The sequence below is a fragment of the Amycolatopsis sp. NPDC028719 genome (assembly GCF_055565395.1).
In genome coordinates this window covers 1-54341 of sequence record NZ_JBVHUL010000010.1, presented here as the reverse complement: position 1 = coordinate 54341, position 54341 = coordinate 1, and the positions used below count along the sequence as shown (strand labels likewise).

At 70.7% G+C, this 54341-nt stretch carries 58 protein-coding genes, 1 tRNA gene and 1 pseudogene (1 of these 60 running past the window's edge); 25 read left to right on the top strand and 35 right to left on the bottom strand.

What is annotated here, in order from left to right; genetic code table 11:
• Positions 1–1049, bottom strand: the 5' portion of a protein-coding gene (locus ACZ4TR_RS36665) for an acetoacetate--CoA ligase (protein WP_465292646.1). It extends 931 nt beyond the left edge of the window; 1049 of the gene's 1980 nt are visible here — the first part of the coding sequence; the start codon lies at positions 1047–1049; the stop codon falls past the left edge of the window.
• Positions 1050–1068: 19 nt separating this feature from the next.
• A complete protein-coding gene (locus ACZ4TR_RS36660) occupies positions 1069–1698 on the bottom strand; it encodes a dienelactone hydrolase family protein (protein WP_465292644.1) in 630 nt (209 codons plus the stop codon).
• Between the two features lie 146 nt (positions 1699–1844).
• On the opposite strand from ACZ4TR_RS36660, the gene hisC reads away from it, so the two are divergent.
• Positions 1845–2900, top strand: a complete 1056-nt coding sequence (gene hisC, locus ACZ4TR_RS36655) for a histidinol-phosphate transaminase (RefSeq protein WP_465292642.1) — start codon at positions 1845–1847, stop codon at positions 2898–2900.
• On the opposite strand, the gene ACZ4TR_RS36650 is transcribed toward hisC, so the two are convergent.
• Both ACZ4TR_RS36650 and ACZ4TR_RS36645 read right to left on the bottom strand, forming a co-directional pair.
• A complete protein-coding gene (locus ACZ4TR_RS36650) occupies positions 2890–3663 on the bottom strand; it encodes a sulfite exporter TauE/SafE family protein (protein WP_364528333.1) in 774 nt (257 codons plus the stop codon). The two genes, hisC and ACZ4TR_RS36650, sit on opposite strands and share 11 nt — an antisense overlap.
• Before the next feature lie 69 nt (positions 3664–3732).
• Entirely contained in the window at positions 3733–4086 is a 354-nt protein-coding gene (locus ACZ4TR_RS36645) for a VOC family protein (protein WP_465292640.1), read from the bottom strand.
• Between the two features lie 55 nt (positions 4087–4141).
• Between ACZ4TR_RS36645 and ACZ4TR_RS36640 the strand changes: the two genes are divergently transcribed.
• Complete coding sequence (locus ACZ4TR_RS36640; protein WP_465292638.1) at positions 4142–4825, top strand: FadR/GntR family transcriptional regulator; 684 nt, start codon at positions 4142–4144, stop codon at positions 4823–4825.
• Positions 4825–5637 (top strand): class I SAM-dependent methyltransferase, encoded by an 813-nt coding sequence (locus ACZ4TR_RS36635; protein WP_465292636.1) that lies wholly within the window; start codon positions 4825–4827, stop codon positions 5635–5637. Before ACZ4TR_RS36640 ends, ACZ4TR_RS36635 begins: the two co-directional genes overlap by 1 nt.
• On the opposite strand, the gene ACZ4TR_RS36630 is transcribed toward ACZ4TR_RS36635, so the two are convergent.
• Positions 5634–6107, bottom strand: coding sequence for an FBP domain-containing protein (locus ACZ4TR_RS36630; protein ID WP_465293094.1), 474 nt, complete (start codon positions 6105–6107; stop codon positions 5634–5636). The two genes, ACZ4TR_RS36635 and ACZ4TR_RS36630, sit on opposite strands and share 4 nt — an antisense overlap.
• Before the next feature lie 151 nt (positions 6108–6258).
• On the opposite strand from ACZ4TR_RS36630, the gene ACZ4TR_RS36625 reads away from it, so the two are divergent.
• Positions 6259–7758, top strand: coding sequence for an adenylate/guanylate cyclase domain-containing protein (locus tag ACZ4TR_RS36625; RefSeq protein ID WP_465292634.1), 1500 nt, complete (start codon positions 6259–6261; stop codon positions 7756–7758).
• On the opposite strand, the gene ACZ4TR_RS36620 is transcribed toward ACZ4TR_RS36625, so the two are convergent.
• Positions 7746–8735 carry a beta-ketoacyl-ACP synthase III gene (locus ACZ4TR_RS36620; RefSeq protein ID WP_465292633.1) on the bottom strand — a complete coding sequence of 330 codons (990 nt, stop codon included), beginning with the start codon at positions 8733–8735 and terminating at the stop codon, positions 7746–7748. The genes ACZ4TR_RS36625 and ACZ4TR_RS36620 overlap by 13 nt on opposite strands.
• Positions 8736–8948: 213 nt before the next feature.
• Between ACZ4TR_RS36620 and ACZ4TR_RS36615 the strand changes: the two genes are divergently transcribed.
• From ACZ4TR_RS36615 to ACZ4TR_RS36605, 3 genes are all read left to right on the top strand, one after another.
• Complete coding sequence (locus tag ACZ4TR_RS36615; protein WP_364528310.1) at positions 8949–9422, top strand: Lrp/AsnC family transcriptional regulator; 474 nt, start codon at positions 8949–8951, stop codon at positions 9420–9422.
• Between the two features lie 75 nt (positions 9423–9497).
• Positions 9498–10727: an MFS transporter gene (locus ACZ4TR_RS36610; RefSeq protein WP_465292631.1), complete on the top strand. Its 1230-nt coding sequence runs from the start codon at positions 9498–9500 to the stop codon at positions 10725–10727.
• Positions 10728–10879: 152 nt separating this feature from the next.
• Positions 10880–11284, top strand: coding sequence for an SsgA family sporulation/cell division regulator (locus ACZ4TR_RS36605; RefSeq protein ID WP_465292630.1), 405 nt, complete (start codon positions 10880–10882; stop codon positions 11282–11284).
• 95 nt (positions 11285–11379) lie between these two features.
• Here the strand turns inward: ACZ4TR_RS36605 and ACZ4TR_RS36600 are convergent, their stop codons facing one another.
• Positions 11380–12483 (bottom strand): S1 family peptidase, encoded by a 1104-nt coding sequence (locus tag ACZ4TR_RS36600; RefSeq protein ID WP_465292628.1) that lies wholly within the window; start codon positions 12481–12483, stop codon positions 11380–11382.
• A 448-nt stretch (positions 12484–12931) separates the two neighbouring features.
• On the opposite strand from ACZ4TR_RS36600, the gene ACZ4TR_RS36595 reads away from it, so the two are divergent.
• Together ACZ4TR_RS36595 and ACZ4TR_RS36590 are read left to right on the top strand one after the other, a co-directional pair.
• Entirely contained in the window at positions 12932–15841 is a 2910-nt protein-coding gene (locus ACZ4TR_RS36595; RefSeq protein ID WP_465292626.1) for an ATP-binding protein, read from the top strand.
• A 254-nt stretch (positions 15842–16095) separates the two neighbouring features.
• A complete protein-coding gene (locus ACZ4TR_RS36590; protein ID WP_465293092.1) occupies positions 16096–16704 on the top strand; it encodes a hypothetical protein in 609 nt (202 codons plus the stop codon).
• Between the two features lies 1 nt (position 16705).
• On the opposite strand, the gene ACZ4TR_RS36585 is transcribed toward ACZ4TR_RS36590, so the two are convergent.
• From ACZ4TR_RS36585 to ACZ4TR_RS36570, 4 genes are all read right to left on the bottom strand, one after another.
• Complete coding sequence (locus tag ACZ4TR_RS36585; protein WP_465292624.1) at positions 16706–17416, bottom strand: G1 family glutamic endopeptidase; 711 nt, start codon at positions 17414–17416, stop codon at positions 16706–16708.
• 229 nt (positions 17417–17645) lie between these two features.
• Positions 17646–18701 carry an ABC transporter substrate-binding protein gene (locus tag ACZ4TR_RS36580; RefSeq protein WP_465292623.1) on the bottom strand — a complete coding sequence of 352 codons (1056 nt, stop codon included), beginning with the start codon at positions 18699–18701 and terminating at the stop codon, positions 17646–17648.
• Position 18702: 1 nt separating this feature from the next.
• Entirely contained in the window at positions 18703–19590 is an 888-nt protein-coding gene (locus ACZ4TR_RS36575; RefSeq protein WP_364525933.1) for an ABC transporter permease, read from the bottom strand.
• Complete coding sequence (locus tag ACZ4TR_RS36570) at positions 19580–20386, bottom strand: ABC transporter ATP-binding protein (protein WP_364382145.1); 807 nt, start codon at positions 20384–20386, stop codon at positions 19580–19582. The genes ACZ4TR_RS36575 and ACZ4TR_RS36570 overlap by 11 nt, the downstream gene beginning before the upstream one ends.
• A gap of 191 nt (positions 20387–20577) precedes the next feature.
• Here ACZ4TR_RS36570 and ACZ4TR_RS36565 point away from each other — a divergent pair, with 191 nt between their 5' ends.
• Both ACZ4TR_RS36565 and ACZ4TR_RS36560 read left to right on the top strand, forming a co-directional pair.
• Complete coding sequence (locus tag ACZ4TR_RS36565) at positions 20578–22161, top strand: sensor histidine kinase (protein WP_465293090.1); 1584 nt, start codon at positions 20578–20580, stop codon at positions 22159–22161.
• Positions 22158–22817, top strand: a complete 660-nt coding sequence (locus ACZ4TR_RS36560; RefSeq protein WP_465292621.1) for a response regulator — start codon at positions 22158–22160, stop codon at positions 22815–22817. Before ACZ4TR_RS36565 ends, ACZ4TR_RS36560 begins: the two co-directional genes overlap by 4 nt.
• A 1-nt stretch (position 22818) precedes the next feature.
• Here the strand turns inward: ACZ4TR_RS36560 and ACZ4TR_RS36555 are convergent, their stop codons facing one another.
• Positions 22819–23439 (bottom strand): hypothetical protein, encoded by a 621-nt coding sequence (locus ACZ4TR_RS36555; protein ID WP_465292619.1) that lies wholly within the window; start codon positions 23437–23439, stop codon positions 22819–22821.
• Positions 23440–23567: 128 nt separating this feature from the next.
• Positions 23568–24380 carry an SDR family oxidoreductase gene (locus tag ACZ4TR_RS36550; protein WP_465292618.1) on the bottom strand — a complete coding sequence of 271 codons (813 nt, stop codon included), beginning with the start codon at positions 24378–24380 and terminating at the stop codon, positions 23568–23570.
• A 131-nt stretch (positions 24381–24511) separates the two neighbouring features.
• On the opposite strand from ACZ4TR_RS36550, the gene ACZ4TR_RS36545 reads away from it, so the two are divergent.
• Both ACZ4TR_RS36545 and ACZ4TR_RS36540 read left to right on the top strand, forming a co-directional pair.
• Positions 24512–25309: a trypsin-like serine peptidase gene (locus ACZ4TR_RS36545; protein WP_465293089.1), complete on the top strand. Its 798-nt coding sequence runs from the start codon at positions 24512–24514 to the stop codon at positions 25307–25309.
• 7 nt (positions 25310–25316) lie between these two features.
• Entirely contained in the window at positions 25317–25541 is a 225-nt protein-coding gene (locus ACZ4TR_RS36540) for an RNA-binding S4 domain-containing protein (RefSeq protein ID WP_465292616.1), read from the top strand.
• A 6-nt stretch (positions 25542–25547) separates the two neighbouring features.
• Here ACZ4TR_RS36540 and ACZ4TR_RS36535 read toward each other — a convergent pair whose 3' ends face one another.
• A complete protein-coding gene (locus tag ACZ4TR_RS36535) occupies positions 25548–26489 on the bottom strand; it encodes an Ldh family oxidoreductase (RefSeq protein ID WP_364525925.1) in 942 nt (313 codons plus the stop codon).
• A 102-nt stretch (positions 26490–26591) separates the two neighbouring features.
• Between ACZ4TR_RS36535 and ACZ4TR_RS36530 the strand changes: the two genes are divergently transcribed.
• Together ACZ4TR_RS36530 and ACZ4TR_RS36525 are read left to right on the top strand one after the other, a co-directional pair.
• Entirely contained in the window at positions 26592–26873 is a 282-nt protein-coding gene (locus ACZ4TR_RS36530; protein ID WP_364525923.1) for a DUF2277 domain-containing protein, read from the top strand.
• Between the two features lie 30 nt (positions 26874–26903).
• On the top strand, positions 26904–27743 hold the full coding sequence (locus ACZ4TR_RS36525; protein ID WP_465292614.1) for a patatin-like phospholipase family protein: 840 nt from the start codon (positions 26904–26906) through the stop codon (positions 27741–27743).
• On the opposite strand, the gene ACZ4TR_RS36520 is transcribed toward ACZ4TR_RS36525, so the two are convergent.
• Positions 27730–28143 carry a hypothetical protein gene (locus ACZ4TR_RS36520; RefSeq protein WP_465292612.1) on the bottom strand — a complete coding sequence of 138 codons (414 nt, stop codon included), beginning with the start codon at positions 28141–28143 and terminating at the stop codon, positions 27730–27732. The two genes, ACZ4TR_RS36525 and ACZ4TR_RS36520, sit on opposite strands and share 14 nt — an antisense overlap.
• Positions 28144–28240: 97 nt before the next feature.
• Between ACZ4TR_RS36520 and ACZ4TR_RS36515 the strand changes: the two genes are divergently transcribed.
• Positions 28241–28327, top strand: a tRNA-Ser gene (locus ACZ4TR_RS36515).
• A gap of 36 nt (positions 28328–28363) precedes the next feature.
• Here the strand turns inward: ACZ4TR_RS36515 and ACZ4TR_RS36510 are convergent.
• Positions 28364–28837: a MarR family winged helix-turn-helix transcriptional regulator gene (locus ACZ4TR_RS36510; RefSeq protein WP_364525917.1), complete on the bottom strand. Its 474-nt coding sequence runs from the start codon at positions 28835–28837 to the stop codon at positions 28364–28366.
• A 505-nt stretch (positions 28838–29342) separates the two neighbouring features.
• On the opposite strand from ACZ4TR_RS36510, the gene ypfJ reads away from it, so the two are divergent.
• Positions 29343–30269, top strand: coding sequence for a KPN_02809 family neutral zinc metallopeptidase (ypfJ, locus tag ACZ4TR_RS36505; RefSeq protein ID WP_364525915.1), 927 nt, complete (start codon positions 29343–29345; stop codon positions 30267–30269).
• Positions 30270–30318: 49 nt separating this feature from the next.
• Here ypfJ and ACZ4TR_RS36500 read toward each other — a convergent pair whose 3' ends face one another.
• Positions 30319–31860, bottom strand: a complete 1542-nt coding sequence (locus tag ACZ4TR_RS36500) for a M28 family metallopeptidase (protein ID WP_465292610.1) — start codon at positions 31858–31860, stop codon at positions 30319–30321.
• Between the two features lie 82 nt (positions 31861–31942).
• Between ACZ4TR_RS36500 and ACZ4TR_RS36495 the strand changes: the two genes are divergently transcribed.
• A complete protein-coding gene (locus tag ACZ4TR_RS36495) occupies positions 31943–32920 on the top strand; it encodes an NAD(P)H-quinone oxidoreductase (RefSeq protein WP_465292608.1) in 978 nt (325 codons plus the stop codon).
• Here ACZ4TR_RS36495 and ACZ4TR_RS36490 read toward each other — a convergent pair.
• Entirely contained in the window at positions 32917–34116 is a 1200-nt protein-coding gene (locus ACZ4TR_RS36490; protein WP_364525909.1) for a cysteine desulfurase-like protein, read from the bottom strand. The two genes, ACZ4TR_RS36495 and ACZ4TR_RS36490, sit on opposite strands and share 4 nt — an antisense overlap.
• A gap of 134 nt (positions 34117–34250) precedes the next feature.
• Between ACZ4TR_RS36490 and ACZ4TR_RS36485 the strand changes: the two genes are divergently transcribed.
• Positions 34251–34805 (top strand): bacterial proteasome activator family protein, encoded by a 555-nt coding sequence (locus ACZ4TR_RS36485; protein WP_364525907.1) that lies wholly within the window; start codon positions 34251–34253, stop codon positions 34803–34805.
• 189 nt (positions 34806–34994) lie between these two features.
• Here ACZ4TR_RS36485 and ACZ4TR_RS36480 read toward each other — a convergent pair whose 3' ends face one another.
• From ACZ4TR_RS36480 to ACZ4TR_RS36470, 3 genes are read right to left on the bottom strand one after another with little or no spacing between them, the layout of a single operon-like run.
• Positions 34995–36143, bottom strand: coding sequence for an epoxide hydrolase family protein (locus ACZ4TR_RS36480; RefSeq protein WP_465292607.1), 1149 nt, complete (start codon positions 36141–36143; stop codon positions 34995–34997).
• Positions 36144–36160: 17 nt separating this feature from the next.
• Positions 36161–37120, bottom strand: a complete 960-nt coding sequence (locus ACZ4TR_RS36475) for a PseG/SpsG family protein (RefSeq protein WP_465292605.1) — start codon at positions 37118–37120, stop codon at positions 36161–36163.
• Positions 37117–37863 carry a cytidylyltransferase domain-containing protein gene (locus ACZ4TR_RS36470; RefSeq protein ID WP_465292603.1) on the bottom strand — a complete coding sequence of 249 codons (747 nt, stop codon included), beginning with the start codon at positions 37861–37863 and terminating at the stop codon, positions 37117–37119. The genes ACZ4TR_RS36475 and ACZ4TR_RS36470 overlap by 4 nt, the downstream gene beginning before the upstream one ends.
• A gap of 41 nt (positions 37864–37904) precedes the next feature.
• Between ACZ4TR_RS36470 and pseB the strand changes: the two genes are divergently transcribed.
• Both pseB and ACZ4TR_RS36460 read left to right on the top strand, forming a co-directional pair.
• Positions 37905–38888, top strand: a complete 984-nt coding sequence (pseB, locus tag ACZ4TR_RS36465) for a UDP-N-acetylglucosamine 4,6-dehydratase (inverting) (RefSeq protein WP_364525899.1) — start codon at positions 37905–37907, stop codon at positions 38886–38888.
• Positions 38881–40011 (top strand): DegT/DnrJ/EryC1/StrS family aminotransferase, encoded by a 1131-nt coding sequence (locus ACZ4TR_RS36460; protein ID WP_465292601.1) that lies wholly within the window; start codon positions 38881–38883, stop codon positions 40009–40011. Before pseB ends, ACZ4TR_RS36460 begins: the two co-directional genes overlap by 8 nt.
• On the opposite strand, the gene pseI is transcribed toward ACZ4TR_RS36460, so the two are convergent.
• Genes pseI through ACZ4TR_RS36440 form a run of 4 tightly spaced genes read right to left on the bottom strand, consistent with a single transcriptional unit; the run spans position 40008 to position 42631 of the window.
• Complete coding sequence (gene pseI, locus ACZ4TR_RS36455) at positions 40008–41057, bottom strand: pseudaminic acid synthase (RefSeq protein ID WP_465292600.1); 1050 nt, start codon at positions 41055–41057, stop codon at positions 40008–40010. The genes ACZ4TR_RS36460 and pseI overlap by 4 nt on opposite strands.
• A 26-nt stretch (positions 41058–41083) precedes the next feature.
• Positions 41084–41536, bottom strand: a complete 453-nt coding sequence (locus ACZ4TR_RS36450) for a GNAT family N-acetyltransferase (protein WP_465292598.1) — start codon at positions 41534–41536, stop codon at positions 41084–41086.
• A 1-nt stretch (position 41537) separates the two neighbouring features.
• Positions 41538–41972 (bottom strand): hypothetical protein, encoded by a 435-nt coding sequence (locus ACZ4TR_RS36445; RefSeq protein ID WP_364525891.1) that lies wholly within the window; start codon positions 41970–41972, stop codon positions 41538–41540.
• Positions 41973–42004: 32 nt separating this feature from the next.
• On the bottom strand, positions 42005–42631 hold the full coding sequence (locus ACZ4TR_RS36440) for a hypothetical protein (protein ID WP_364525939.1): 627 nt from the start codon (positions 42629–42631) through the stop codon (positions 42005–42007).
• A 144-nt stretch (positions 42632–42775) separates the two neighbouring features.
• On the opposite strand from ACZ4TR_RS36440, the gene wzm reads away from it, so the two are divergent.
• The 3 genes from wzm to glfT1 are packed head-to-tail and all read left to right on the top strand — an operon-like array spanning position 42776 to position 45456.
• Positions 42776–43729: a galactan export ABC transporter permease subunit Wzm/RfbD gene (gene wzm, locus ACZ4TR_RS36435; protein WP_465292596.1), complete on the top strand. Its 954-nt coding sequence runs from the start codon at positions 42776–42778 to the stop codon at positions 43727–43729.
• Positions 43730–43732: 3 nt separating this feature from the next.
• Complete coding sequence (gene wzt, locus ACZ4TR_RS36430; RefSeq protein WP_364525887.1) at positions 43733–44548, top strand: galactan export ABC transporter ATP-binding subunit Wzt/RfbE; 816 nt, start codon at positions 43733–43735, stop codon at positions 44546–44548.
• On the top strand, positions 44548–45456 hold the full coding sequence (gene glfT1 / locus ACZ4TR_RS36425; protein ID WP_465292595.1) for a galactofuranosyltransferase GlfT1: 909 nt from the start codon (positions 44548–44550) through the stop codon (positions 45454–45456). Before wzt ends, glfT1 begins: the two co-directional genes overlap by 1 nt.
• On the opposite strand, the gene ACZ4TR_RS36420 is transcribed toward glfT1, so the two are convergent.
• The 9 genes from ACZ4TR_RS36420 to ACZ4TR_RS36380 all read right to left on the bottom strand — a co-directional run bounded on the left by ACZ4TR_RS36420 (position 45450) and on the right by ACZ4TR_RS36380 (position 52998).
• Complete coding sequence (locus tag ACZ4TR_RS36420) at positions 45450–46418, bottom strand: hypothetical protein (protein WP_465292593.1); 969 nt, start codon at positions 46416–46418, stop codon at positions 45450–45452. The two genes, glfT1 and ACZ4TR_RS36420, sit on opposite strands and share 7 nt — an antisense overlap.
• Entirely contained in the window at positions 46408–46824 is a 417-nt protein-coding gene (locus ACZ4TR_RS36415; RefSeq protein ID WP_465292591.1) for a hypothetical protein, read from the bottom strand. The genes ACZ4TR_RS36420 and ACZ4TR_RS36415 overlap by 11 nt, the downstream gene beginning before the upstream one ends.
• Positions 46808–48154, bottom strand: a complete 1347-nt coding sequence (locus ACZ4TR_RS36410) for a hypothetical protein (protein ID WP_465292590.1) — start codon at positions 48152–48154, stop codon at positions 46808–46810. The genes ACZ4TR_RS36415 and ACZ4TR_RS36410 overlap by 17 nt, the downstream gene beginning before the upstream one ends.
• A 1-nt stretch (position 48155) precedes the next feature.
• Entirely contained in the window at positions 48156–48962 is an 807-nt protein-coding gene (locus tag ACZ4TR_RS36405; protein ID WP_364525878.1) for a WXG100 family type VII secretion target, read from the bottom strand.
• A gap of 11 nt (positions 48963–48973) precedes the next feature.
• Positions 48974–49474: a YbaB/EbfC family nucleoid-associated protein gene (locus tag ACZ4TR_RS36400; RefSeq protein ID WP_465292589.1), complete on the bottom strand. Its 501-nt coding sequence runs from the start codon at positions 49472–49474 to the stop codon at positions 48974–48976.
• Between the two features lie 102 nt (positions 49475–49576).
• Positions 49577–51067 carry a hypothetical protein gene (locus ACZ4TR_RS36395; protein WP_465292588.1) on the bottom strand — a complete coding sequence of 497 codons (1491 nt, stop codon included), beginning with the start codon at positions 51065–51067 and terminating at the stop codon, positions 49577–49579.
• A 12-nt stretch (positions 51068–51079) separates the two neighbouring features.
• On the bottom strand, positions 51080–51652 hold the full coding sequence (locus tag ACZ4TR_RS36390; protein ID WP_465292586.1) for a DUF3558 family protein: 573 nt from the start codon (positions 51650–51652) through the stop codon (positions 51080–51082).
• Between the two features lie 4 nt (positions 51653–51656).
• Positions 51657–52103 (bottom strand): hypothetical protein, encoded by a 447-nt coding sequence (locus ACZ4TR_RS36385; RefSeq protein ID WP_465292584.1) that lies wholly within the window; start codon positions 52101–52103, stop codon positions 51657–51659.
• Between the two features lie 130 nt (positions 52104–52233).
• Positions 52234–52998, bottom strand: coding sequence for an ESX secretion-associated protein EspG (locus ACZ4TR_RS36380; RefSeq protein ID WP_465292582.1), 765 nt, complete (start codon positions 52996–52998; stop codon positions 52234–52236).
• Positions 52999–53097: 99 nt separating this feature from the next.
• Between ACZ4TR_RS36380 and ACZ4TR_RS36375 the strand changes: the two genes are divergently transcribed.
• Positions 53098–53343, top strand: coding sequence for a hypothetical protein (locus ACZ4TR_RS36375; protein WP_364516385.1), 246 nt, complete (start codon positions 53098–53100; stop codon positions 53341–53343).
• Positions 53344–53396: 53 nt separating this feature from the next.
• On the opposite strand, the pseudogene ACZ4TR_RS36370 reads toward ACZ4TR_RS36375, so the two are convergent.
• Positions 53397–54341: pseudogene (locus ACZ4TR_RS36370) on the bottom strand (glycosyltransferase); the annotation flags it as partial.

Sequence of the window (54341 nt, the reverse complement as noted above, 5' to 3'; positions counted from 1 at the left end):
TCCGGATGGCCCGGGCTGCCGTCGTAGAGCACGATCGTCGTGCCGACCAGCAGGCCGGAGATGAGGAAGTTCCACATCATCCAGCCGGTGGTGCTGAACCAGAAGAACCGGTCACCCGGCCCGAGGCCCGTCTGCAGCGCGAGGGCCTTGAGGTGCTCCAGCGTGATGCCGCCGTGGCCGTGCACGATGCCCTTCGGCAGGCCGGTGGTGCCGGAGGAGTAGAGCACCCACAGCGGGTGCGCGAACTCGACCGGCTCGAACAGCAGCGGCGCGCCCTCGTGCTTCGCGAGCAGTTCGGCCCAGTCGAGCGCGCCGTCCATCCGTCCTTCGCCGACGTACTGGACGAGCACGGTCGCGGCCAGCGACGGCAGCTTCGCCTGGAGGTCGGCGACCGTCGTCCGGATGTCGAACTGGCGGCCGTTGTACGCGTAGGCGTTGACCGCGAAGAGCACCTTCGGCTCGATCTGCACGAAGCGGTCCGCGACCGCGCGGACACCGAAGTCCGGCGAGCACGACGACCAGATCGCCCCGATGCTCGCCGCGGCGAGGAACGCGACCAGCGTCTGCGGGCAGTTCGGGGCCAGCGCGACGACGCGGTCGCCCTTGCCGACGCCGAGTTCGAGCAGCGCCGCCCGGGCCGCGCCGACCTTCGCGCGAAGCTCGCCGTACGTCAGGTGGTCCGCGAAGCCGTCTTCGCGGTGGAAGATCACCGCCGTCTCGTCGTCGCCCTTCGCGGCGCCCGCGACACCGGGGGTGAGCGCGTGCTCGGCGTAGTTCAGCGTGCCGCCCTCGAACCAGACGGCGTTCGGCATCTCGCCCGAGAGCACCTCGCCCGGCTGGTCGTGCCAGCGGACGCCGAGGAAGTCCGCGACCGCCGTCCAGAACTCCGGACCGCGGTCGACCGAGAACTCCCAGAGCGAGCGGTAGTCGTCCACCTCGACGCCGCGTTCGGCGCGCAGCCACTGGCGGAAGGCTTCGATCTTGGTGTCGGCAACGTGGCTCGGCTCAGGGCGCCAGAGCACTTCGGGGGCGTCGGCGGTGTGCGTCACGGCACGAGCGTAATCCCGATCAGCGCAGGTGGGCGTCGAACCAGCTGAGCGTCCGCTGCCAAGCCTCCGCGGCCGCGCCCGGGTCGGCGTCGAAGCGGTGGTTCGCGCCCGGGTAGTGGACGACGTTCGTGGCGACCTTCGCCGATGCCGCGGCATCGCGCAGGCGCTCGACCTCGGCGCCGCCCGCCTCGTCGCCGGCGTCGCCGTACATGCCGAGCCACGGGCTGGTGAGCTTCCCGGCGATCTCGACCAGCGCGGGCAGTTCGGCGGACTGCTGCCCGCCGACGCTGACGGCGGCCCCCAGCCGGCGGTGCGAGGCGACGACGAGCGCGGCGGTGCCACCCAGGTCGAAGCCCATGACGCCGAGCAGGTCGGCCTGGACACCGCGGTCGACGAGCCAGGCGAGTGTGATGTCCGTCGCGTCGAGCAGGTCCTGCTGCGTCAGCTCCGCGTTTTCGAGGTGCGGGGTGACGGTCAGCCAGCCTTCGAGAGCGAGGCTCGCGAGCAGCATCTTGACGCCGTCGGTGACCCCGTCCGCCTCGTGCAGGACCACCAAACCACCGCGTAGCGCGCCTTCGGGTTCCGAGAAGGTCAGGCGCAGGGCTCGGCCGTCGGTGCGCTGGTAGTCCACGGTGCTGGTCGACGTCATACGTCACTCAATCACTTCGAGGTGAACGGCGGGAACCCAGTTTGGCAGCTCTCCCGGTCACATACCGCCTGAAGGGAGTCGCGGGGGCGGCGCACGGAAAAGATACGGTGGCCGGGTCGTCCCGTCGAATTCCAGGAGCGCCGAAGATGCCGTCCGTGTCCCCGCGTGCCGATCTCGAATCGTTGCCGAAATACGTTCCCGGCCGGACGATCGAAGGCGCCATCAAGCTGGCGAGCAACGAGGTCCCCGGCGGTGCGCTGCCGAGCGTCGCGCAGGCGATCGCCGAGGCCGCGGCGGGCATCAACCGCTACCCGGACACCGGCTCGCAGGCCCTGCGCGAGCGGCTGGCACGCGACCTGGACGTGCCGGTCGAGCACGTCGCGATCGGCTGCGGCTCGGTCTCGCTGTGCCAGCAGACGATCCAGGCGGTCTGCGCGCCCGGCGACGAGGTCATCTTCGCCTGGCGCTCGTTCGAGGCGTACCCGATCGTCACGCAGGTGGCGAACGCCGTGTCGGTGAAGGTCCCGATCACCGAGGGCCAGGAGCTCGACCTCGACGCGATGCTCGCGGCGATCACCGACCGGACGCGCGTGGTCTTCGTCTGCAACCCCAACAACCCGACCGGCACGGCGGTGCGGCGCGCGGAGCTGGAGCGGTTCCTCGACGCGGTCCCCGAGCACGTGCTGGTGGTGCTGGACGAGGCGTACAAGGAGTTCGTCACCGACCCCGAGGTGCCCGACGGCGTCGAGTACACGCGGACGCGCCCGAACGTCATGGTGCTGCGCACGTTCTCGAAGGCGTACGGCCTCGCGGGCCTTCGCGTGGGCTACGCCGTCGCGCCGGAGCCGATCGCCGACGCGCTTCGCCAGGTGTACGTCGCGTTCTCGGTCAACATGCTGGCCCAGGTCGCGGCGCTCGCGTCGCTCGACGCGGCGGACGAGCTGCTGGCCCGCTGCCAGGAGATCGTCGCCGAGCGCGGCCGGGTGCGCGACGAGCTGCTCGCGGCCGGCTACCAGGTGCCCGAGACGCAGGCGAACTTCGTCTGGCTGCCGCTGGGTGACGACGCGGTGCCGTTCGCGGAGCACGCGCTGGACCGCAAGCTGGTGGTGCGCCCGTTCGCCGGCGACGGCGTGCGCGTGACCATCGGGACCCGCGAGGAGAACGACCTCTTCCTGGCTGCGGCGCGGGAATTCACCCGCTGAACTGCTTGACCACCAGCTGGATCACGGCGGCGACGCCGATCACGACGATCACGCCGCGCAGCACCGCCGGCGGCAGCTTCCGGCCGATCTTCGCGCCGAGGAAGCCGCCGGCGGTCGACCCGACGGCCAGCCAGAGCACGACGGGCCAGCTGATCGGCGCGACGAACGCGTAGATCACCCCGGCGACGACGTTGACGACGGCGGCGAGGACGTTCTTGACGCCGTTGAGCTTCTGCAGCGGCTCGGACAGCAGCATCCCCATGACGGCCATCAGCATCACGCCCTGCGCGGCGGTGAAGTACCCGCCGTAGATGCCGATGAGGAAGATGAAGAACATCAGCAGCGGGCCGGCTTTGTGCTCTTCGCCGTTGCCTTCGCGGCGCTTCGCGACCCACTTCGAGACGCGCGGCTGCACGATCACGAGGATCACGGCGAGCCCGACGAGCACCGGGACGACGGCTTCGAAAGCGTCCTTCGGCAGCGAAAGCAGCAGGATGGTCCCACCGATGGCGCCGAAGAAGGAAGCGACGGCGAACTGGGCGGTCTGCCGCCAGTAGCCCTTGAGCTCGTGCCGGTAACCCCAGGCACCGCTGAGGGTCCCGGGCGCCAGCCCGATCGCGTTGGACGTCGTCGCCGTCACCGGCGGATAACCCAGCGCGACGAGAACGGGGAAGGTGACCAGAGTCCCCGACCCGACGACGGCGTTGATGGTGCCGGCCCAGATCCCGGCGACCACGACGATCACCGCGTGCCACCACGTCATGAAGCACTCACGTGCGGAGCCTAAGCATCGTGAGCCGGTCCCGCGACGCAGATGTGTCTGGGCAGACAGTCACCGCGGCGTGAAGACGCAGAACTCGTTGCCCTCCGGGTCCGCCATCACCTCCCATTCGACGTCGCCGCCACGTTCGCGGAGCAGCGTCGCGCCCAGTTCCAGCAGCTCGGTCTTGTCACCGAAGACGTCCAGGTGCATGCGGTTCTTGACCGTCTTCTTCTCCGGGACCGGGTTGATCCAGATCAGCGGCCCGTTGCCGTCCGGGTCGACGATCGGGACGGGCCAGTCGTCCGGCCGCGTGTCACCGGTGAGCGAGTCGCGCCGGACGTAGCCCATGGCGCGGCACCACCAGTCGGCCAGGGCCTGGTGGTCGTTCGCGTCGAGGGCGAGGTCCTTGAACCGTGCGGTCATGGCGTGATCATGACAGCGACCACCGACGGTTTCCGGAGCTGAGAGGATGGGTGCCGTGGACAACGAGCAGGTCTGGAGCGCGACCGTCGACCGGCTGCGGTCGCTGATCGACTCCGGGAAGCTGCCGCCGGGCTCCCGGCTGCCCGCCGAACGCGTCCTGTGCGAGGACCTCGGCATCAGCCGCGGGTCGCTGCGGCAGGCGCTGCGCGTGCTCGACTCCATCGGCTACGTCCGGATCCGCGCCGGCTCGGGCACCTACGTCCGTGAGCAGCGGGAACAGCCGCTGCGCAGCTGGTTCACCGAGCACGACCAGCTCGTCGAGAAGCTCTTCGACCTGCGCGCGACCGTCGAGCCGACCCTCGCCGAACGGCTGGCCCGGCAGGCGAGCGCGAAGACCGTGAGCCACCTCGAGGACAACGTCGCCGAGATGGCGCGGGCCGCCGAAGAGGGCGACATGCTGCACGTCATCGCCGCCGACGCCGAGTTCCACCGGGTGATCGCGCAGAACGCGGGCAACGACGACGTCGCCGGGCTGCTGCGGTCGGTGCTCGCCCTGGTCGGCGAGGAGCGGCGGGCCGCGCTGCGGCTGCCCGGCCAGATCCGCAAGGCCGTCGACGACCACCGGGCCATCCTCGACGCCATCCGCCGGTCCGACCCGGCCGCGGCCCGCGAACTGACCCTCAAGCACCTGGTCGACGCCAAGACCTACGCGCACGACTACGCCGCGGAGGAACGCTGATGGAGAAGGTGCACTTCACCGAAGAAAAGGCCACCATGCTGGCCACTCTCTACGGCCGCGCGCTCGACAGCCGCGAAGCCGACCCGGTGCTCGGCGACCACGCCGCCGACGAAGCCGTCCGGCAGATCGACTACGACTTCGCCAAGCTCGGCATCACCCGCGACAGCGCGGCCAGCGTCGTGCTGCGCGCGAAGCCGATCGACGAGTGGGCCGCCGGCTACCTCGCGAAGCACCCGGACGCGATCGTGCTGCACCTCGGCTGCGGCATGGACACGCGCTTCCAGCGCCTCGCGCCGCCGGCGACCGTCCACTGGTACGACGTCGACTACCCCGAGGTCGTCGAGCTGCGCGAGAAGCTCTACGCGCCCGCACCGAACCACACGAACATCGGCACGTCGGTGACCGATTTCGGGTGGCTCGACCAGGTGCCGTCGGACCGCCCGGCGCTGATCGTCGCCGAAGGCCTGACCATGTACCTGACGCCGGAGGACGGCACCGAGCTCGTCCGCCGGCTGGTCGCGAAGTTCCCGTCGGGCGAGCTGATCTGCGACGTCTTCAGCAAGCTCGGCATCAAGACGCAGAAGCTCAACACCCCGGTCCGGCGCTCGGGCGCGACCCTGCGCTGGGGCATCGACGACCCGCACGAGCTGGAGCGCCACGGTCTCGACCTGGTGTCCTCTTTGGACGCCGCACACTGGTCAACGCCCGAGGTGCTGGCCCGGCTGCGGCCGTTCACCCGGTTCCAGCTGCGGATGCTGAAGTACTTCCCGTCACTGGCCCGGATGGCACGGATCGTGCGGTACCGCTTCTAACGCGACTCCAGCACCCGCGCGACGAACTTGTGCAGCCTCTCCTCCATCCGCGCGAGGCGTTCTTCCAGCGTGAGCGTCTCGTACGGCTGGGGCACGTCGGACTTCAGCTCGCCGCGGACGTACTGGCAGCAGGCCAGGTTCCCGCATGCGTAGGCGCCGAGCGTGTTGCCCTCCCGGCCGGCCTTCCCGGCGCGCTTGCCGGAGAACAGCGTGATGTCGGCGAGCCCGTGGGTCGTGGTGCAGAAGCCGCAGATGTTGCTGCGCAGGCGGGACTTCGGCGGCGCGGCCGCGCGCAGGGCGAGCCCGATCAGCTCGCCGCCGTACGGCAGCACGAGGTAGGCGCGCCCCGGCGCCTTCGGGTCGCGCCAGCCGAGGAACTCGCGCCGTTCCCACGGGATCTCTTCGGGCCGGGCGGGCAGCGTCACGCCCTTGGCCTCACCGCGGGTGCAGTTGACGAACGAGGCCCGGATCTCGTCCTGGCTGTATCGAGCCGGGCTTCGCCCGGGCCGGGGGCTCCGCCACCCGGACCCCCCGGAAAAGACGGTAAGTGGCTCCATGATCCGCACGCTAACCACCGGCCACCGTCGGTGGCCACGCATTTTCGGCCGTACGATCGACGCCGTGCGCAAGATCGCCGTGAAGAACTTCCGGGTGGTGTTGCGCACCAGCCTGGGCTTCGCCGGGCTCGGCCTCGGCTCCAGCGTCGCCGGGTCCGCGGTCGTCGCACTGCTCCTGCTGCTGCAGGGCCTGCCGGGCGACGTCGGCGACCGCGGCTGGATCCTCGGGCTCACCGCGGCCGGGATCGTCGCCGTCTCACTGCTCGCCGGGACCCTGTGGACGGCGTGGCTGCAGCGGCGCACCGCGATCTGGTTCGTGCTCGGCCGGCCGCCGTCGGAAAGCGAAGCGAAACGCGCGCTGCGGCTGCCCGTCGACATGGCCGTGGTCAGCGGCACCCTCTGGCTGATCGGCACCGCCGTCCTCAGCGTGCTGGCCGGCGTGCTCGGCTCGGGCGGCGACGCCGTCGGCATGGCCACCGTCATCGGGCTCGGTGGCCTCACCACCGTGGGGCTCACGTACCTCGCCGCCGAGTGGGTGGCGCGGCCGGTCATGACGATCGCGCTGGGCGTCCTGCCGCCGCGCGGGTCGCTGCCGGTCACCGTGCTCACCCGGCTCGTCGTCACCTGGGCGCTGGCCAGCGGCGTCCCGTTCGTCGGCGTCCTGCTCGTCGCGACGCCGCCGGACCTCGGCTCCGGCAACCCCACCGCCAGCCTGATCATGCTGTCGGTGATCGGGCTCGGCGTCGGCGCGATCGGCACCGCCCTGCTGGCCCGGGCCGTCGCGGCGCCGCTGCACCGGCTGCGCGTCGCCCTCGACCGGATCGCGCACGGCGACAACGACGTCGCAGTCGACGTCGACGACTCCAGCGAGATCGGCCTGCTCCAGACGTCGGTGAACCAGCTCGCCGCGGGCCTGCGCGAGCAGGCGCGGATGCGGGACCTCTTCGGCCGCCACGTCGGCGCCGACGTCGCCCGGCACGCGCTGGAGTTCGGCGCGTCGCTGTCCGGCGACGTCCGCGAGGTCACGGCGTTGTTCGTCGACGTCGTCGACTCGACCGCACTCGCCTACCGCACGCCGCCGGAGGAGCTCGTCGAGAAGCTGAACCGGCTGTTCGCCGCGGTCGTCTCGGCGGTCGGCGCGCGCGGCGGCCTGGTCAACAAGTTCCAGGGTGACGCCGCGTTGTGCATCTTCGGCGCCCCGACGCGGCTCGCGGACGCGCCGACGGCCGCGCTGGCCGCCGCCCGCGCGATCCGGGACGCCGTGTGCGCGAACGGCGAGCTCGACCTCGGCATCGGCGTCTCGAGCGGCCCGGTGTTCGCCGGGCAGCTCGGCACCAGCAGCCGGCTCGAGTACACCGTGATCGGCGACGCCGTCAACGAGGCCGCGCGGCTGACCGAGCTGGCCAAGGCGGTGCCGTCACGGATCCTCGCGAGCGACGCCGTCGTCTCGGCGGCGCTGCCGAGCGAACGCGCGCACTGGGAGAAGCACGGCGAGCTGGAGCTGCGCGGCCGCCAGGAACCGACGCCGACCTGGACAGCCGGCCCGGATCCTCAGGACGGCTGACCCAGCTCCGGCCAGGTCAGCACCGTCGAACCCCAGGTCAAACCCGCACCGAACGCGCTGAGCAGCACGCGGTGCCCGGCGACGAGGGTGCCGTCGGCGTGGGCGTCGGCCAGGGCGAGCGGGATGGACGCGGCGCTGGTGTTGCCGACGCGGTCGATGTTGGCGACGACGGCGTCGGCCGGCATGCCGAGCTGCTTCGCCGTCGCCTGGAGGATCCGGATGTTCGCCTGGTGGCCGACGAAGCGGTCGACGTCGCCGACCATCCAGCCCGCGCGTTCCAGCACGGTCCGCGACGACTCCGCCATCCGCGCGCACGCGTGCCGGAACACCGCGGTGCCCTGCATCGCGAGGAAGCGGTCGCTCGGCTGGTCGGACAGCCGCCGCCGCGCGCCGCCGGCTTCGACCCACAGCAGGTCGGCGAACTCGCCCTCGCTGTGCAGGTCGAACGGCCCGAACGCGCCGGGCTCGCCGGGCTCACCCGCGCGCAGCAGGACCGCGCCCGCGCCGTCGCCGAAGATCGGGACGGTCGTGCGGTCGTCGGGGTCGATCAGCGTGGTGAAGGTGTCGGCGCCGATCACGAGCACGCGCTCGGCGAGGCCGCCCGCGAGGAACCCCGCGGCGGTGGCCAGCGCGTAGACGAACCCGCTGCAGACGGCGTTGACGTCGAAGGCCGCGGCCGTGCCGAGCCCGAGCCGGGCGGCGACCTGCGGTGCGCTGGCCGGGCAGGGCTGGTCGGGGGTCGACGTGGCGAGGACGACGACGTCGGCGGAGCCACCCGCGAGGGCTTCGCGCCCCGCACCGACCGCGAGGTCCACAGTGGACTCGTCGGGTCCGGCGACGCGGCGCTCCCGGATGCCGGTGCGGGTCCGGATCCACTCGTCGGTGGTGTCGAGCCGGGCGGCGATCTCGTCGTTGCCCAGGACTGTCGTCGGCAAGCACGAACCGATTCCGGTCAGCACGGCGGCAGGTGCGGGCACGGGAAAGCCTCCCCACGCCGGCGGGTTGGCGGGCAGACCGGCTGGTCTTCCACTTCTATGCGCTACCCCCTGGTAGACCGGTCAGTTGTGTTCCAGGTCACTGAAAAAGTTGTTTCACTTTCCCCTCGGACGGAGTAGTGAGCGACGTCACCCAAGAGTGAGCGCGGAGCGAACGCCGGGCGAATCGTCGGGGGTCCCGGCTAGCCTGCTGGAGTGCACACTCCCGACCTCGACCAGCTGGACATCGCCATCCTCGCCTGCCTCCAGGAGGACGCCCGCACCATCGCCGAGACGATCGGGGCGAAGGTCGGCCTCTCGGCCGCGGCGGTGCAACGGCGGATCAAGAGGCTGCGCGAGGCGGGCGTCATCGAGCGCGAGGTCGCGGTGCTGTCCCCGGCGGCGCTCGGGCTGAGCATGACGTTCGTGGTCATGGTCGAGATGGAGCGCGAGAACCTGGCGGTCCTGGACGCGTTCCGCCGCCAGATCCTCGCCGACGACTGCGTCCAGCAGTGCTACTACGTCACCGGCAACGCCGACTTCGTGCTGGTCGTGACGTGCCCGGACATGGCGGGCTTCGAGGCGTTCACCCGGCGGATGTTCTTCGACAACCCGAACGTCCGGCACTTCACGACCAGCGTGGCGATGGACCGGGTGAAGGTCGGGCTCAGCCTGCCGCTGGAGCCGTAGGCGGGTCCGGGACCACCGCTTTCCCCCAGCGTTCCGGAGGACATATTCTGGAACGCTGTCCATTTGGGGGGAAGCATGCTTCGACAACGCCGGATCTTCCTGGCCGCGACTCTGATCGACGCGCTCGGCAGCGGGCTGTGGGTGCCGTTCGCGCTGCTGTTCCTGGTGCACGGCCAGGGCATGGGCCTGCTCGACGCGGGGACGTCGCTGAGCACCGGCGCGCTGCTCGCGCTCGTCACCGGCCCGGCGACCGGGGCCGCCATGGACCGGTTCGGGCCGCGGGCCCTGCTCATCGCCGGGAACCTCGTGCGCCTCGGGGCCTTCTGCGCCTACCCCCTGGTCCACACCAGCTGGCAGGTGGTCGTCGTTTCGGTGGTCGCCGGCTTCGGCGACCGCCTGTTCTGGACGTGCAACGCGCCGATGGTCGCGCGGCTCACGTCCGGCAGCGAGACGGACCGCATGCTGGCGACGCAGACGGTGGGCCGCTTCGCGGGCGCGGGGATCGGGGCGGCGGCGACGGCGGTGCTGCCGACGATCACGAGTCCCTGGGCGTTCCACCTCCTCGCCTACGTGAACGCGGCGAGCTTCGCGGTGGCGGCGGTCCTGATCGGGTTACTTCCCGCACTTTCACGTGAAAGTGCCCACCAGGGGGCCGCACTTTCACGTGAAAGTGCGGCCCCGGGGAGCTGGCGCGCCGTGCTCGGCAACCGGCCCTTCACCGGGTTCTGCGTCACCCATACGGCGTTCACACTCGCCAGCGCGAGCAAGTTCGCCGTGCTGCCGCTCGTCGTGCGCGATCTCCTGCACGGTCCACAGTGGATCGCCGGGACCGCGATCACGCTCGGCACCGTGGTCGTCGTGATCGCGCAACGCCCGATCGTCGCCCTGCTCGCCGGGCGCAGCCGGACCGCGGGGCTGATCGGCGCGGCGACGCTGTTCGCGGTTTCCTTCGCCCTGCTGATCCCGTTGGAAATGGTCCCCCTGCACGTCGCCACCGCGCTGATCCTGGTGACGAGCCTCGGCTTCTCCGTCGCGGAGTCGATGTTCGGCCCCACCGGCACCGCGACGGCCGCCGCGGCCGCACCCGCCGGCGCCGAAGGCCGGGCCAGCTCGATCTTCCAGCTCTCCTGGGGCCTGCCCATCGCGCTCGCGCCCGGTTTGCTGGCCGTCCTGCTCAGCGTCAGCAACGCGCTGACCTGGTCGGTCCTGACCCTGACCTGCACGGCGGCGATCCCGGCGCTGCTCCTGCTGCGGAAGAAGCTCCCCGGCGCCCTGCGCGAACCGTCACCAGCAGTCGCCGAATGATCGCAAGGGGTGTGTGCCGGACGTTACACCACAATGGACGGATGCAACCGATCAAGTGAACGTGAGAGTTTCTCCGTCATGCCGCGAGGCCCCGGCCATCTCCTTGCCGAACAGTTCGCGCCGCGCGAACCACCCGGACTCCAGGAGGGGCCATGCAGACCGACGCAGTTCACCAGAGCCAGTTCGTGGTGCTGAACGAGAGCACCACGCCCGTCCTGTCCCGCCTCTCCTACCACGCCGACGAGCCGTTCGCGGTCACCGTGGCGTTCCGGACCGAGCGCGGCCGGTGGATCGAATGGACCTTCGCGCGTGACCTCCTCGTGGCCGGCCTCGACGACCCGGCCGGTCTCGGCGACGTCCGGGTCCGCCCCGACCTGTCCGACGACGAGGACTTCCTCACCCTGGAAATCGAGTCACCGGACGGCTATGCGTCGTTCGAGCTCGAGGTCGAAGACGTCCGGACGTTCCTCGACGCGTCCTACGAGCTGGTGCCGCTCGGCGAAGAGAGCGCGCACTTCGACGTCGACGGGCTGATCGAGGAGATCAGCAACGTCTGACCCCTGAACCTCCCCTTCCCGCGGCGAGGACGAGGGCGGGTTTCGAGTGCGCTGGAGGCACTCGAAACCCGCCCTTCGCTGTTTCCGGGGAGGGATCAGCTGGTCCGCAGCGTGGTGCCGGTCGCCGACAGCGCCGCGCCGATCGGGAAGAAGTACGTCACGGACGTGTTGCCGCCGGACAGGATGCCCTGCGCCGAGTTGCCCGCGATGAAGCCGCCGCCGGAGTCACCGGCCGCCGAGCGGACGTTGGTCGCGGTCATGCCGTTGACCGTGCCTTCGGCGTACCGGACGCTCTGGTTCTTGGCGCCGATGGTGCCGCAGGTCCAGCCGGTGGTCGAGCCGGCCTTGCAGACCGACGTGCCGGTCGCGGCGTTCGACGAGCCGCGCACCGCGGTGCCGTTGTTCATCTGGCCGACCGGGGTCCAGTTGCTGTTGGTCCGGACCGACGCGTAGTCGCTGCCCGGGAACCGGTAGGTGCCCCACGAGCCGAGCGAGGCACCGTTGGAACCGGTCAGCGAGCCGCCGCCGGTGAGGGCCGCGCAGTGGCCGGCGGTCAGGAAGCCGGTCGTGGTCGAGAAGCCGACCGAGCAGCGCGACGAGCCGCCGATGTAGTAGGCGTCACCACCGCGGATGTTGGCGTGCAGCGTCGGTTTCGCGGCGGCGTCGAGGATCGTGACCGACGACTTGTCCACACCGGACCGGGTGAGGAAGGCGTCGGCGGCGCCGCGCTGGCCCTGCAGGACGGAGAGCGTGACGCGGTTCGTGGTGGAGTCCACGCCCCAGCCCGTGATCGCGTACGGCGCCGAGCTGTCGAGGGCCCGGAACTTGTCCACAGTGGAGTCGAGCTGGCGGGCGCTGAACTTCACGACCTCCGCCTCGGCCCCGGACGCCTGGATCTTCGCGACCTCGGCGGCGTTCGTCGTCTGGATGTGCGCCTTGCCCGTGGCGGCGTTGTAGGTGGCGCCGCCGAACGCGTCGCCGAGCGTCGCGCTGACGGCCTCGGTGACCTTGTTCGCGACGTCTTCGCTCTTCAGCCGCGTCAGCACCTGGTCGTGGGTCAGGCCCAGGTCGCGCTGCATGGCGGGCACGATGTCCGGGTTCAGCAGGTCCTGGCCCGACGCGGGGACGGCGAGCGTGACGAGCGCACCCGTCGTCATGACCGCGGCGGCAGCGGCACCGAAGAGTCTGGCGATCTTCATGCTTCTCCCTAGGTGGTTACGCGCGGCGCTGAACCGGCCACGCAGTGGTACTCCCCTGGGTGAGGGTCCCCGCAGTGGGCGTTACGGTGCAATCCGGGCACCCGGCGAATGGGTATACGCATTGACCTCGGACGAATCCCCTGCTCCAAGCGGGGCCAGTCAGGGCTCGTCACCCGGTCGGACAGGTCCTTAAGTAGGGTTTCCGGACACTACTTTCGGTAGCCAGACCGTCTCCCTGAACGTGTTAAGCACCGCCGGAACGCGTGAATCGCCGACGTTTCGCACGCGCGGTGTTCCTCGACCAGTGGATCCCGCGGCAAACCGGTGACAGCCGGTAGGCGGACGTGTGACGGCGGTACTGACCACCTATTCGGTTAATGGTTTACGGACCGTTAAGCGCTGCTTAGGCTCCCGCGCACAGCCCCCGGTGTACGTCGAGGAGGTCCGTATGTGGCTCACGGCTCCCCGTCCCACCTCCGTGAGCGTCCGGTCGGGACCCGCCCGGCTGACCGGCCGCGACACCGAGCTCGACGCGATCGTCGGCGTGCTCCGGCGGCGTCCGGCCGCCGTCCTGATCGAGGGCGAGCCCGGCATGGGCCGGACCCGGCTGCTCGCCGAGATCGGGCGCCGCAAGGAGTTCGAAGGCGGTCGCGTGCTCACCGGCGCCTGCCAGCCGCTGCGGGAACCGTTCCCCTACGGGCCCATCCTGGAAGCGCTTCGCTCGGTGGGCGACGCGCCGCTCGGGCCGCTGAGCCCGGTCGCCGGCGTGCTGCGGCCGTTGCTGCCGGAGCTCGCGGAAGCGCTTCCTCCGCGCCCCGAACCCCTCGCCGACCCGGTCGCCGAACGCCACCGCGTCTTCCGCGCGGTGCGGGAGCTCCTGCGGGCGTGCGGACCGGCGCTCGTGCTGATCGACGACCTGCAGTGGGCCGACGAAGACACCCGCGACCTCATGCGGTTCCTCGCCGGCGCGATGCCGCCGGAGCTGGCGGTGGTCGGCACCTACCGGTCGGCGACCGACGTCCGCCCCGGGCCGCTCGGCGCCCCCTTCCGGACCGACCCGGCGGTCCACTCCGCACGTGTCGCGCTGGGCGCGCTCGACGTCACGGCGGTGCGCAAGCTCGCGGTCGAAATCCTCGAACTGCCCCGCGTCACCGACGAGTTCGCGGCCAAGCTGCACGAGTGCACCGCCGGGATCCCGTTCGTGGTCGAAGAAACGCTGCGGGCCCTGCGCGAAGCGGCCGAGCGGCTGCCGGTCGGCGAAGTCCTCTCCGATCGGATGCTGGAGAACCTCGAAGTCCCGGTGCTTTTGCGCGAGGCCGTCACCGAACGGCTTTCCACGCTGCCGGGGCCGGCCGTGCAGCTGGCCGGCGCGGCCGCGGTGCTCGGCGTCGGCGCCGAAGCCGCCGTGCTCGGTGAGCTGGCCGGGCTCCCGGACGACGTCCTCCGCACCGCGCTGCTCGCCGCGTTGTCCGGCGGGGTGCTCGGCGAGGTCGGCGACGGCAAGTACGGCTTCCGGCACCCGTTGGCGCGCAAGGCGGTCTACGACACGGTGAGCGGGCCCGAGCGCGCGTTGCTGCACGCGCAGGCGATCCGCGTGCTCGCCGCCCAGCCGTCCCCGCCGCTCACGCTGCTGGCCCGCCACTCCCGCGCGGCCGGCCGCGTCGACCAGTGGCGCCACTACGCCGAAGCCGCCGCGGACGAGGCCGTCACCCGCGGTGAGACGTCCCGCGCGATCGACCTCCTGCAGTCGGTGCTGGCCGAGCCCGGTCCGGCGCAGTCCGACATCGGGCGCGTCGCCGGCAAGCTGAGCCAGGTCGCGCTGCGCGGGTTCCGGCCCGACGTGATCGGCACGCTGGAGCGCGTCATCGAAGAGGTGGCGCTGCCGCCGTCGGTGCGCGGCTCGATCCGGCTGAGCCTCGGCATGCTGCAGGTCCGGACCATCGGCGGGCTCGGCCGCGGCCGCCTCGAGGTCGAGCGCGCGATCGGCGAGCTGACCGACCGGCCCGACCTCGCCGCGCGCGGGATCACGCTGCTCGCGCAGCCGATCGACGGGCTGACGCCGTTGTCGTGGCACGAATCCTGGCGCGCCCGCGCGGGCGAGGTGTACGAGCGGCTCGACGACCCCGAGCTGCGGCTCGCCCTGACCGCCGACCGCATCGCGGCGGCGTCACACGTCGGCGACCCGTCGGCGTGGACGGAGTTCGAAACGCTGTCGGACACCGTGGGCACGGTCGCCGAGCGCGTCCAGCTGGCCCGGCTGTGGTGCAACCTCGCCGACGGCCAGTCGTGGGCGGGTCACCTCGACCGGGCGGAACGGCTGGTGACCGAAGGCGTCCGGCGGGCGACCGACGCGGGCGCGTTGTACGCGATCGGCCTGATCCAGGGCACCCGCGTCCGGCTCGACTGGGTACGCGGGCGCTGGAACGGGCTCGCCGAAGCCGCCGAGCAGCTGCGCGACAGCTATCCGGAGCTCGGCCCGATCGTCATGGAGTCGTCGCTGGTGCTCGGCGGGCTCGCGGCGGTGCGCGGGGAGTTCGCCGCCGCGCAACGGCACCTGGCCGCGGCGAGCGTCCACGCGCCGGACCGCGGGCCGATCCCGGTGGTGCTCTCGGCGGCCGGAGTGCTGATCACGGTCCTGCTGGCGACCGACGACGTCGACGGCGCGTGCGCGGCGGCCGACACGGCGGTGGCCGCGGCCGGACGCAAGGGCGTCTGGATCTGGGCGGCGGCGCTGGTCCCGGCGGCGGCGCAGGCGTACGCGCGGGCCGGGCGCTGGCCGGAGGCCGACAACGTGGTGGAGGCGTTCGCCCGCGGCATCGAGGACCGGGACGCACCGGTCGCGACGGCGGCGCTGATCGCCGGCCGCGCGGTGCTGCTGGAGGCCCGCGGGAAGCACCTGGCCGCGGCGGCGCTGTTCGACGAAGCGGCGTCGGGCTATGCGGCGTTGCCGATGCCGTACCCGGCGACGGCGATGCGCGAGCGGGCGGCGATGTGCCGGCTCGCGGCGGGCAACCGCGACGCGGTCGAGGAGCTGACGGCGGCGGCCGAGGCGTACGAGCAGCTGGGCGCGACGCGCGATGCCGGGCGCTGCCGTCACCAGCTGCGCGAGCACGGGGCTTGGGCGCCTTCGCAACGCGGACGGCGCGGGTACGGAAGCGAGCTTTCGCCGCGCGAACGCGAAGTCGCGCGGATGCTCGCGGAGGGGCGGACGAACCGGGAGATCGCGGACGGGCTGTTCCTCTCGCCGCGCACGGTCGAACAACACGTCGCGAAGGTGCTGCGAAAACTCGGCGCCCGCTCCCGCACCGACGTCGCCCGCAAGCTGCCGGGCGAAGTCACCACCGCTCCCGCCGGCTGACCCACCCCGCACTTTCACGTGAAAGTGCGTCCCGGGTCGCGCTGGTGGCCACCCGCCAGCGCCCCAATGTGGCCTTCGGTGCGTCCCACGCACCCAAGGCGGCCTTCGGTGCGTGGGACGCAACCAAGGCCACATTGGGGCGCTTGGGGTGAGCGTTGGCGTGGTGGGCGGGAGCGGCCTAGCGTGAGCCGGTGACCGAACAGGCCCTTCCCGCGTGGCGCCGGCGGACCTCCGGCGAGACCCGGTGGCCCGCGATGGGCGTCGTCGTCGCCACGCTCGTCCTGCAGGTCGCCCTGCCCGACGACATGGCGCTGCACCCGCGGTGGCTGCTGCCCGGCGTCTCCGTGCTGCTCGTCGTGGCCCTGCTGCTGGTCAACCCCGGCCGCATGTCGCAGTTCAGCGCCGTCGAGCGGGTCATCTCACTGCTGCTCGTCGCGACCGTGACCGGCGTCAACGCCTTCTCCGCCATCTCGCTCGTCTACGGCATCGCGGCCGGCACGATCGGCGACCGCGCCGGGGCCGTGCTCGTCACCGGCGGGATCGTCTACTGGACGAACATCGTCGCCTTCTCCCTCTGGTACTGGGAGTTCGACCGCGGTGGTCCGGGCCGGCGGGCCGCAGGCCGGGCCGAGTTCCCCGACCTGCAGTTCCCGCAGATGGCCGACCCGGACCTGGCGCACCAGGACTGGGAACCGTCCTACCTGGACTACCTCTACTTCTCCTTCACCAACGCGGCCGCCTTCAGCCCCACCGACGTCATGCCCCTGCGGATCTGGGCGAAGATGACGATGATGCTGCAGGCCGTCGTCTCGCTGGTGCTGGCGGTGATGGTGGTCGCCTGGGCGATCAACAACCTCAAGTAGCTCAGTGCCGTGAGATCGTGAAGCTCTGGCCGTCCGAACCGATGGCGCCCGGGATCCAGGTGTAGCTGCCGCGGTCGTCCGCGTTCAAGCCCGACGGGCTGGTCGAGGCCAGGTTCGTCCCGTTGAACTTGACGCCGGTGAACGTGATCCCGCCGGAGATCGAGGGGTAGGAGTCCGTCGGCGACTCGATGATCGCCTCCGCCGACGCGTGCTTCGACGTCAGCGACTTCGTGGTGGACTTGGACCAGCCCTTGGTCGTGTCGGAGAGGTCCAGCCGGTAGGTGTTCGTGGCGGTGCGGGTCACCGTCGCGGTGATGTGGTCGCCCGCGCTCACCGACACGTTGTAGTACACCGGCGCGGCCGGGTACATCTCGTACCAGGCCGAGTACACCGGCCGCCCGCTCGAGCAGTCCGTCTCGACGCCGGTCTGTTCCACTGTGGACGATCCGTCCCCGTCGATGCCGACCCACGGCGCGAAGAGGTCGTTGCTCGACTGGCACGTCACCGCCGGTTCGGTCCAGCTCGCCGTCGCCGTCGTGAAGCTGCCGAAGCTGACGTAACCGCCCCAGTTGCCGCCCGAGAACTGGTGACCGTGGAAGTGGGAACCGTACTCGACCGCAGCGTGGGCAGTGCCCGAAACAGCGAGGCCGGCAGCAGCCGCGGCAACCGCCGTGAGGACTCGGACAGCACGCGACGCAAGGATCCTGGACATGCGGGGACTCCGTTCACCGAGGGGGACCGGGAAAACCGTGTCCCCAAGTGTTGGATCCGCACCGCCCGGAAGGTAGCTACTTTCGAAGGGTCTTCACATTCCGGGAAACAATCACCAATTTGCCGGAATTGCACGGTAATGAACGAAAAGACCCGTGAAGGCCTCCGCGGGGGAAGAGGCCTTCACGGGCCATATATCGCTCACCTACCGCCCGGTCAGGTGAGCGGGGCTACTGCTGGACCCGCGCGCGCGCCGCGTCCACGAACTTCGTCGTGTACGTCTGCGACAGGTCGATCTTGTCCTTCTTCGGCTTGACGTTGCTGGACGACTCACCCAGCACCTTCAGCACGTTCTGCGCGCCCGCCGGGTCCATCCGGCCGTCGGGCGTGAACATCGGCAGGCTGTCTTTCAGCGACTTCACGTACAGCGCCTTGTCCCCGCCGGCGAACGACGGCGGCATGATGTCGGCGACCTGTTCCGGCGTGTGCGTCGAAATCCAGTTGAGGCTTTCCACGTACGCATTGGCCAGTTTCTGCACGATGTCCGGATACCGCTTCACGATTTCGCAACCCATGTAGAGCGAGCTGGCCGGGTACAAACCACCCAAAGCGGCTTTCGTGCCTTCGACCGTGCGCATGTCGTAAAGCACCTTCGCCTGGCCGGTGTTGGTCAGCTGCGCGATCGTCGGGTCGGTGGTCATCCCGGCGTCGATCGATCCCTGGTTCATCGCCGAGATGAACGTCTGCCCGGCGCCGACCTTGACCGGCGTGTACTCCTTCGAGCTGACCCCACCGCGCGAGGCGAGGGCCTTGGTCAGGAAGTCCGTCGACGAGCCCAGCGACGTGACGCCGAGGTTGCGGCCCTTGAAGTCCTTGCCCGACCGGATCTCGCCCGCCTTGCCGGTGGCGACCATCTCGGCCTCGCCCGGCACGTTCGCGAACTGCACGACGCTCTGGATGCACTGCTCCTTGGCCTGCAGGTCGATCGTGTGGTCGTAGAACCCGACGACCCCCTGCACCTCGCCGGCCAGCAGCGACGTCTCGGCGTTGGCGCCCGACGGCTGGTCGAACAGCTCGACGTCGAGCCCCTGCCGCTTGTAGGCGCCGATCTGCTGGGCCAGCTGGCCGGGCAAGTAGATGACCTTCGAGATGCCACCGATCATGATCTTGATGTGCGGCTGGCCGGAGGTGCCGAGGGCGATCTCCCGCGAGTCCCGGCAGGCCGTGACCCCGGCCAGGGTGACCGCGAGCGCGGCCACCACGCCGACTGTCCTCTTCAGGCGCATGTCAGACCACTCCGTGCGCGGCGTCGGCGGCGGACGGCGGGCGCCACCGCAGCAGCCTGCCCTCCAGCGAACTGATGCCCCACTCCGCGAGCAGCGCGACCACGGTGATGATCAGCATCCCGGCGTACACGCCGGCCGTGTCGAACGTGCCCTGCGCGTTGGCGATCAGGAAGCCCATGCCGGCCTTCGCGCCGGTGTACTCGCCGACGACCGCGCCGATCAGCGCGAACCCGAAGGCGACGTGCAGCGACGATAGGATCCACGACGTCGCGCTCGGCAGCACGATCGACTTGAGCACCTGACCGCGCGTCGCGCCGAGGATGCGGGCGTTGTCGATCAGGTTCCGGTCGACCTCACGGGCGCCGGTGAAGGCGTTGAAGAACACCGCGAAGAACACGAGCACGACGACGGTCGCGACCTTCGACGACAGGCCGAGCCCGAACCAGATGACGAACAGCGCGGCGAGCACGATGCGCGGCAACGCGTTGGCGGCCTTGATGAACGGCGCCAGCACCTGCGCGAGGTAGGAGCTGCGGCCGAGGATCACGCCGAACACGACACCGAAGATGGCGCCGATCACGAAGCCGATCGCGGCCTCCTCGACGGTCACCAGGATCTGGTACCAGATCGAGCCGAAGTCGGTGCCGGCGCTGAACCACTCGACCAGCCGCTCCCAGATCTTCGACGGCTTCGAGTAGAAGAACGGGTCGATCCAGTACGTCGCGGTCAGCTCCCAGCTGCCCAGCCAGACGACCACGATCGCCAGGCGCAGCAGCCAGATGTTGCGCTTGCGCCGCGCGGAAGCCTGCTTCGCGCGGGCGAGGATGTCCTGCTCGGTCTCCAGGACCGGGAGGGGCGCGGACGTGGCCGCCGGGGTCTCAAGCGACATTGCTCGCTCCCTTCTCACGGGCCTTGTCGACCTCGCTGCGCAGTGATTCCCAGATGTCGGCGTAGAGCTTGCGGAACTCCTCGGTGAGCCGCAGCTCCTCGACCTTCCGCGGCCGCTCCAGCGGGATCTCGAAGACGTCCTTCACGGTGGCCGGCGACGACGTCAGCACGACGACCTTGTCGGCCAGCGCGATGGCCTCGTCGAGGTCGTGCGTCACGAAGATCACCGCGGCACCCGAACCCGACCACAACCGAAGCAGCTCGTCCTGCATCAGCGCGCGGGTCTGCACGTCGAGGGCGGAGAACGGCTCGTCCATCAGCATGATCTTCGGCTTGGTGACGAGCGTCTGGGCCAGCGCGACACGCTTGCGCATGCCGCCGGAGAGCTGGTGCGGGTAGTACTTCTCGAACCCGGCGAGCCCGACGCGGGCGATCCAGTCGACGGCCTGCGCGCGGGCCTCCGCCTTCGGCACCCCGCGGAACCGCGGGCCGGAGGCGACGTTCTCCAGCACCGAACGCCACGGCATCACGGCGTCGGTCTGGAACATGTAGCCGACGCCGTCCGGGATGGACTTCACGTCCTCGCCGTTCACCCGCACGCGCCCCGCGGACGGCGGCTGCAGCCCCGAGACCAGCGAGAGCGTCGTCGACTTGCCGCAGCCGGTGGGGCCGACGACGGCGACGAACTCGCCCGGCTGGACGGTCATGGTCAGGTCGCGGACGGCCGTGTGCACGGAACCGGACCCGCTCGGGAACCGTTTGGTGGCTCCGGTGAGTTCGATCAGAGGGGGGACCATGGGGAGGTGACTCCTTCGTCACGTGGTGCCTGTCACGTTGGGAAGGGACGTTAAGTACGCGTGGCGCCCAGGTGAAGCTTGTCGACGTTCTGCGTGCGAGCTGCGCGTTCTGAATGTTTTGCGCGTTTAGCGCACGGCCGTGAGCTGGGGGTATGTTCCCAGCCATGCCAAAGTGGGCGCTCTTCCCGCGGATGCGGTTCAGCAGGCAGGTGCTGCTGCTGCAGATCGGCGTGGTCGTCCTCGTCGTCGGGATCGGCGTCGCGCTGGTCAGCGTGCTCCTGCGCGACACCCTCACCGACCAGTTCGGCGAGCGCGCGCTGGCCATCGCGAAGTCCGTGGCGGCGGACCCGGTCGTCGTGGCCGACACGACCGCGAAGCTCCCCGACGGCGCGCTCCAGGAGCGAGCGCTGACGGTGGCGGCGCGAACCGACGCGTTGTTCGTCGTGATCACCGATGACCAGGGCATCCGGCTCGCGCACCCGACGCTGAGCGAGATCGGCAAGAAGGTCAGCACGTCGGCGGAAAAGGCGCTCGCCGGGCTCGACGACGTCAACACGGTGGCGAGCGGCACCCTCGGCCTGTCCGTCCGCAGCAAGACGCCGATCTGGACACCGGACCACCGCCGGGTGGTCGGCGAGGTGAGCGTCGGGTTCGAAGTGGCCCAGCCGATCAGCGCGTTCAACCAGAAGCTCGCGATCACGCTGCTGTTCGCCGGCGGCGCGCTGCTGCTCGGCGCGGGCGCGTCGGCGCTCCTGAACCGGCGGCTGCGACGTGTGACGCACGGCCTCGAACCACACGAGCTCACCGAGCTGCTCTACGAACGCGAAGCCGTGCTGCACGGGATCGGCGAGGGCGTCCTCGCGGTCGACGAAGCGAACCGCGTTTCAGTGCGCAACGACGAAGCCGAACGCCTCCTCGGCACCGAGCTCCCGATCGGCGCGGCGATGGCGGAGCTGGAACTCAGCCCGCGGGTGCACAAGGCCGTCGCCGAAGGGCGCCCGGTCGACAACCTGCTGGCCGTGGCGGGCAACCGGGTCCTGGTGATCAACTCGCGTGTGGTCCGCCTGGACGACCGGGACATCGGCACCGTGCTGACCTTCCGCGACCGCACCGACCTCGACACGCTCACCCGCGAGCTCGACGGCATCCGCGTGCTGTCCGACGGCCTGCGCGCCCAGCGGCACGAGTTCGCGAACCGGCTGCACACGCTGTACGGGCTGCTCCAGCTCGGCCACCACACCGAAGCCGTCGAGTACCTGCAGACGCTGACGGACTCGAGTTCCGCCCGGCCGAGCGAGCTGGGCGACGCCGTCGCCGATCCCTACCTGCAGGCGCTGCTCGTCGCGAAAACCGAACAGGCGCAGGAAAAGGGGCTCACGCTCGAGCTCGCCGACGACACCTGGGTGCCGACGACCGTCACCGACCCGATCGCGGCGAACACCGTGATCGGCAACCTCGTCGACAACGCGCTGCACGCCGCCCGGATGGGCCCGCGGCGGCCGGCGACCGTCGAGGTCAGCCTGCTCGCCGAGGGCGGCACCCTGCACTTGTCCGTTGTGGACAGTGGCTCCGGGGTGCCCGAAGACCTGCGCCGGACGCTGTTCGACGAAGGCGTCTCGACGAAGATCGCGCCCGGCCACGGGCTCGGGCTGGCGCTGGCCCGGCAGGCCGCCCGCGCCCGCGGCGGCGACGTCTGGCTGGCCGGCCCCGGCGACGGCGAGACGGGTGCCCTGTTCGTCGCGAAACTCCCCGGAATGCTGACGGAGGACGGATGATCCGCACGCTCATCGTCGACGACGACTTCCGCGTCGCCGGGGTGCACGCCGGGTTCGTCGAGGAGGTCGACGGCTTCGCGGTGGTCGGCACCGCGCACACCGCGGCGGAGGCCCGCGCCCGCGTCCGGGAGCTCGCGCCGGACCTGGTCCTGCTCGACGTCTACCTGCCCGACGAGTCCGGCCTCGCGGTGCTCCCGGAGCTGCAGACCGACACGATCGTGCTGTCCGCGGCGACCGACAGCACGTCGGTGGCGGCGGCGATCCGGGCCGGTGCGCTGAACTACCTGATCAAGCCGTTCACCACGCGCCAGCTCGCGGAACGGCTGACGTCGTACGCGCGTTTCCGCGGCCTGCTCGCCGAGGACCGGGCCATGGGCCAGGACGACGTCGACCGCGCGTACCGGGTGCTGCACGACCAGGACCGCACGTCCGCGCCGAAGGGCCAGTCGACGGCGACGTCCCGGCTCGTCTCGGAGCAGCTGCGCCGGGCGGGCCGCCCGCTGTCGGCCGCGGAGGTGGCGGGAGAGCTGGGCATGGCGCGGGCGACGGCGCAGCGGTACCTCACGGCCCTGGCCGAGTCGGGGACGGTCCGGATGCGGCTGCGCTACGGCGCCACCGGGCGCCCCGAGCACGAGTACCGCTGGTCCGGCGCCTGAATCAGCGGCGAGTCGTCGTGTCCGCGCGGTACTGGTACTGCTGCATCATGCTTTCGGCGACGTCCACCCAGGACTGGACCGGGTTGGGCTTCGACGCCGTCGGCGAAGGCAGGTCGACGCGTGCCTCGTCTTCCTCGGGCACGGTCTTCTTCGGCTGCGGCTTCGCTTGCGCCTGAACGTGTTTCGTGGCCGGCTTGGCGGGCGCCGGCACGAACACGGTCGTCGGGGCGGGTGTGGCCGCCGGCGCCTGCGGGGCTTGCGGCTGGGGCGGCGCCTCGGCGACGGCCGGGCGGGCGTCCACCTGGGCCACGTCGTCGGCCGGCGCCGAACCGAACAGGCCACCGGAGAGCATGCCGCCACCCAGCCAGCCGGCGGCGACGAGCAGCACCGCGGCGCCACTGCCCAGCCACGTGCGGGCGCGCCGCCGGATCACCACGGACTTCGGCCGCAGGTCCTGGTCGCACACCGGCGGCCGGGTGTAGATCGGCTCGAGCTCGGGCAGCTCGTCGTCGGTGCGACGGCGCTGCGGCAGGCTCGCGGCGATGATGCCGGTGCGATCCAGCAACTCCACCGCGGTGTCGCCGGACGGACGGGTCGCACTGCGCTGTGCGGTGCGAAGCATCGGGGACCTCCGGTACGGGGCTCGTGGACCCCCCGCATTCTGGACCATTTCGGACGGCTCTGTCAGAAACGCAACTCCATTGAGTGATGCGGCACCCCGAAAGGCGCAGTCCGAAAGTGATTCGGCCTTCACATCTTCTTGAGCCCCATGCGCGCGAGGACCGCGAGCGGACGCTGGTACGCCGAGCCGAGCACGCGCGGGATGGCGTCGATGACGTAGGCGTCCGGTCCGATGAGGATCCGCGCCGACTTCCGCTCGATCCCGCGCAGGATCGTCTGCGCCGCCTTCTCCGGCGTCGTCTTCGCGATCCGCTCGAAGCCCTGCGCGGCCTTCTCCTGGTCGTCGGCGCCACTTCGCGAGTTGCGCACGATGTTGGTCTTGATCCCGCCGGGGTGCACGCAGCTGACCCCGACCGGGTGGCGCGCGATCAGCATTTCCTCGCGCAGGGCTTCGGTGAATCCGCGCACCGCGAACTTCGCCGCGTTGTACGCGCTCTGCGTCGGCACGCCGACGAAGCCGAAGACGCTGGAAATGTTCACGACGTGCCCGTCGCCGGAAGCGATCAGGTGCGGCAGGAAGGCCTTCGTGCCGTTGACGACGCCGCCGAGGTTGATGCCCATCAGCCAGTCGTAGTCCTCGAACGTCATCTCTTCGACGGTCGCGCCGAGCGCCACGCCGGCGTTGTTCACGATGACGTTGACGCGGCCGAATTCCGCCGCGACCTCGTCGGCGTGGGCGAGCACGGCGGCGCGGTCGGCGACGTCGAGGGTGTACGGGCGGGCGTTGTCCCCGGCCAGCTCGGCCGTTTCCGCGGCGTTCGCGGCGTTGACGTCGGAGAGGGCCACGCGCGCCCCGCGCCGGGCGAACTCGAGCGACAGCGCCCGCCCGATCCCCGAGCCCGCACCGGTGACGACCACGACCTTGCCCGCGAACTGCTTCATCGGCCCTCCGTGCTACTAGGTGTTACCCGCGAGTCACGGATATTAGCGGCTGTGAGCTTGCTGTGGGTGTGCCGATCGTGTCGGTGCGGCACCTTAAGGTGAGGGAGACCGAAGACCGGGACGAGGAGGAGATGCCCGTGCGGCGGCCCGCCGTCCTGCTCGCCTTCGCCGCGGTTCTGCTGCTCGGCGCGGCTTTCGTGGTCTTCGCGGCCCGGGAGCCGCGGTCGGCGAACGCCTCCGCCTCGGACACCGTCGAGGCCGTGCCGGCGTCGACGCCCGACCTGCCCGCGGAGTCCAGTCCCGCGGTCGGCGCGCTGTTCCTCGACGGTTCGCACTACTGCACCGCCAGCGTCGTCCACAGCGACCAGGGCGACGTGCTGCTGACCGCGGCCCACTGCATCCACGACGGCGAGGGCGGCGGCTACCTCACCGGCGTCAAGTTCGCCCCCGCCTACCACGACGGCGTCGCGCCGTTCGGCTTCTGGACGGTGTCCGACGAGCTCGTCGCGCCCGGCTGGAGCGCGTCGTCGGACCCGGACCTCGACGTCGGTTTCGCCACCGCGCACCAGGCCGGCGCCACCAAACCGCTGGAAAGCCTGGTCGGCGCGAACACCCTCGCCACCGGCACCGGGTTCGAGCAGGCCATCACGCTCACCGGCTACCCGGACGACTCCGAGGTGCCCGCCGTCTGCCGGAACACGACGAGCCGCCAGGACACGTTCCAGCTGAAGGTGGACTGCGCGGGCTTCCCGACGGGCACCAGTGGCGGCCCGTGGGTCACCGCGCCGGACCCGAAGACCCGCCTCGGCACGGTCATCGGCGTCATCGGCGGGTTCGAGTACGGCGGCGACGACCCGGACACGTCGTACTCGAGCTACTTCGACACGGACGTCCAGGCCCTCTACCGGCAGACGACGGCCCGGGCATGATGCGCGTATGAGTGATCCCGTCGACGTACCCATCACCGGTGAGCCGATCCGGCTCGGCCAGTTCCTCAAGCTGGCCGGCCTCGCCGAAGACGGCTCCCACGCGAAGGACCTGATCGACGCGGAGGAGGTCACCGTCAACGACGAGGTCGAGACCCGCCGCGGCCGCCAGCTGACCGACGGCGACGTCGTGGCGGTCGGCGCGAACCGCGGCAAGGTCGTCCTGGTCCACTGACCCGAGCTAACCCACGCTGGTCAGCGGCGGCAGGCCGATCGACGCCGCCAGCGCGTCCAGCTCGCGGCGCACCGGGCCGGACAGCGGCACCCCCAGCGCCCGGCACTGCTCCAGGTGCTGGGCTTCGCGCCAGCCGGGGTAGCGGATCGGCGCCCCGCCGTCCCAGCCGAGCATGCTGCCGAAGAGCGCGCTGGCCGCGCGGTAGAAGCCGTCGGCGCTGCGCAGCGTCGTCGGCGCGATCGCCAGCACCAGCAGGCCGGTGTCGTGTTCGTGGTCGGCCACGCCGGAGAGCACCCCGGCGAGGACCTCGACCAGCAGCGTCAGCCCGGCTCCTTCCGAGCCGGAGCGGTCCATGTCGAAGACGAACTCGGGGTACGCGCCCCCGGGCGCGGCCATGCCCAGGGGGTTCATCGGCTGGCCGGGTTCGCCGCCCGCGGCGAGCACCAGCCCGATCATCGCGTGGGGCAGGGCGCGCGCGGCGTGGTGCCCGGCCCGGCCGAACGGCCCGACGCCGCGCAGCGAGACGAGCCCGACGCCGAAGCGGCCGGCCCGCGTCACCGCCCGGTCCATCGCGTCGCCGACCGCCCAGAGCCCGGGCGCGCGGCGGTAGTCGAGCAGCGCGGCGGCCCCGCGGTCGGCGATCATCAGCGGCTCGGCGTGCGGCACGACGTGCCCGGTCTTCAGCATCGGCAGGTGGATCCGGGTCAGGTCGGCGACGCCGGTGTCCGGGGAACCGACCAGGTCGCCGTGGCAGAGCGCTTCGGCCGCCATGCGGGCGCGCGGTTCGGGGAAGCCGTGGGCGGCGAAGACGTGTGCCACGAGGGTGACCAGCTCGTCGGCCCGCACGCGCGGCCAGGCCTGTTCCGGGATCGGGCTTTCCGGGGTTTCTTCTTCGAGGATGCGGGGTTCGGGACGGGCGGAGCGGAAGGGACGCGGTCTGAGAGGCACTTTCCCGACACTGCCCAACTGCGGGATCCGGCGTCAACGACGTGGGCCCGGGCCTACCCGACCGTGTGATCGAAGGCTCCGAAGAGTCGTACCCTGGGCGGCATGTGCCGAAACATCACCACCCTCCGAGGGCTCGAGCCGGCCGCGACGGGCGAGGAGATCGAGGCCGCGGCCCGCCAGTACGTGCGCAAGGTGACCGGCGTGCAGTCGCTGTCGGACGCCACGCGCGAACCGTTCGAAGCCGCGGTCGCCGAGATCACGGAGATCACCACGCGGCTGCTGGAGCAGCTGCCCGCCCGCCGTCAGCCACCGGCGACCATCCCGCCGCTGCGCCGTCCCGAGGTGCAGGCCCGAATCGCGGCCAAGGCGCTGAAGCAGGCCTGAACTGTCGTACCCCGTCGCTAGGCTGGCCGCATGAGCGGACAGGGCTTGGTACTGGGCGGCGGCGGGGTCGCCGGAGTCGCGTGGACGACGGGGTTGCTGACGGGGCTGGCCGAGCGCGGCCAGGACCTGACGGGCGCGGACCTGTTCGTCGGGACGTCGGCGGGATCGGTGGTCGCCGCGCAGGTGACCAGCGGTACGCCGCTCCAGGAGCTGTACGCGCGCCAGGCCGATCCGGCGCGGCAGACCCCGGAGATCCCGGCCGAAATCGACTTCGAGAAGTTCGCGGCCGACTTCGGCGGCGCGGTCACCGGCTCGACGTCACCGGCGGAGGTCCGGCGCGCGGTGGGCCGGCTCGCGCTGGCGGCCGAGACGGCGCCCGAGGCGGAGCGCCGCGCGGTGATCGAGGCGCGGCTTCCGGTGCACGACTGGCCGGAGCAGCGCCTGGTGATCGTGGCGGTCGACGCCGAGACGGGCGAGCCGCGCCGCTTCGACCGCGCGTCCGGGGTGTCCCTGGTCGACGCGGTGGCGGCGAGCTGCGCGGTCCCGGGCGTCTGGCCGGCGGTGACGATCGGCGGCCGGAGGTACGTGGACGGCGGCGTCCGCTCGGCCGAGAACGCCGACTACGCGGTGGGCTGCACCCGCGTCACGGTGGTCGCGCCGCTGGGAGTGGACGCTCCGCTGCCGATGGAAAAGCCCCTGCTCGAGGTGCTGGACGACCTGCGCGCGGCGGGCGCGGAGGTCGCCCTGATCACCCCGGACGAGGCTTCGGTGGCGGCGTTCGGCGAGAACCCGCTGGACCCGGCGACCCGCACCCCGGCCGCGGAGGCCGGCCGCGCGCAGGGTGCGGCGTTGACGCTCACCTGGAAGTAGGCCGCGAGCGGCGAGCGGAGATCCAGCCGGACAAGGCGAAGCCGGCGATCACCAGGCCGACGGCAGCGAACGTCACGAGCGCCACCAACGGCGGCTCGTGCACGGTGTCGACCGCGATCCGCTCGCCGTCCGGCCAGTACCGGACCCCGATCCGGGTGCCGGCGGTGTACTCGCGGGTTTTGCCACGGTCGATCCGCACCTCCCGCAGCCGGCTGCCACCGGGCTCGTCGACGCGGACGGCCGCCGTGTTCCAGCCGGTGATCCGTTCCACCGTCCCGGTCGAAGCGACCGAACCCGAGTAGCCGGAGATCGCGCTCCCGCCGACGAAGACGGCGACGAGCACCCCGAACACCACCAGTACCGGGCGGATCGCCCCGGCCCGCGGTTCCCGGTCTGCCACCCTCGGCCCCCTCCGCACGCGGCTCCCCATGACCTGGAGCACGTCCCGGGCCGGGCGCAGGTTGCCCCGGACTCCGTCGGCTACCCTCGTGGGGCGAGGTAGCGTGTCCGAGCGGCCGAAGGAACATGTCTTGAAAACATGCGAGGGGGCAACCTCTCCGTGGGTTCGAATCCCACCGCTACCGCTCCAGGCCCCGGGCGCGGAGTAGCCGCGCCCGGGTTCAGCCGTCCACCTGCTCCAGGTGCTCGAAGACCCGGCTGAAGGCAGCGGCGATCGTCGCCTGTTCCTCGGGGCTCAGCAGGTCGATGAGGTGCTCGCGCACCCCTTCCACGTGTGTCGGCGCCGCTTTCTCCAGCAGCGCCTTGCCTTCCTCCGCCAGCTCCGTGATGACGCCGCGCTTGTCCTCCGGGTCGCGCACGCGCCGGACCATGCCCGCGTCCTCCAGCCGGCCGACCTGGTGGGACAGCCTGCTTTTCGTGGACCCCATCAGCACCGCCAGCTCGGACATCCGCATCCGGTGGCCGTCCTGCATCTCCAGGCAGACGAGCACTTCGTAGTCCGTCAGCGACACGTCGTGCCGGTCGGCCAGCTCGCGGTGCAGAACCTGCCGCAGCTTCAAGGTCGCCACGATGTAGGAGCGCCACGCCGCCATCTCGGCTTCGTTCAACCAACGCACAGGCCGCTCCTCGGTCATAAGGCAGCCTAGAACGCTGATCAAGGGACCGCGCGGTCCGAGTCCGAACTGCGGCGGGTAAAAATGCCGTCGCAACATCGCCCGAAGGTGGGGTTACGAAAAGGTTGAGACTCGGCCGGAAAAGGCGCATTCTGCTTGTGGCGGAAGGTCGGCCAGGGTAAGGCGCGGCGACGGTGACGTGCCGGCCCGGCTCCCCGCCGGGAGAGGTCAGGTGGTTGCGTGGCGGGTGATCCTCGCGGTTGACCGCCTGCTGTGTCCCCGCGACCGGAACGGTTCACGAACGGGCCGGGCGCGATTGCGAACAGCACTGCGCGGGCTTCCTTGCGTTCCTGCAAACGGCGTCGATCGGGCCTGTATCGGGTCACGACCTCGGCAGTCGTGACGACAGCGCCTGAACGCCGGCCCCCTCTCGCGGCCAACCGCCGACCAAAGACACAACCTCGGTACAGAGCCTGGGTGTGGCCGTCAGCGCGACGGCCGCGCCCAGGCTCGTTACCATCTGCGGGTGAGATTCGACGACGATGCCGGCCTGGATGCCTCCGAAGTCCAGGACCTGCGCGGAAGCGGTGGAGGCGGCGGCGGGATCGGCGGCCGCGTTGCGCTCGGCGGCGGCGGGCTCGGCGTCGTCGGGCTGATCATCTACTTCGTGCTCTCCCAGCTCGGCGGGGTGAGCCCCGGCGGCAGCGGCCTGAGCGGCGGGCTCGGCGGCGTCGGCTCCGGCCAAGCGGTCGACAACTCGAAGCTTTCCAGCGAGTGCAAGACCGGCGCGGACGCCAACAAGAACCACGACTGCGCGATCGTCGCGGTCGTCAACTCCGTCCAGGACTACTGGACGCAGCAGTTCTCGCGCTCCGGCTCGACCTACCGGAAGGCGCCGACGAACTTCTTCAACGGCGGCGTGCGCACCGGCTGCGGCAGCGCGACCTCCGACACCGGGCCGTTCTACTGCCCGGCCGACTCGGAGGTCTACATCGACCTCTCCTTCTTCGACGAGCTGAAGTCCCGCTTCGGCGCGCAGGGCGGCCTCTTCACCGAGGCGTACGTCCTCGCGCACGAGTACGGCCACCACGTGCAGAACCTGCTCGGCACGTCGAAGAAGGGCACCGGCACCGGCCCGACGTCCGGTTCGGTGCGCCTGGAACTGCAGGCCGACTGCTACGCCGGCGTCTGGGCCAACCACGCCTCGACGACGCCGACCGAGAGCGGCAAGCCGCTGATCACCGACGTCACGCAGGACGACATCGCCTCCGCGCTGGACACCGCGTCCCGCATCGGCGACGACTACATCCAGCAGAACCTCGGCGGCGGCCAGGTCGACCGCTCGAAGTTCACCCACGGCACGTCCGCGCAGCGCAAGAAGTGGTTCACCACCGGTTTCCAGACCGGCGACCCGGCCCGCTGCGACACCTTCGGCACGAACAGCCTGGGCTAGGACACGACGAAGGGGCCGTCCCGTCCGGGACGGCCCCTTCGTTCTGTCGTCAGGCGGTCAGCGCGTGCGGGTCGCCGGCCACGGCGTGCGCGGAGAAGTTCCGCTGCGCGCCGCGTTCGGCGGCCTTCTGCTTGGCCGACTTCGCCTTGCCCGGCTGGACGCCGTTGATGCTCTCGGTGCTCGTCGCGTAGACGCCGAGGGCCCAGGCGACGCCGTCCGCGTTGCGGTCCAGCGCGACCCGGTCGACGTTGCCGAGGTTGTCGCACGCCTGGTGGTAGCACGGGTCGAACGCGATCCCGGCGGTGCCGCCCCACTTCGCCGCCTGTGCCGGGGTCTTGACGACCTCGGCGCCGGTGTCCAGGCCGCCGGCCGGGATGCCGACGGCGATGAACTCGCCGTAGTCGGAGCGGCCGGTGAAGTCGGTGCCCTCGAGGGACACGCCCCGCCCGGCCTGCATGAAGTCGACGAAGGTCTTCTCGATCTGCGCCGAGCCGTACGGACCCGCGCCCGCGCCGACGCCGTCGGAGTTGTCACCGTCGTAGGCGAAGTACCCGGCGTTCGGCGAGCCGATCATGTCGAAGTTCAGGTACAGCGCGATGTCGAGCTGCTGCTCGAAGCTCAGCTGGTCGACGTAGTACGTCGAGCCGATCAGGCCGAACTCCTCCGCGCTCCAGAAGCCGAAGCGGACGGCGTTGTTGACCTTCGGGCTGCTTCCCAGCTGCAGCGCGGTCTCGAGCAGGGCCGCCGAGCCGGTGCCGTTGTCGTTGATGCCCGGGCCGGCCGGAACGCTGTCGAGGTGCGACCCCAGCATCACGACGTTGTCCTTGCGGCCACTCTTGGTCTCGGCGATGACGTTGTAGCTGGTCCGCGCCTCCTGGAAGGCACGCAGCTCGAGCGTCACGTTCTGCCCGCCCAGCGTGGCCAGCTGCGCCCCGGCGGCCGCCGTCACGCCGCCGGTCGGGATCTTCGCGTTCTCCGGGCCGCCGAGCGTCCCGTTCAGGTCGCCGTCGGTGTTGTTGTAGACGATCGCGCCGATCGCGCCCGCCGCCGCGGCGGTCTCCTGCTTCTGCGCGAACGAGCAGCCGCCGCGCTTGATCAGCGCGATCTTGCCGGCGACGTCGGCGGGGTAATCGGTGGCCTCGCAGCCGCTGGTGTCGTCGACCGCGACCACGGCGAGCGGCGCGGTGATGCCGCCGACGGGCGTCGAGACGGTGTACTCCATCGCGATGACCGGGACGTCCTGGCCGCCCGCGGTCAGCTTCTCGGCCAGGGTTTCCGAGTAGGTGAACGGGAACTCCTGGCGGGTCACCTGGAAGCCGGCCGCTTCGAGCTTGGTCGCGATGTACTCGGCGGACTTCTGGTGGCCCGCGGTGCTCGCCGCCCGGGTGCCGCCGTTGCTGTCGGCGATGCGCTGCAGGGCGATCAGGTGCCGGTTGACCCCGTTGACGTCGACTTTCTTGACGAGCTGCTTCGCCAGAGCGGGACCGTCGGGGACTGTCGTCGCGGCGGCGGCCGGGGTGAGGCCGAGCACCAGCGTCGCCCCGGCGGCGATCGCCACCGGAGGGAGGAATCTCTTTCTGAAGAGTGACATGGTTGCTCACCTTTGTGCGATATGCGAAGTACGTCAATGCGTCATTCGGCGGGAGCTTCCGGCACCGGGATACAGTCGACGCATGTACGCGATCACCATCCGTGAGCCAGGTGACCCGGAAGTTCTCGAGTGGGCGGAGGTCGCGGATCCGCGCCCCGGCCCCGGTGAAGTGCTGCTGGACGTCACGGCGAGCGCGGTGAACCGGGCGGACCTCCTGCAGCGCCAGGGCCACTACCCGCCGCCGCCCGGGGCCAGCGAAACGATCGGCCTGGAGTGCTCGGGCACGATCGCCGAACTCGGCGAAGGCGTCGAAGGCTGGAACGTCGGCGACGAGGTCTGCGCGCTGCTCGCGGGCGGCGGTTACGCGGAGAAGGTCGTCGTCCCGGCCGGGCAGCTGCTGCCGGTGCCGGGCGAGGTCGACCTGATCGCCGCGGCCGGGCTGCCCGAGGTGGCGTGCACGGTGTGGGCGAACGTCGTGATGCACGCGAAGCTCGCCGAGGGCGAGGTGCTGCTGGTGCACGGCGGCGCCGGCGGCATCGGCACGCACGCGATCCAGGTCGGCAAGGCACTCGGCGCGACCGTCGTCGTCACCGCGGGTTCGGAAGACCGGCTCGACCGCTGCCGCCAGCTCGGCGCGGACCTGGCGATCAACTACAAGGAAAAGGACTTCGTCGAGGTCGTCAAGAAGGACTTCGGCGGCGCGAACGTCATCCTCGACAACATGGGCGCGTCCTACCTGGGCCGCAACGTCGACGCGCTGCAGCAGGACGGCCGGCTGGTGATCATCGGCATGCAGGGCGGGGTCAAGGGCGAGCTGAACGTCGGCGCGCTGCTCGGCAAGCGGGCTTCGGTGTTCGCGGCGGGGCTGCGTTTCCGGCCGCTGGAGCAGAAGGCGGCGATCGTCGCCGACGTCCGCGAACGGCTGTGGCCGCTGGTCGCGGAGGGTGCCGTCAAGCCGGTCATCGGCCAGGTCGTCCCGATGGCCGAGGCCGCGTCCGCGCACCGCGCCCTGGAAGAGGGCAGCGTGTTCGGGAAGATCCTGCTGGCCGCGAAGTCCTAACGCAGTTCGTCGAGGACCCGCACGAGCTGGTTGATCTCGAAGACGTTGGAGTAGTGGGCGAGCCCGATCCGCACGGCGCCGCCCACTTCTCCGACGCCGAGTGACGCGAAGACGCCGGCCGCGCCGTCGTCCGCGAAGGCGCACAACCCCTGCGATGCCAGGTACTCGGCCACTTCGGGTGCCTTCTTGCCGGCGACGGCGAAGGCGAGCGCGGGGATCCGGCGCATGGCGTTGCCGATGACCATGATGTGCCGCAGCGACAGCAGCTCCGTGGACAGCTGCGCGAGCAGCCCGGCGTGGTACGACTTCGCCGAGCCGAGCGAGGTGACCAGCCGCTCGCGGCGGGAGCCGGACGCGGCGTCGTCGAGGCCGGCGAGGTAGTCGATGGACGCGATCAGCCCGGCCAGCAGCGGGTAGGCGTGCGGCCCCAGCTCGAGGCGGGCCGCGCCGCGCGCCGCCGGGTCGAGCGAGACGGACGAGATGCGTTCGATCAGTTCGGGGTCGCGGAAGACGAGCGCCCCGACCGAAGGGCCGCCCCACGCCTGCGCGGAGACGACCATGACGTCGGCGCCGAGAGCGTTGATGTCCAGCGGCAGGAACGGCGCGGCGTAGGTGGCGTCGACGACGACCAGCGCGCCGACGCGCTTGGCGAACTCGATGATCGTCGGGACGTCCGGCCGGGTGCCGACGGAACCGGACGCGAGGGTGACCGCGACGGCCTTCGTGCGCGCCGACACGAGCTGCTCGTACTGCCACGCGGGCAGTTCGCAGGTCTCGATGTCGATTTCGCCCCACCGCACGACGGCGCCGACGCGCTTCGCGGCGCGCTGCCACGGCGCGAGGTTCGCTTGTTCGTCGAGCCTCGACACGACGACTTCGTCGCCGATGGTCCAGCGCTCGGCGAGCGCGTCGCAGAGGCGGCGCAGCATCACCGGCGCACTCGGCCCGAGCACGACGGCGGCCGGATCGGCACCGACGAGGTCGGCGACGGCCCGGCGGGCCGCGGTCACGATGCTTTCCGCGCGCTGTGAGGCCGGAAACGCTCCGCCCGGCCCGGACACCGGGGCGCGCATCGCCGTGGAAACGGCCGAAGCGACCTGTTCCGGGACCAGCATTCCGGCGGCGCCGTCGAAGTGAATCCAGCCGTCACCCAGCGCGGGAAAGAGCCCACGGATACGAGCGACGTCGAACGCCATGGGGACACCGTACGGACGTGCGGTTTCGCCGTGCGTCCGGGGTTGGGTGGAGAACCACCGGGAACCCCGATAGCCGCTACGCTCGGAGACGAACACCCCGCAGGTGTCGCGGAGCGTGTTGAACGCAAGCCAGGATGGAGCACATGACCGAGCCGAACTTCACAGCGGGTGACCCCGGCCAGGAATCTTCACCCCACGTGGTGGTAGTCGGGCAAGACGGCTCCCGTCTCGAGGGCGCGGAGCAAGCCGAGGCGGTGGGCGAGCTCATCGAAGAGCCGGCCAAGGTGATGCGGATCGGCACGATGATCAAGCAGCTGCTGGAGGAGGTCCGCGCGGCCCCGCTGGACGACGCGTCCCGCACCCGGGTCCGCGAGATCCACCAGACTTCGGTGAAGGAGCTGGCGGCTTCGCTGGCACCGGAACTGCAGGAGGAGCTCGAGCGGCTGGTCCGCCCGTTCACGGACGACTCGACGCCTTCGGACGCGGAGCTGCGGATCGCGCAGGCTCAGCTGGTCGGGTGGCTGGAGGGTCTGTTCAGCGGGATCCAGACGGCGTTGTTCGCCCAGCAGATGGCGGCCCGAGTCCAGCTGGAGCAGATGCGGCGCGGGTTGCCGGCCGGGCCTTCGGCTGCTGGTGGGGCTCATGAGGGGCATGGGCCGGGGATCTCGGGGACTGGGCAGTACCTCTGACGGTTCTTCTCTGACGGTTCTTCCGTGAAGGCCTCCCTGCCGGCTCTTGTGGTCGGTTCGGAGGCCTTCACGGCTTTCGGGTGGCTTCTGGGGGCTTCGGCCGGGGTTGCGGTGAGGTTGTCCACAGACCATGGGGGATGTGGACAACTCCTGTGGACAACTTGCCGGCAGCTTGCGCCTCCAAGCCCCTCAGGGCCGCAGGCTGCTGAAGAAGTCGCGGATGTCGCCGACCAGGGCGTCCGGTTCCTCCAGGGCCGGGAAGTGGCCGCCGCGGGGGAACTCTGTCCAATGGACGATCTTGTCCGTTCGCTCCGCCAATGTCCGGATCGGCAGGCCGATGTCGTCCGGGAAGACCGCTACTCCCGTCGGGACCACGTTCGGCGCCGGGGGTGCTCCCCACCCTCCCGTCAGCGCCGCGTACAGCCGGGCCGATGAGTTGGCCGTCTCCGTGAACCAGTAGATCGACACGTCCGCCAACAGGTCGTCGCGGTCGATCAAGTCCACCGAGGTGTTCGAGAACGAGCGGAACTTCTCCGCGATCCACGCCAGCTGTCCCGCCGGGGAATCGTGCAGGCCGTACGCAAGCGTTTGCGGCTTGGTCGCCTGGATCATCGCGTAGCCGGTTCCGGACGCCGAGAACGCCTGGCCCTTCTCCAGCGAACGCTCGGCCTTGGCCAGTTCCGGACCGCTCAAGCCGGAGACGTCCGACGCGGTTCGCGCCACCGCCGACGCCAGCATCGTCACGTGGATCCCCAGCACTCGCGAAGGGAACTGGGTCGCCAGCTCGCGTGAGATGATCGCGCCCCAGTCGCCGCCGTGGGCTCCGAAACGCTCGTATCCCAAGCTCGTCATCAGCGTCGCGAACGCCCGCGCGATGCGGTCCGGGCCCCAGTCCGGCGTCGGTGTCGGCCCTGAGAAGCCGTAGCCCGGGATCGACGGGACCACCACCGTAAGAGCCGAAGCGGGGTCGCCGCCGTACGCGCGCGGGTCCGTCAGTGGCCCGATGACGTCCAGGAACTCGACGATCGACCCCGGCCAGCCGTGCGTCAGCAGCACCGGCGTCGCGGACGGCTCCGGGGAAACCACGTGCAGGAAGTGCACCTTCGTGCCGTCGATCGTCGTCGTGAACTGCGGGAAGCCGTTGATGCGCTCTTCCTGCGCCCGCCAGTCGAAGCCCGTGCGCCAGTACTCCGCCAGCTCACGCACGTAGTCGACGGGCGCCCCGAGCCGCCAGCCGGCGTCGGCGGGCTGATCGGGCCAGCGCGTGTTCGCCAAGCGCGCGCGGAGGTCGTCGAGGGCGCTCTGCGGGACGTCGATGTGGAACGGCGTGATCGTCATACCCGCGACAGTAGGAGCTATCGCGGACAGATCCGGTCCTCGAGACGATCCAGTACCCGGTCGACGCCCCGACCATCCACTGTGGACGACGCCGTCGCCGACAGCCGCCGCCGAAGCGCCGCGTCGGAGAGCAGTGAACGCAACACCGCGGTGACCGAAGGCAGCCGCTCCGCCAAGGATTCCGCGGGGCCGAGCCCCGCCGCCAGGCCGAGTTCCACCGCGGCCCGGTAACCCGGGTCCTGGTTGTCCACCAGCCGCACCGCCGCCGTCGGGACGCCGAGGCAGCACAGCTCGACGAACGTCACCCCGGCCGCGCTCACCGCGACGTCGGTCGTCGCGAACAGCTCCAGCAGCGCGGGGCTCGGCGCCGCGACCCGGATCGACTGGTCCGGCCGCAAGGCGGGCAGCGCGGGTTCACCGCGCACCAGCACGTCCGCCGCGAACGGCAGTTCCGTGTCGCGAAGCGCGCGAAGCAGCAACCCGACCGTCGGCGCCCACTGGTCACCACCGCCCAGGGCCACCGTGACGTGCGGCGGTGGCCCGGAAAGCACCCGGCGCGTAGACCGCACGACGTCCCGAAGCGGCGCGTACGCGATCCCTCGCAGCAAGACGTCCGAGCCGTCGTCAGGCCGGAAAGAAGGCGCGAAACCCGAGTCCACGACGATGTCCGCGGGCCGGCGCCCGAACACGTCGTCCTCGATCGACACGAGCAGCGCGCCGACCGCGTTGACCTCTTCGCGCAGGTCACCGAGGCCGTAGTGGTCGACGACCACCGCGTCGAACCCGGAAGCGTCGAAAGACCCGCGCGAGACGCCCAGCTCGTCGAAGCGCGAAGCGAGCCACTCCGCGTTGTCGGTGCGACCCGAGAACACGACCGAGTAACCCCGCGCCACCGCCCGCTCGGCATAGGCGACCATCCGCGCGACGTGCCCGGCGCCGATCGACGCCGACGCGTCCGCGCGCAGGAGCAGCTTCACGAGCCGACTTTCTTCTGCTCGACGTGCGCGTTCAGTGCCACCAGGTCCGGCCGCGACCGCAGCAGCGCGACCACCGCCCTCCAGTCGCCGACGCCGTCGCCGAGTTCGCCGACCACAGCGGAAAGCAGAGCCCAGTCCTCCGCGGTGTCCAACGTCACGCGCAGGTCGCCGGCCGCCGGGCTCACCACGATCCCGGTGCACGAGTAGCGCGAAGGATCCGAATAGATTCCCGACGTGACGTGCTCGCGGTGCGCGCCCACAGCCGTCGAGGCCTGCTCGGCCAGCACAGCGGCCCGCACCAGCTCGGCGTCGAACCCGCGCGGCAGCGTCCGGACCAGCGTCGTGCTCACGTAGTCGAGCGACGGCTGGGCCCGCCACAGCGTCGCGAGCTGGCCGATCAGCGCCGGGTCCAGCAGCGGGCAGTCGGCGGTGAGCCTGATCACGGCGTCGGCGGGGTGCTCTCGCAACGCCAGCCCGAAGCGGTCGAGGACGTCGTCGAGCGGGCCACGCACCACCGCGGCGCCACACCGAGCCGCCTCGATAGCGACGTCGTCGTCCGAAGCGTCCGAAGACGTCGCGACCACCACCTGGTCGACGCCGGGTGCGGCCGCCGCGGCCCGGACGACCCAGCCCAGCACGCTGCGGCCGCCGAGCGTGCGCAGCACCTTGCCGGGGAGCCTGGTCGAGGACGACCGGGCCTGGATGACGGCGTTGACCACGGGCGCTGCACGCATGGGTGACATGATGGCCGACGGCCACAGTCACCGAAACGCGGAGGTCAACGATGTCCGAGCTGGATGGCTCCAGCATCCTGCTCACCGGCGGGACCGGTTCCTTCGGCAAGGCGTTCATCGCGCACGCGCTCGCCGAACTGAACCCGAGCCGGCTGGTCGTGCTCTCCCGCGACGAGCTGAAGCAGTACGAAACGCGCCAGCTGTTCGGCGACGACCCGCGCCTGCGCTGGTTCATCGGCGACATCCGCGACCGGCGCCGGCTCGAGCGCGCCATGCACGGCGTCGACTACGTCGTGCACGCCGCCGCGCTCAAGCAGGTCGACACCGGCGAGTACAACCCGTTCGAGTTCGTCCAGACCAACGTCATGGGCTCGCAGAACGTCATCGAGGCCGCGATCGACACCGGCGTCAAGAAGGTCGTCGCGCTGTCGACGGACAAGGCGTCCAGCCCGATCAACCTCTACGGCGCCACCAAGCTGTGCGCCGACCGGATGTTCATCAGCGGCAACCACTACGCGGCCGCGCACGTCACGCGGTTCTCCGTGGTCCGCTACGGCAACGTGATGGGCTCGCGCGGCAGCGTCATCCCGTTCTTCCGCAAGCTGGCCGAGCAGGGCGAGTCGCTGCCGATCACGCACAAGGACATGACCCGGTTCTGGATCACGCTCCCCCAGGCCGTGCGGTTCGTCGTCGACTCCTTCGACCAGATGCACGGCGGCGAGCTGTACGTGCCGCGGATCCCGAGCATGCGGCTGGTCGACCTGGCCCAGGCGATCGCGCCGGGCAGCGAGATGCACGAAGTCGGCATCCGCCCGGGCGAGAAGCTGCACGAGGAGATGATCGCCCCCGACGACGCGCGCCGGACGGTCCAGCTCAAGGACCGCTACGTCGTGCAGCCGCACCTGGCCGGCTGGGGCTTCCAGCCGCCGGCGGACGGCACGCCGATGCCGGAGGGCTTCGCCTACCGCTCGGACACCAACGACCTCTGGCTGGACGCGGAGGAGCTGCGCGAACTGGTCGAGCAGCATGGGTGACTTCCTGCCGTACGGCCGCCAGTCGATCAGCGAAGAGGACATCCAAGCCGTCGTCGACGTGCTGCGCGGCGACTGGCTGACCACCGGGCCCGCGGTCCAGCAGTTCGAAAACGACCTCGCGACGCACACCGGCGGGACACCGGCCGTCGTCGTCACCTCGGGCACCGCGGCGCTGCACGTCGCGTACGCGGCAGCCGGTATCAAGGCCGGTGACGAGGTCGTCGCCTCGCCGATGACGTTCGTCGCCACCGCCGCGACCGCCGCCCTGCACGGCGCGAAGGTGGTCTTCGCGGACGTCGAGGCGGACACCGGCAACCTGGACGTCGAGGCAGCCCGAGCCGCGGTGACCGAACGGACGAAGGTCGTCGCCGCCGTCGACTACGCCGGCCACCCGGCTGAGCTGGACGCCCTCGCCGAGGTCGCGCACCACGCGGGCGCGCTGCTGCTGGAGGACGCGGCGCACTCCGTCGGCGGCTCTTGGCAGGGCCGCGCGGTGGGCTCGATCGCCGATCTGACGACGTTCTCGTTCTTCCCGACGAAGAACCTCACGACGGCCGAAGGCGGCGCCGTCGTCACGCCCCGGGAAGACCTGCTGGACCGGGCGCGGAAGTTCCGCAACCACGGTCTGGTCCGCGACCGCGCCGAGCAGCGCTACCCGGACGAAGGCGGCTGGCACCAGGAGGTGCACGAGTTCGGCTTGAACTACCGCCTGCCGGACGTCCTCTGCGCCCTCGGCAGTAGCCAGCTCACGCGGCTCGCGGAGTTCAAGAAGCGCCGCGCCGAGATCCACGCCCGCTACAACGCGGCGCTGGCCGACGTCGAGGGCGTGGCGACACCGCCGAGCCGCCCGGGCGCCGACCCCGTGTGGCACCTCTACCCGCTGCGGGTCCTCGAAGGCCGCCGCAAGGCGCTGTTCGAGCACCTGCGCGGCGTCGGCATCGGCGTCCAGGTCAACTACATCCCGGCGTACTGGCACCCGGTGTTCGAGGACCTCGGCTACCGGCGCGGGCTCTGCCCGAACGCCGAGGCGTACTACGAGCAGGAGCTCTCGCTGCCGCTGTTCCCCTCGCTGACGGACGCCGACGTCGACCGCGTCGTCGACGCCGTGCGCGCGTTCTTCTAGATCAGGTCCCAGGTCAGGGGCGTGCCCTTCGCGGCGTCGACGCGGAAGGTGCGCCCCACGACCTTGGTGATCTCGGCCGGGGCCAGGCCACCGGCGGGCCGGATCGACCGGACGTTCGCCGGCGTCACCTCGTCGCCGGCGCGGACGTCCTCGACGACGTAGAGAGACCGGCGCAGCCGCAGGCCCTCCTTCTCGCTTTCGCGCGGGCCCAGCACCGCCTGCCCCAGCGCTTCCCACGCCCGGTGCGTCTCGGTGACCAGCGCGGCCAGCTCCGCCGGCTCCAGCGAGAACTCGGAGTCGACGCCGCCGTCGGCCCGGGCCAGCGTGACGTGCTTCTCGATGGCCACCGCACCGAGCGCGACGGCCGCGACCGGCGCCCCGATGCCCGGCGTGTGGTCGGAGAGGCCCACCAGCGTCTGCGTCAGGCCGGCCAGCAGCGGCAGGCCGCGCAGGTTGCTCTCGGACGGCGACGCCGGGTAGCTCGCGGTGCAGCCGAGCACGATCAGCTGGTCGTTGCCTGCCTCGCGGGCGGTGCGCACCGCGGCGTCGATCTCGGCGACGTTCGCCATGCCGGTGGAGATGACCAGCGGCTTCCCGGTGCGCGCGCACAGCTCGATCAGCGGCAGGTCGACGATCTCCGACGACGCGATCTTGTACGCCGGCGCGTCCAGGGACTCCAGCAGCTCGACGGCGGTCGGGTCGAACGGGCTGGAGAAGATTTCCAGCCCGCGAGCGCGGGCCCGTTCGAACAGCGGCGCGTGCCATTCCCAGGGCGTGTGCGCCTTTTCGTACAGTTTGTACAGGTTTTCGCCGCCCCAGAGGGAATGCGAGTCCCCGATCCGGAACGCCGGGGTGTCGACGTCGATGGTGATCGTGTCGGGGCGGTAGGTCTGCAGCTTGACCGCCTGCGCGCCGGTTTCGGCGATGGCGTCGATGATCTGCAGCGCCCGGTCCAGATCGCCGTTGTGGTTGCCGGACATCTCGGCGATGACGAACGGCGCGTGGCCGGGGCCGATGTGGTGCGCGCCGAACCGGATGTCGTGCATGGTGCCTCCCCGGGGTGGACTGCGGGTCAGCTCAGAGTCTTGCGCAGCTGCCGGAAGCCGCTGACGGCAGGCGCGGCTTCGACGTAACCGGCGCGCTCGAAGAGCTTCGCCGAAGCGGTGTTGTCCTGGTGGACGGCGGCCAGCACGACCCGGACTCCGAGGCGCTCGCGCGCCGCGCGCTCCCCCTCGGCGAGCACCGCGCCGGACCGGCCGCGGCCGCGCTGCTCCGGCGCGAGGGTGATGCTGACTTCCCAGCCGTCACCATCCCGGCGGTCGAACCGGACGGTGCCCGCCGGCTCGTCTTCGTGCTCGACGACGAGCAGCAGCCGGCCGGGATCGGCGAGCACCCCGCGCAACCACGCGAGGTGCTCGTCCAGGGCCACCACGGCCGTCGAGCGCGACGACTGCCGCGTCCGCGGGTCGTTCCGCCAGCCGAGCAGCAGCCCGGCGTCGGCTTCGGTGGCTTCCCGGGCGCGCAACCTACTGGCTGACGGGCTCTTCGACCCGGTCCTCGAGGCGGCGCAGCCGGTCCTCGTACCGGGAGATGCCGGCGAGCCGGACGCGGATCTGGGCGTGCTGGCGCTGGATCTCCTCGATGAGCGTGCGGGCTTCGGAGATCTGGGCGCTGTCGGTGCTGGGCACCAGCGACATCGACTCGCGCAGCGTCTCCAGGCGGCCTTCCTGCGCGGCCACGTGCGGAATCAGGCGGTCGAGCTCGGCGCGGGTCCAGCGCAGGTCGCCGCGGGCCTGCTCGAGGTTGTGCTCGGCGTTGTCCAGCCGGCGCCGGTGGTCGGCGGTGGCATGCTCGAGGTTGTTGACGCGCTCGGCCAGCCCGCGCGTGCGGTCGTCGACCCGGAAGTCGATGAGCCGGGCGATCCGGTCGACGAGGCCTCTGCCGAGTTTCTGCACTGCCATGAGTGGGTCCTTACGTGGGTGGGGAGGCGCGTCTAGCGCAGGAGGGTGGTGTCACCGGTCTTGGTCCAGGAGTCCAGCAGCCGCCCTTCGGCGGCGATCTGGTGCTCCGGCCCGACGATGCAGGAATCGCCCGCGGCGTGCTCCCACGACGTCTGGTCCGGGTTGTCGATGAACGAGAACCCGGTGAGCACGAGCTGCGCGGTCGGGAACGACGTGCGCGCGATCCAGGCGGCCAGCGTGCCGGTGGTCGACCACGTCGGCTCGTCGCGGGTCGGCAGGCCCAGCGCGTCCGACAGCGGCAGCACGACCTCGCGGTTCGACACCGGGACCGCGCCGAGGTCGGGGGGCCACCAGCCCGGCACGTCCTCCGGTTCCCAGTGCATCCGGCCGGGCTCGACCAGCAGGTAGAGGCGCTTGCGGTAGTCCTGGAAGACGTACGGGGTGGCCCGGATCGCCCGGTTGAACACCACGACGTGCGTCCGCGAGCCGACGATCTCCTCGCCCGGCTTGTCGACGACGAAGCCGTTGACCCGGATCACCAGGTCGCACGCGTCGATCGCCTTCGCCCGCTGGGGGTCGGGCGGGAGCGGCTGGTTTCCGACGACGGCCACCGAGCGCGGGTCGGGCCGGTCGGCGTACGCCGCGAGCAGGTTGACCATCAAGCTCGCCGCGCCGAGAGCAGCAGTCATAAGCGGAGAAAGTACCAGCACGCAGGACACACCCCACCGCGTAGCGGTCCCTAACCTCTACCACACGGGCGGGGTGGGCCGGACGCCGCTCATCCCATCGGTACCCTCGTCCACGTGCATGCCACCAGCACGGTTCAGGCCGCGGACTCACCCGTAGCGACGTCGGCGCCCCCGACGTCGGACAGCAAGACGTTCGCGCGTGCCTTCGCCGACATCAAGGCCGGTTTCTCCGCCCGCGAGCTGTGGGGTCACCTCGGCTGGCAGGACATCAAGCAGCGGTACCGCCGCTCGGTGATCGGTCCGTTCTGGATCACCATCAGCCAGGCGGTCATCGCGCTCGGGCTCGGGCTGCTGTACTCGCAGCTGTTCCACTCGCCGATCGAGGTGTTCCTGCCCTACCTGTCCACCGGTTTCATCCTGTGGGGCTTCATCAGCGGGTGCCTGGCCGAGGGCATGGAGACGTTCATCTCCAACGAGGGCCTGATCAAGCAGCTCCCGGCACCGCTGAGCGTGTACATGCTGCGCACGGTGTGGCGGCAGACGCTGCTGCTGGCGCACAACATGATCGTCTACGTCGTGATCCTCGTAATCTTCTTCAGCGCACTGGACAACCGGTACTCGCTGGGTTCACCGGACGGCCTGTGCCAGGGGGACCTGTACTGCCACCCGGGCCTGAGCTGGAACATCCTGCTCGCCATCCCCGGCTTCTTCCTGCTCGCGCTGAACGCGGGCTGGGTGACGCTGCTGCTGGGCATCATCTCGACCCGCTTCCGCGACATCCCGCAGGTCATCAACTCGCTGATCCAGCTGCTGTTCTACGGCACGCCCATCGTGTGGCCGGTCGACCAGCTGCTCGGCGGCGGGGCTCGCGCGAGCATCTCGTGGGTGCTGCCGATCATCCAGCTGAACCCGCTGTACCACTTCATGCAGGTGGTACGGGCCCCGCTGCTCGGCCAGTCGTTCACCCCGGGCAACTGGATCGTGGTCGGCTCCATCACCATCGTCGGCTGGGCGCTCGCGCTCGTCGCGATGCGCAACTACCGTGCTCGCGTCTCCTACTGGGTGTGACAAATGGTCAGCATTGACGTCCACAACGCCTTCGTCGACTTCCCCATCTTCGACGCGAAGACCCGGTCGATGAAGAAGAAGGTCCTCGGCAAGGTCGGCGGCAAGATCGGCACCGACACGAAGGTGCCGATCATCGAAGCCCTGCACGACGTGACGCTTTCGCTGCGCGAAGGCGACCGGGTCGGCCTGGTCGGGCACAACGGCGCCGGCAAGTCCACGCTGCTGCGGCTGCTCGCCGGGATCTACGAGCCGACCCGCGGGTCCTCGCGGATCCAGGGCAAGATCGCGCCGGTGTTCGACCTCGGCGTCGGCATGGACCCGGAGATCTCCGGGGTCGAGAACATCATCATCCGCGGCCTCTTCCTCGGCATGACGGCCAAGGAGATGGAGAAGCGCGTCGACGACATCGCGGAGTTCACCGAACTCGGCGACTACCTGCAGATGCCGCTGCGGACGTATTCGACGGGCATGCGCGTGCGGCTGGCGCTGGGCGTCGTCACCTCGATCGACCCGGAGATCCTGATCCTCGACGAGGGCATCGGCGCGGTCGACGCGGCGTTCCTGAACAAGGCGCGCGACCGGCTCAAGGACCTCGTCAAGCGCTCCGGCATCCTGGTGTTCGCCAGTCACTCCGACGAGTTCCTGTTCGAGCTGTGCGACTCGGCCCTCTGGATGGACGAAGGCCACATCAAGCAGCAGGGTTCGCTGCGGGACGTCCTCACCGCGTACAAGGGGCGTGACCCGTTCGAGAACATGAGCCAGGAAACTCTGGCGCGCTTCGGCGTCGAGCCGGCGGCGACGACGAACGGCGGCGAATGATGGCCAGCGAGACCCGGCAGCTGCCCGACGGCGCGGTCGTCGGCGTGGTCGTCACGCGGCACCGGCGCGAGCTGCTCGCGGACTCGCTGAAGATCATCGCGGCCCAGACCCGGCCGGTCGACCACCTGGTCGTGGTGGACAACGGGCCGGACGACTCGGCTCGTGAGGTCGTCGAGAACTACCCGCTGCCGCACACGTACCTGCCTTCGCACCGCAACCTCGGTGGCGCGGGCGGGTTCGCGCTGGGCATGCTGCACGCGCTGTCGCTGGGCGCGGACTGGGTCTGGCTGGCCGACGACGACGGGCGGCCGGCCGACGAGAACGTGCTCGCGATCCTGCTGGAGGAAGCGGAAAAGCGGGACCTGGCGGAGGTTTCGCCCGTGGTGTCCAACATCGACGCCCCGGACAAGCTGGCGTTCCCGCTCCGCCGCGGCCTGACGTGGAAGCGGTCGCAGTCCGAGCTGGGCGTGGACTTCCTGCCCGGCATCGCGTCCCTGATGAACGGCGCACTGTTCCGCGCGTCCACTTTGGACGTCGTCGGCGTGCCGGACCTGCGCCTGTTCTTCCGCGGCGACGAGGTCGAGCTGCACCGCCGGCTGGTGCGGTCGGGGCTGCCGTTCGGCACGTCGCTGAAGACGAAGTACCTGCACCCGGACGGCTCGGACGAGTTCAAGCCCATGCTGGGCGGCAAGTTCCACGCGCAGGACCCGGAGAACGAGGTCAAGCGGTACTACACGTACCGCAACCGCGGGTACCTGTTGTCCCAGCCGGGAATGCGCAAGATCGGCGCGCTGGAGATCCTCCGGTTCGGACTGTACTTCGTAGGCGTGAAGCGCGACCCGAAGGCGTTCATGCAGTGGCTGAAGCTGGTGCGCCAGGGCCGCGCGGAGAAGTTCTACCGCTACTGAAACTGCCCTTCGAGCGGCACCGGCACGGACTCCGTCCGGACGTCGGCGAGCTCGGCGGCGGGCACGGTGCGGCGCCACACGCGGTAGTCCACTTCGGACAGTCCCAGGTCGCGCGCGGTGAGGTAGTCCTCGTCGGCCAGGTGCAGGTCGGCGGTGTCGCGCGTCCGGCCGAGGAGCTCGAAGGTGCCCCCGCGCCACCGGCACAGTGTCCGCACGAAGGTGAGCTCGTCCAGCTCCACCTGGTCGACGGCCTTCATCCGGAAGCCGTAGGTCTCCCCGAAGTCGGGGGGCGCGGCGGCGCCGGGCAGCGGGTGCAGGACGACCCGGGCGGGGCCGGCGAACTCGGCGTCGAAGTCCCCACCGCGGTACCGCGCGGTGTAGCCACGCCGCACGAGCGGCGGCAGCGGCACGGGCGGCGGGAAGAAGGCGGCCTCGCCGAAAGCGTCCTTCTGGTCAGGGATCCAGCCGACCTTACGGCTGTGGTACTGCCCGAGCCGCTCTTCGGTGTTGTCGGCGCGACGCACGAGCAGTTCGGCGCCGACGGGGATTTCGACCAGCCGCAGGACGTATTCGGGTAGCGGGTGGTCGACGCCGGGGAAGTACCCGGTCCCGAGGTACGGCGGCGGGTAGACGCGGGCGACGCCGAGTTCGGCGGAGATCTCGCGGTCGCTCGAGCCGTAGGAGGTGCGGAACGGGAACGTGTGGCCGGCGGTGAACCGGAGCAGGTAGAGCTCGTCGAGCGGGCCCCAGCCGGGGATCTTGGCGAGGCCGTAGTTCCGGACCATGGCGGCGGTGTCGAGTTCGGCGACGTCCTCGGCGCGGCCGGCGAACCCTTGGACCCGATGCGGTTCGAAGCGGCCGGGGACGAGGACGTTGCCCAGGTAGAGGCCGGCCAGGCCCGGCTTGACCGGTAGCTGGACGACGGTGCTGCCGAGGAGACCGGCGGGTGCGTCAGCGGTCATCGTTTCCTCCGGTCTCGAGGTGGTCGGTGCGCTCTTCGCGGAGGTTAGTCACCATGTGCTTCGGTACAGATGCGAAGAATGTGAACATGTCCTGCCGGTCGAATTGGACTTCGGGGTGTTCTTCCGGCTTGGCCCAGGTTTCGGCAAGCCAGTGCCCGTCCCCGGTCCCCACCACGCCGATGCCGTACCGGTCGTCGCCCTCGCGGTAGATCTCGAACTCGTGACCGAGGAAGGTGCCCCAGGTGCGGACGGTGTACCACTCGTCCAGGTCCGCGATGGGCACCTGCTTCCACGGAGCGCCGTCGCGGTAGAGCTGCATATCCGCGGGAACTCGTTCGGCCGCGGCGTATGTCTCGCCCCGGTAGACCGCGCGTTCGGCGGGCGAGATCTTACGGATTCCCGGCACTTACCCCTCCTCGTCCGCGCACGTCGAACCAGCCGCGGTCGGGGAGGTAGACCCCCGCCAGGGATTCCGTCCCGTCCGCGTGCACAAGCCACATCTCACCACGGCCCACGTAGTCTCGTGGCGCGTGCATCCACTCCGGAACACCGCCACCGGTGTAACCGGTACCGAGGAACGGCGGGTCCATCGGCCGGGGCTTCGGCTGGCCGGAAAGGGCCTGCATGTCGCTGACCGACCCCGGGTCGGTTCCGCCGTAGCTGATCTCCATGGCCGATGAATCGCGGGAGGCCGGGAACCGGAGCTGGTAAGCCTCATTCGCCCCGGCTTGGATCGGGGTCCACCCGGCCCCCTTGTCGTCGAGGGCGAGCTTGTCCCGGAATTCTTGTGGGGTTCCGTACTGGGCCGAGTCGCTCCCCCGGGCAACCGAACCGGCCACCGAGTCGGGGTAGTTGGGCCTGGTGACCCCGGAGTGGCGATCTACGACCGTGGTCTGGTTGGCGAGTGTGGCCTCGCCGATCTCCGGCTTCACCACCTTGGTCATCAGCTCGCCCGGGTTCGCTTTCAGCTCATTGCGCACCGCGACGATCTCGGCCCGCTGGGCGTGTGTGAGGTCCGTGACCGGCTGGAGGGTCATCGCCAGGTGCTGGTCCGGGTCGTAGCCCAACCTGCTCGCCGCGTCGCGGATCTGGTTGTCCGTCGACGTCGGGCGCGTCTGCATCGACTCGCGGGTGTACTGGCCTCGCAGCTCGTCATCCGTCGCGTGGTGGCCCTGGTTGTTGTGCATTCCGCCGCCGTCGTCCGGCGGGCGGGGTGGGGGGTTCGAGCCTGGTGGGGGCGGGTTGCCGCCGCCTGTTCCGGCCGTCTTGGCCGGTGGTGCGTCGACCGGCTTGCCCGCCGCCGCGATCGTGGCCGCGCTGTTCGCTTCCGTCGTCTGGTAGTGCTCGCGGACCGCCTTCGTGCGCGCCCCCGCGTCCTCGACCGCCTTGCCCGCTCGGGCCACGTGCTCCTTGGCCGCCGACACCGTGCCGTTGAGCGTGCCCGTCATCCCCGAGCCGATCACGCCCATCGACTTCGCGCCGAAGTTCGCCCCTGCCACGGTTTGGCCGACCGCGTGGACCTTGTCCTTCGTGCGGCCGAGATGACCCTCCATCGTGCCGAGCGAGTCCGTGTGGACCCCGTACCCGCCGCCGTGCCCGCCGGCGCTCGTGTGCGGTTCGCGCGCCGGGCGCGGCTCGGCCGGGTGCGAGTTCGACGTCTCGTGGTGTGTCGGCGACGTGTCCGTGTGGTGGGGCGTGCTGGTGTGGTGCGGCGTACTCGTGTGGTGAGTCGCCATGTCACGCCTCCGTCTCGTACGGCTTCGCGGCCTGGTAAGCGCCCATCGTGAGGCCGCCGACGGTGGAGAACCGGTCGAGGCCCTTGGTCAGCTTCTCCATCGCTTCCATCAGCTTGGCCAGCCGGCCGCCTTGGCGCGCGAAGCCCTCGAGGAGCTTGCTGATCTTGCCGGCGATCTTCGACGCGGTCGCCGCGGCGCGGGCCGACGCGACGCCGCAGAACGCCGCGATCGAACCGCCGAAGGTCACCACCGCCGAGGCCGCCGCGATCAGCGCGTCGCGGATCAGCTCGGCGATCACCGACGAAATGAGCCCGAAGACGATGCCGCGCAACGTGCAGACGAGCATGCCGGAGATGCCCGCGACCGCCGCCGTCCCGTCGAGCGTCTTGCCGAGCGACTCCAGCTCCTCGGCCATCTTCGTGAGGCTGTCGCGGTAAGCGTCGGCGGCCTGGCCGGTCCACTCGGCGACGCTGCGGAGGTCGTCGCGGTGCTCCTGGGCGAGGGTGTGCATCTCGGCCGCGGCGGACTTGAGCTGGTCGACGTTCGCGTTGATCTCGTCGGGGTTGCCGAGCAGCGCGTCGAGCGGCTCGCGCAGGAAGCTGACGTGCTCGAGCAGCCAGCCGACGCCGGCGTTGAGGATGGCGCCGAGCGGGTCGATCGCGGCGCCGACGGTGTCGACGACCGCGCCGGCGGCGCTGACGGCGACCCCCAGGACGTGCTCGCCTTCGGACTCGGAGTCCGACTTGATCGAGTCGACGAGCCCGGCGTAGGTGTCGACGATGCCGGCACCCGAAGTCGCGGTGGTCATGTTTCGTCCCCTCAGTCCCGGCGCAGGAACGTGTTGTCCCCGAAGTCGTCATCGTCGTCCCGCGGCGGCCGCGGCGGGCGGCGGACCGGCGGTGGCGGCGGGGTTTCCGGTTCGTCGTGCTGCCAGAGCCGGCGTTCCCGGATCGGCTCGGGCGCGGGCGGCTCTTCGGGCTCCTCCGGCGGCACGTAGCCGGTGACCATGTGCATCGCCTCGGAGTCGCCGCCCAGCGGGGCGAACGCGGCGGCGACGTTGACGGCGGCGCCGCGCTGGGCCTTGCGCGCGAGCTTGAGGATCTCTTCCGCGAGCTGGGCACCGGACTTCCCGGCCAGCGCGGAGTCGGTGAGCCGCAGGTCGGTGAGCGAGCCGTTCGGGGCGACGCCGACGCGGATGGTCCCGTCGGGCGAAGCGACGGTCGTCCCCGCAGCCTCCAGCCCGACGCGGAACTCTTCGGCCTTCGCCTGGACATCGGCGATCTTCGTTTCGAAGCCCGCCAGCCATTCCTCAGGTGTCATGCTCGCCTCCGCGGTGTCCGACGCGCAGCGAAGGCTACTGGTTCCACGACCAGCGCAAACGCGAAACGGCCCCGGTTCCCCGGGGCCGTTCCGTTATGTCCGTTATTCGCCGATGACGGGCGGCGCGGTGCGCATGTCCGTCCCGAAGACCTCGTCGGGGTCGCCCTCGACGAGGTAGGTCGGACGCGAGTGCTCCGTGTCCTCGTCGCCCTCGCCCTTCTGGCCGCGGCCCATGCCACCGCCCGCGCCCATGCCGCCGCGACCGGCTCCCGCGCCACCGGCACCGAGGCCGCCCATCCCGCGTCCCGCGGCCGCTTCCGCCGCGCCGATGCCGCCCGGCCGGGCCGCACCCGAGGCGGCACCCGCGCCCGTCGAGCTGCCGGCGCCGCCCGAGCCGCCGGGGCCGAAGCCACCGCCGCCCCCACGGCCGGCGCCCCCGCCGACCTTGGAGTTGTACGCCTCGTCGCCGCCGAAGTTCATGCCGCCCATGGGCATCGGGCTCATCGGCGGCATGCCGCCGAAGGACTGGTTCGGGTTCGGCGTCGACCCACCCGGGATCGAACCCGGCGTGAAGCCGGACGGCGTGGTCGTGCCGGCCGGGAGCAGGCCCGCGCCGGTGGTCGACCCGGGACCGGAGAACTGCGGCGTGCCGGTCGTGCCGGGGATGTTGCCGGTGGTGAAGTTGTTGGTGCTGCCGCCCGGCGTGGTCACCGAGCTGGAGCCCGGCATGTCCACCTTGGATGGCGTGTTGATGCCGTTCTTGTCATCGGGCCCGTTGGGATCACCGGTACCACCGCCGGTGCTGAAGCTGGGCGGCGGCGCGAAGGCGGGCTGCTTCGACGCGGCCTCGTAGAGGTTCTTGTCGTAGGTCGACATGACGCTGGCGGCCTGGTCGTGCGCCGCCTGGCTGTCCTGCTGCTTCTGGAGGGACTTGTCGACGTTGTCCGGCAGGCTGAACGGGTTCGACGTCGCCCAGGACTTGAACTCGTCACCCCAGGAGAACGGGATGGGGGCCGGCATGGAGTTCTTCGCCGTGGCGGCGGCCTGGCCCTGGTCGTAGATGGTCTCCGAGGCGAGCTTCGCGTTCTGCGAGTTCGCGTCGGACCACTTGCCCAAGGTCGTGAAGTACTGCTGGGCGTTCTCGGCCGCGCTGCCTTCCCAGGTGCCCTTGGAGGCGTTGACCGCCGTGTTCATCGACGTGGCGAACTTGTCGAAGACCTGGTGGACCTGGTGGTAGGCGGTCGAAACATCGGACACCTGCTCGACGTTCAGGTTGCTCTCGAGGAACGCCTGGAGCTGGGTGTGCTCGTTGCCCTTGTAGTCCGCGTTCGGCGCGTGCAGGCCCTGGACGTACTCGACGTCGCGGCCCTTCGTGGCCTCGGCGACGTTCTTGTCGCCCATCTCCTGGGCCTGGTTCTTGGCTTTGGCCTGGGCGATCCACTGCTGGACCGGGCCGAACAACCAGCTGCCGGGGTCGACGCCTTCTTCCGCGCGCTTCTGGAGGTAGGCGTCGCGCTCGGCCGGCGCCATGTTCTGGACTTCTTGAGGCGTCTTGTCTTCGACCTTCGGCGGCGGTCCCTGTCGCGTCGTCATCTGGGTTCCCCTTTATCCCTTCGGCAACCGCGGTTCGACAGCCTTCGTGGCCACTTCCTCGGCGATCTGGCAGGCCTCTTCGGACGACTCGACCGCCGTCACCGCCACGTCCACCCGGGACGAAGCTCCGACGGCCAGGCCGAGCGTGCACCCGGGAGCGACGCCGTCCAGCGATTCCTTCGCCTTGCGGCCGTTGATCTCCTTGTCGACCACTCCGCGACCGGTGTCCCGGACCTGGTCGATCGTGGCGTCGTCGCGGACGTTCACGCCGGCGACCATGCCCTTGTCGCTCGCCGAGGCGATCTTCTTCTGGTAGCTGCACACGCGGGCGCCACCGAGGGTGTCGTTCTCCGGCGGGTTGAACTCGCCGTAGCCGGTCAGATCGCCCGGTTCGAGCAGCGAACAGGGATCGGTGATCGACTGCGTCCCGCTCCCCCCCGAGGTAGAGCTCTCCGGGGCGTTCGGCTCGCTGGCCGACGACGACTGCGCGGGCGACGCCGTTCCCCCCTGGGTGGTGGTGCACCCGGCCAGCAGTGCCCCACCGGCGACGAGCGGAAGAACGACACGGACGAGGAGTTTGTTCATTACCTCAGGCCTGCTTGGTCTGGAGCGAGGAGAAGGCTTCGTTCTCGGTTTCCTTGTACAAGCCCGCTGCCCGGGCGAGGGCTTCGTCAGCCTGCTGGGCGACCGTCTTGAGCTCGTCCAGCACCGCTCGCGCCGAGTTCTGGGCTTCTGTGGCGCCCTTCTGGTCGTGCGTGGCGACAGTTTGCCCGTACGGGTGGCTGCCGAGCTGAGGGGCCTGGTCCAGCGCCGCGGCCTTGTAGCCCAGGCCGTCGAGGTCGGTGACCAGGGCGGTCAGGGCGTCCCGGATCGGCTTGACGCCCTCCGGCGTGATCTTGAAGCCGCCGCCCTTGGCCGCGTCGACCAGCTTCTGCGTCTCCGCTGTGACGCTCTTGACCGCCGCGCTCATGCCGGCGGAAGAAAGCGGGTTGACGATGTCCGACATCGAGCCGCCGCCGCCGTCAGCTATCAACATCGCTGTTCCACCCCGAATCGCTTCGCCCGTGCGTGTGCACCCGGGAGTCTACTAGCCGGGTACCCTGCGCAACGGCTGTTCACCGATCTTCACTTTTGGACGTCGCAAGCCCACCGCGGGTTCCCGACCGTCAGAACTGGCCTTCGAGCTGGGCGTACAGCTGCTGGGCCAGGCGGGCGTTGTCGGCCGGGGCGTAGGTGATCCAGCGCTGGCCGTCCGCGGCCGCGCGCGAGGACATCAGCCAGCGGCCGGACTCCGTGTCGAACCAGGCCAGGGGCGGGAACGTGCCGCCGCGGGTCTGGGCCGTGAACTGGCCCACGCGCTTCTTCGGCTCCTGGAACACCCGCTCGATCATCCGGAGCTGCGGGCCGCCGCCGCTGCTCGGGGAACGCGGGCCGCTCACTCCCGCGAACGGGTCGTACGCGTCGTCGCGGCGCTGGTGGCGTGGCTGGACGGCCGGGCGCGAGATGGTGACCGACTGGCCGGGCGCCGCCGGGGTCAGCGGGAGGAGGTCGACGATCGCCGGGACGATGCCCGTCGGGCGGACCTCCTCGAAGACGATCAGGTTTTCGTCCTGGCGGGCGAGCACCGCGAACTGACCGTCGGACGCGACCCGCGCGAAGAGGTGGCGGTCGCCCAGCTCGGCGGCCGCGTTGATCACCACGCTGCCGCGGACGAACGTGGCCAGCGCCAGCTCGGCGTCCGCGTCGAGCCGGCCGCGGCTCCACAGCCCGCGGCCGGTCAGGTCGCGGACGACGGCGTCGCGGATCATCGCGCGCTGCTCGACGGTCGTGCCCACGTGCGGGACCTCGAACGGCGTCGGCGCGCGGCCGAATCCCAGGTGCTCCAGCAGGATGTCCACCGCTGCCAGTGACAGCGAGAACGAGTGCGGCATCGCTTCCATCCCCCGTTTCGTCGGCCCCACGGTAGACCACGGCTCCGCCCTCAGCGAACCCGCTTGCCGCGGCAAGATCGCCGCTGGTCCGATGGACGCATGGCCGACCCGAAACCCGCACTCGTCCTGCACCTCGCCACCGGCGGGGAACCGCTGCTGTTCGCACTGAAGACCGAAGGATCCGCCGAGCTGGCGGGCAGGCTCGCCCAGCTCGTGCGGACCGGCGCGGTCGAGACGGTGACCACCAAGGACCACTCGGAGGTCGCGATCAACTTCGCCCACGTGGCCGCCGCCTACGTCGACGACCTCACCCGGAAGAGCACGGTGTTCGGCATGCACGGCTGACGCGCGAAGGCCGCCTCACGACGAGCGTGAGACGGCCTTCGCGGAGCCTGGGCTCAGAGCTTGTACAGGCGCTGCCAGTTCTCACGCGACGTGAGCTCCGGCATGGCGCGCTTGTACTGCTCCTGCACCGCCGCGCCTTCCTTGCGCAGCCGCTGGACCACCTTCGCGCCGCGCTTGGCCAGGTCGAACATCTTGACCTTGTCGTACGAGCGGACGCGGACGCCTTCCTGGTTCGCGTCGGTGACCACCGCGGTGTCGAACAGCGCGATGTGCCACCAGTTCGCCTCGTCGATCGGCACCGCGCCGAGGCCGAAGCGGCTGCGGCCGAGCACGCGGTCGAGCACGCGCTTGATCAGCACCAGGCGCTGCATGCTGGGCCGCGGCGCGCTGTTGATGATGCCGATGTCGTTGGACGCGATGCCCGGGACGTCGGTGGCCTTGTGGCGCTTGGTCTCCGGGTACTGGTCGCGGATCCGGCGGATCTCCTGCATCGCCTCGACCCCGCCGTCACGCAGGATCTCCGGGCCTTCGAGGAAGTCCTCGACCGCCTTGATCAGCGTGGCCGACAGCCCGTACTGCATCCCCAGCAGATACCGCACCAGCTGCGCCAGCAGCACCCGGGAGAGCAGGTTGAGGTTGAACGGCGAGTGCAACGCGGCGGTGATGATCGAGTTGCGCAGGTTGAAGTACCGGTGCCACTCGTCCCAGTCCTTCATGTGGAAGTCCGCGTGCCACACCCCCGCCCCCGGCAACGTCACCGTCGGGAAGCCGTGTGCGCGGGCGCGGTAGGAGTACTCCGCGTCGTCCCACTGGAAGAAGAACGGCATCGGGTAGCCGGTGGCCTGCACGACCTCGTAGGGGATCAGGCACGACCACCAGCCGTTGTAGCCGGCGTCGAGACGGCGTTCCTGCCGGTTGGGCTTGAGGGTTTCCTCGTCGACGCCGAGCAGGTCGGCGGTGGTGAGGGAGTGCTCGACCGGCTGGCCGGGTTCGAGGGT

Coding starts and splice junctions, on each gene's coding strand:
- ACZ4TR_RS36585 (WP_465292624.1), bottom strand. CDS start 17,416: ATGTCCAGGATCCTTGCGTCGCGTGCTGTCCGAGTCCTCACGGCGGTT.
- ACZ4TR_RS36605 (WP_465292630.1), top strand. CDS start 10,880: ATGCAGACCGACGCAGTTCACCAGAGCCAGTTCGTGGTGCTGAACGAG.
- ACZ4TR_RS36570 (WP_364382145.1), bottom strand. CDS start 20,386: ATGGTCCCCCCTCTGATCGAACTCACCGGAGCCACCAAACGGTTCCCG.
- ACZ4TR_RS36395 (WP_465292588.1), bottom strand. CDS start 51,067: ATGACGACGCGACAGGGACCGCCGCCGAAGGTCGAAGACAAGACGCCT.
- ACZ4TR_RS36500 (WP_465292610.1), bottom strand. CDS start 31,860: ATGTCACTCTTCAGAAAGAGATTCCTCCCTCCGGTGGCGATCGCCGCC.
- ACZ4TR_RS36650 (WP_364528333.1), bottom strand. CDS start 3,663: ATGACGTGGTGGCACGCGGTGATCGTCGTGGTCGCCGGGATCTGGGCC.
- ACZ4TR_RS36390 (WP_465292586.1), bottom strand. CDS start 51,652: ATGAACAAACTCCTCGTCCGTGTCGTTCTTCCGCTCGTCGCCGGTGGG.
- ACZ4TR_RS36470 (WP_465292603.1), bottom strand. CDS start 37,863: ATGTCACCCATGCGTGCAGCGCCCGTGGTCAACGCCGTCATCCAGGCC.
- ACZ4TR_RS36540 (WP_465292616.1), top strand. CDS start 25,317: ATGAGTGATCCCGTCGACGTACCCATCACCGGTGAGCCGATCCGGCTC.
- ACZ4TR_RS36555 (WP_465292619.1), bottom strand. CDS start 23,439: ATGCTTCGCACCGCACAGCGCAGTGCGACCCGTCCGTCCGGCGACACC.
- ACZ4TR_RS36385 (WP_465292584.1), bottom strand. CDS start 52,103: ATGTTGATAGCTGACGGCGGCGGCGGCTCGATGTCGGACATCGTCAAC.
- ACZ4TR_RS36610 (WP_465292631.1), top strand. CDS start 9,498: ATGCTTCGACAACGCCGGATCTTCCTGGCCGCGACTCTGATCGACGCG.
- ACZ4TR_RS36510 (WP_364525917.1), bottom strand. CDS start 28,837: ATGACCGAGGAGCGGCCTGTGCGTTGGTTGAACGAAGCCGAGATGGCG.
- ACZ4TR_RS36560 (WP_465292621.1), top strand. CDS start 22,158: ATGATCCGCACGCTCATCGTCGACGACGACTTCCGCGTCGCCGGGGTG.
- ACZ4TR_RS36375 (WP_364516385.1), top strand. CDS start 53,098: ATGGCCGACCCGAAACCCGCACTCGTCCTGCACCTCGCCACCGGCGGG.
- ACZ4TR_RS36575 (WP_364525933.1), bottom strand. CDS start 19,590: ATGTCGCTTGAGACCCCGGCGGCCACGTCCGCGCCCCTCCCGGTCCTG.
- ACZ4TR_RS36635 (WP_465292636.1), top strand. CDS start 4,825: ATGGAGAAGGTGCACTTCACCGAAGAAAAGGCCACCATGCTGGCCACT.
- ACZ4TR_RS36495 (WP_465292608.1), top strand. CDS start 31,943: ATGTACGCGATCACCATCCGTGAGCCAGGTGACCCGGAAGTTCTCGAG.
- glfT1 (WP_465292595.1), top strand. CDS start 44,548: ATGGCCAGCGAGACCCGGCAGCTGCCCGACGGCGCGGTCGTCGGCGTG.
- ACZ4TR_RS36440 (WP_364525939.1), bottom strand. CDS start 42,631: ATGGTCAACCTGCTCGCGGCGTACGCCGACCGGCCCGACCCGCGCTCG.
- ACZ4TR_RS36580 (WP_465292623.1), bottom strand. CDS start 18,701: ATGCGCCTGAAGAGGACAGTCGGCGTGGTGGCCGCGCTCGCGGTCACC.
- ACZ4TR_RS36600 (WP_465292628.1), bottom strand. CDS start 12,483: ATGAAGATCGCCAGACTCTTCGGTGCCGCTGCCGCCGCGGTCATGACG.
- ACZ4TR_RS36565 (WP_465293090.1), top strand. CDS start 20,578: ATGCGGTTCAGCAGGCAGGTGCTGCTGCTGCAGATCGGCGTGGTCGTC.
- pseI (WP_465292600.1), bottom strand. CDS start 41,057: ATGCACGACATCCGGTTCGGCGCGCACCACATCGGCCCCGGCCACGCG.
- ACZ4TR_RS36410 (WP_465292590.1), bottom strand. CDS start 48,154: ATGGCGACTCACCACACGAGTACGCCGCACCACACCAGCACGCCCCAC.
- ACZ4TR_RS36380 (WP_465292582.1), bottom strand. CDS start 52,998: ATGCCGCACTCGTTCTCGCTGTCACTGGCAGCGGTGGACATCCTGCTG.
- ACZ4TR_RS36405 (WP_364525878.1), bottom strand. CDS start 48,962: ATGACCACCGCGACTTCGGGTGCCGGCATCGTCGACACCTACGCCGGG.
- ACZ4TR_RS36400 (WP_465292589.1), bottom strand. CDS start 49,474: ATGACACCTGAGGAATGGCTGGCGGGCTTCGAAACGAAGATCGCCGAT.
- ACZ4TR_RS36660 (WP_465292644.1), bottom strand. CDS start 1,698: ATGACGTCGACCAGCACCGTGGACTACCAGCGCACCGACGGCCGAGCC.
- ACZ4TR_RS36480 (WP_465292607.1), bottom strand. CDS start 36,143: ATGACGATCACGCCGTTCCACATCGACGTCCCGCAGAGCGCCCTCGAC.
- ACZ4TR_RS36445 (WP_364525891.1), bottom strand. CDS start 41,972: ATGGCAGTGCAGAAACTCGGCAGAGGCCTCGTCGACCGGATCGCCCGG.
- ACZ4TR_RS36420 (WP_465292593.1), bottom strand. CDS start 46,418: ATGACCGCTGACGCACCCGCCGGTCTCCTCGGCAGCACCGTCGTCCAG.
- ACZ4TR_RS36485 (WP_364525907.1), top strand. CDS start 34,251: ATGGAGCACATGACCGAGCCGAACTTCACAGCGGGTGACCCCGGCCAG.
- hisC (WP_465292642.1), top strand. CDS start 1,845: ATGCCGTCCGTGTCCCCGCGTGCCGATCTCGAATCGTTGCCGAAATAC.
- ACZ4TR_RS36490 (WP_364525909.1), bottom strand. CDS start 34,116: ATGGCGTTCGACGTCGCTCGTATCCGTGGGCTCTTTCCCGCGCTGGGT.
- pseB (WP_364525899.1), top strand. CDS start 37,905: ATGTCCGAGCTGGATGGCTCCAGCATCCTGCTCACCGGCGGGACCGGT.
- ACZ4TR_RS36550 (WP_465292618.1), bottom strand. CDS start 24,380: ATGAAGCAGTTCGCGGGCAAGGTCGTGGTCGTCACCGGTGCGGGCTCG.
- wzt (WP_364525887.1), top strand. CDS start 43,733: ATGGTCAGCATTGACGTCCACAACGCCTTCGTCGACTTCCCCATCTTC.
- ACZ4TR_RS36545 (WP_465293089.1), top strand. CDS start 24,512: ATGCCCGTGCGGCGGCCCGCCGTCCTGCTCGCCTTCGCCGCGGTTCTG.
- ACZ4TR_RS36645 (WP_465292640.1), bottom strand. CDS start 4,086: ATGACCGCACGGTTCAAGGACCTCGCCCTCGACGCGAACGACCACCAG.
- ACZ4TR_RS36460 (WP_465292601.1), top strand. CDS start 38,881: ATGGGTGACTTCCTGCCGTACGGCCGCCAGTCGATCAGCGAAGAGGAC.
- ACZ4TR_RS36525 (WP_465292614.1), top strand. CDS start 26,904: ATGAGCGGACAGGGCTTGGTACTGGGCGGCGGCGGGGTCGCCGGAGTC.
- ACZ4TR_RS36590 (WP_465293092.1), top strand. CDS start 16,096: ATGGGCGTCGTCGTCGCCACGCTCGTCCTGCAGGTCGCCCTGCCCGAC.
- ACZ4TR_RS36530 (WP_364525923.1), top strand. CDS start 26,592: ATGTGCCGAAACATCACCACCCTCCGAGGGCTCGAGCCGGCCGCGACG.
- ACZ4TR_RS36595 (WP_465292626.1), top strand. CDS start 12,932: ATGTGGCTCACGGCTCCCCGTCCCACCTCCGTGAGCGTCCGGTCGGGA.